Raw genomic sequence first — 46,735 nt, 5'->3', positions numbered from 1 at the left:
CCCCTGAAGGGGAGGGGCTTACGCAGCTCTGGCCTTTCGCGCCCACTCCCGCTAAGGCGCCCGCAATTCATTCCCAACGAGGATATTATGGGTTTCAAATGCGGTATTGTCGGGCTGCCCAATGTGGGCAAGTCCACCCTGTTCAACGCGCTGACCGAGACGCAGGCGGCGCAGGCGGCTAACTATCCGTTTTGCACGATCGAGCCCAATGTCGGCGCGGTCGCGGTACCCGATCCGCGGTTGCATGTGATTGCTAAAATTGGTGGCAGCCAGAAGATTATCGAAACGCAGCTGAGCTTTGTCGACATTGCCGGCCTTGTGCGCGGTGCCTCCAAGGGTGAAGGTTTGGGCAACCAGTTCCTCGCCAATATCCGCGAGGTCGATGCGATCGTGCATGTGCTGCGCTGTTTCGAAAATGACGACATCCAGCATGTCGACAACAAGATCGATCCGATTTCCGACGCCGATACCGTCGAGACCGAACTGATGCTTTCTGACCTTGAATCGCTCGAAAAGCGTGTGCCCGCCTTCCAGAAAAAGGCGACCGGCGGCGACAAGGAGGCGAAGGTCGCTGCGGCTGTGCTGGGTCGCGCGCTCGATCTGCTGCGCGATGGCAAGCCCGCACGGCTGTTAATCCCGAATGATCCGGAAGAAACGCGTATCTTCCAACAGGCGCAGTTGCTGACTTCGAAGCCCGTCCTCTATGTTTGCAATGTCGAGGAAGCATCTGCGGCAGAAGGCAATGCCCTATCCGCCAAGGTGTTCGAAAAGGCCAAAGCCGAAGGTGCGGAGGCGGTGGTCGTCTCCGCCGCGATTGAGGCAGAGATTTCGACCATGCCCGCCGAAGACCGCGAAGTGTTCCTGTCCGACCTCGGGCTGCACGAAACCGGTTTGGCGCGGGTTATCCGGGCGGGTTATGAGCTGCTCCACCTCATCACCTTCTTCACCGTTGGCCCCAAGGAAGCCCGCGCGTGGACGGTGTTCAAAGGTGCCAAAGCCCCGCAGGCAGCCGGCGTGATCCACAGCGATTTCGAGAAAGGCTTCATCCGCGCCGAAACCATGGCCTATGACGATTACGTCCAGTATAATGGCGAAGCCGGGGCCAAGGAAGCGGGCAAGTGGCGCTCCGAAGGCAAGGAATATGACGTGAAGGACGGCGACATCATGCTGTTCCGCTTCAACGTTTGATTTCGCTCAAGGACTTGATCGACTGATAGCCGTTAGGGCGACAGCATGAGCGAAGCAGACCCCAAATCCAAACCGCAATTGCCGTTCGACCGCATTGGCGGGCGCGAACCGATCGCGCGCATGGTGAACCGCTTTTACGACCTGATGGAAAGCGAACCCGATTTCTCCGAACTACGCGCGATGCACGCGCCTGACCTTACGCCGATGCGCGAATCGCTGACCGATTTCCTGATGGCATGGATGGGTGGCCCACGCGACTGGTTCGAAAAGCGGCCTGGCGCCTGCATCATGTCCGCCCACCGCGCGCTCGACGGCATGAATTTTGCGGTCGCGACGCAATGGGTGCTGGCGATGCAGCAGGCGGCGAAGGAAACAATCCCCGGCGATCCGGATTTTGTCGACAGCATGGTTTCCGCCTTTGCCAGCATGTCCAAAGGCATGGCGGCCAATGCCGGGAAGAGTGACAATCACTGAAGCGCAGCCTATGTTACGCGAATGAGACAGTTTGTTGCTTTCGTTTTGAGTTCTGCCATTCTGTTGCCTAGCGCTGCTGAAGCGCAGGAGCATGACCATTCGCAGATGGATCATAGTGACGCCAATGGTTCGAAGCACCCCGCTGAATCCAAATATTGGTCAGGCTGCAGAGTGATCGATCATGGACATGACAGCGAGGCAATCTGGGATGTAAAGCTATGCCGAGCTGCAGAAGGCTCCGGCACGTCACGCCTTCCCGCGGCAGAGGGTGGCGGCCATTCCGGCCTCCACATCGACGCAGGCGACAACTGGATGGTTATGGCGCACGGCTATGCCTGGGGTGTTTACACCGACCAGAGCGGCCCGCGCGGCGATGACAAGGCCTATGTCCAGTCGATGGCGATGCTCAATGCCGAAAAGGAAACCGGCTGGGGCAAGGTGCAGCTGAAATCGATGTTCAGCCTTGAACCGCTGATGAAAAATCGCGGCTATCCCAACCTGTTTGCCTCCGGTGAGACGGCCGGCGGTGAGGCATTGGTCGATCGCCAGCATCCGCACGATCTGTTCATGGAACTGGCTGCGCGGGTCGACATCAATGTCGGCACAGACAGCAGCGTCTTCCTTTATGGCGGCCCAGTCGGCGAACCTGCACTCGGCCCGAGCGCGTTCATGCACCGTGGCTCTGCCCGCTACAATCCGGAAGCGCCGATCACGCACCATTGGTTCGACAGCGGCCATATCACCTATGGCGTTGCCACCGGGGGCTATGCCACGCGCCAGTTCCAGATCGAGGGGTCGATCTTTACCGGGCAGGAGCCAGACGAGGATCGCTGGGACATCGAAAAGCCGCGCTTCGACAGCTGGTCTGTGCGGGCAACATGGAACCCGACCCCCAACTGGGCCGTGCAGGCGTCAACCGGGCGGTTGAAGCAGCCGGAATCGCTTCACCCAGGCGAAGATGAGCAGCGCACCACGGCCTCGGTCCATTATGCCAATGGCAGCGGCTTGTCGGCAATGCTCGCGTTCAGCGCGAAGGACCGCAAGCCGGGCGAAACGCTGACCGCATGGTTGGCCGAGGCCAACTGGAACATTGACGATCATCACACCATCTTCGGCCGCTTCGAAAATGTGAAGAATGACGAGCTGTTCCCAGAACACACCGATCCGCTGCACGACATTCCGTTCCGTGTGAGCAAGTTCCAGGCCGGCTATGCTTATCGCTTACCGCTGGGTGAGCAGTTCAACCTTGCGCTGGGCGGTACGGTTTCGGCCTTTGCCAAGCCCGATGCGCTCGATGCAGCATATGGCGAGAACCCGATGGGCTATACGCTGTTCGCTAGGCTTTCGCTGGGACTGTGAATATCCTCACCATCGCAAGTCGATGGGGAGGAATTAGTCGTCCGCCAAATTCCGGTAGATCGCGACCGAGAGGGAAACCATCAAGGTCGCGATCACCGCACCCAATGCGGCATCGACGCCTGATTCAATGAAGGGCACGCCTTCTGCACCGGCGAGCAAACGGCAGGCAAGGCCTACAAACAGGCCGATGATCATTGCCGTCAAGCTGGCGACCAGAGCAACCACCAGCGTCAGGAAAAAGATCGACCATCCATTGCCGCGGGTCAAATCCCATGCACGGGATATGGTGCCGGAAAATCCGCGCTCGGTCTCGGCAACGACCACGGCGCCCAACGGCGTCAAACGACCGGCGAGATACATACCCGGCAGGAGGAGCGCCAAAAGCCCGGCGAGCGTGATCAATCCACCTGCAAGCTGGACGATGAAGTAAAAGGGCAACAACGCCAAAGCCTTGCCCAGCGCCGAACCGATTGTCGCCAGATCCTTGCGCGTCAGCAGCACATAGATCGCGACTGCACCGAAAAAGCTGAGCAATCCAGTCGGCAAAAGGGTCAGCCAATTGTCGGCATAATAGACCTGAAACACCCCCAATATTTCGGCGGGGGTCGATGCGCCCTCGAGATCGGGTTGCCCGGCAAACAGTCGCGACACCCAGTCGGGGACAAACAGAAACAGCCCCGAAATCGCCCCCACGCCTTCGCGATGCGCGTTCAGTTGCGCCTGCGTGTCTTTCCAGACGCTGGAATAATCGAGTTTGCGGTTCATGGTTCCTCCGGTTGTTTTCGGGGGTTAGAGGCAAGGTACGGGGCTGGCAAGAAATTCACATTTCCACTTCTTCGTCATTCCCGCGAAGGCGGAAATCCAACCCCCGCCTTCCAAGTTTATACGGCAGGGGTTGGGCCCCCGCCTTCGCGGGGGTGACGAAAGGGATTAAATAATTTCTTAGCTTGCTCTAAGGCCACGCCATGAAAGCCATAGGCGATATAGACTGGGACGTTTCGGAAGGGCATGTGCCCTACCCGGAAGCGCTCGCCCGGATGGAGGCACGGCAGGCGGCTGTCCACGAGGGCAGCGCGCGCGAACTGGTCTGGCTGCTCGAACATCCGCCGCTCTATACCGGCGGTACCAGCGCGGATCCTGCGGAACTCCTCAGCCAGCAATTCCCGGTTTACGATACCGGGCGCGGCGGGCGTTACACCTATCATGGGCCGGGGCAGCGCGTGGGCTATGTCATGCTCGACCTTGCCAAACGCTGCAAGGATGTGCGGTGCTATGTTCACGCGATCGAGGGCTGGGTGATTAATGCGCTCGCCCGGTTCGGGGTAGAGGCGCGGCGGGCCGAAGGGCGTATCGGCATCTGGTGCGATACGAGATCAGGGCAGGAAGCAAAAATCGGCGCCATCGGCGTGCGCGTACGCCGATGGGTCACCGCGCATGGCTTTGCCGTCAATGTCGCGCCCGACCTGTCGCATTTCGGAGGAATCGTGCCCTGCGGAATTGCCGAATATCCGGTCACCAGCCTGGCCGAGCTTGGAATCACCGCCAGCCTCGACGATTTCGATGCCGCCCTGGAGGCGACATTGCCCGAATTCCAGAACGCGCTTGCAAAAGCCGGCGGCTCTTGCGAGTTAACCAACAACTTCGACCAAAACCGTAGTGCTGCGCCTGTCGAAGCACGCCCTGCAGAAAAGCGCGCTTCGACAGGCTCAGGGCTACGGTGATTGTTTAAACCGAGAGGATGATATGCGTCGCACCCTGATCTTACTGGCACTTACCATTCCCGCGCTTTCGGCCTGTGGCGGCAATGATGCCGACAGCAAGGTCACCGAAACCCGCATGGACGATATCGACAGCGTCGAAGGCTCGATCAGCGATGAGATGATCCCGACCGACGAAGTGACCGAACAGGCGCCGGTCGAGGCGAGTGCAGCGTCGGCTGCTGCTAAGCCCAAGGCGGATGAAAAGGCTGCGGCGGAGAAGCCTGGAGCCGCACCGACCGCTGAACCGACATCCAAGGCAGGCGAGTAAATTAAAGCATGGCATCACCGCTCGCCGAACCTTTGACGCTGCCCTGTGGTGCGATATTGCCCAACCGCATTTCCAAGGCAGCGATGACCGAGGGGCTGGCCGACATATATGGGCGTGCGACGGGCGAACTCGACCGGCTCTATCTGGCATGGAGCGAGGGTGGTGCAGGGATGCTGCTGTCGGGCAATATCCATATCGATGCCGACCATCTCGAGCGGCCCGGCAATGTTATCATCGACCGCGAGCCTGATGATGAGGCGAAACGCGCGCTTTCGCATTGGGCAGCGGCCGCAACGCGCAACGGCAATCATTTCTGGGCGCAGATCAGCCATGCCGGGCGCCAGACGCAAAAGGCGGTCAATCCGCATCCCAAGGCACCCTCGGCCGTCAAGCTCGGCCTGCCCGGTGGCCAGTTCGGCCAACCTGTTGCGCTGACCGAGGAAGAAATTCTCAACATCATCGCCCGTTTCGGAACAGCCGCGCGGGTGTGCAAGGAAACGGGATTTACCGGCGTGCAGATCCACGCCGCGCATGGCTATCTATTTTCGCAATTCCTGAGCCCGCGCGCCAATTTGCGCGAGGATCGCTGGGGTGGCAGTCTCGAAAATCGAGCGCGCATCTTACTGTTCACTGTCAACACCGTGCGCACTCTGGTTGGGCCTAGCTTTCCGATCTCGGTCAAGCTCAACAGCGCCGATTTCCAGAAGGGCGGTTTTGCCTTTGAAGACAGCCTGCAGGTTGCCAAATGGCTGCAGGATGCGGGCGTCGACCTGATCGAGATTTCGGGCGGCACTTATGAGCAGCCCAAGCTGCTCGGCATGGAAGGGATGGAAGAACCCGAAGAGCAGAATGTTGCCGTGTCTACGCTGCAACGCGAGGCCTATTTCGTCGATTTTGCCAAGGCGATGCGCAGCGAAGTCAAGGTGCCGTTGATGGTCACCGGCGGCTTCCGCACCCGATCGGCGATGGAGCAGGCTCTGAAGCAGGGTGCTGCCGATGTCATCGGTATCGGACGACCGATGTGCTATTTCCCAGACGCCGCCAAAAGGCTGCTCGGCGGGATGGAGATGCTGCCGCGCAAGGAGAATGAGCTCGCGCTGTTTCCGCCTTCGTTGCAGTGGCTCAGGCGCTGGAAGGCCATGCGGGCCATCGACAGTTTTGCCTGCCAATACTGGTTTTACAGCCAGCTCTACGCGTTGGGCAAAACCGGCCGACCCGCAATCGATATGAGCGTGTTTCAGGCGATGCGCGAGGTGGAAAGCACGCATAAACATTGGCTGAAGGAACGGCGGGCAGCGTTGAAATAGGCGCTGTGCAGGCAGTGTTTCGGGAGAGGAAAATATGAAACCCTGGTTACGATATTCGATCTGCATTCTGCTCGGGCTTGGCGGAGGTACGGCGCTGGCTGTGTCGCAGGTACGCAGCGACTATGCAGATAAGCAGGTCAAAAATGGTCCGTGGAGTGCAAACACAGACCAGGGAACGGCCAAAGCATCGGCGATGACCCGCGCCAAGGTCGCTCTCAACGGCCTGCTCGCCTTGCCCGCCAAAGAAGCCATGTATTTTATCTCCCGCACCGACAGCGATGGGGCTCTGCTCGATGGCAAATGCACATATAAAGTCAGCGGTGGCGAACTAGATGCGCGCTGGTGGAGCATCACGCTTTACAAAGGCGAGGGTTGGCTGGTGAAAAATGCCGCCAACCGCTGGTCGGTCGGCGGGAATGCGCCTGTGCGTGACGAAAAGGGCCACTGGACGTTCACGGTTGCGCCCGAAAAGGTCGACGGGGTTTGGCTGCCGACCGGAAGAACGCCGCGTTTCGATCTGACTTTGCGCACATACCATCCGCGCGGTTCATTGCTCAATGATCCGGCGAAAGCCAAACTGCCGACCATTACGAAGGAGTCATGCGCATGACCCGCAACTGGCTTATTCCAATCATCGTCGGCCTTATTGCCTTGGCCGTCGCATGGCAGGGAACTTTGGTGGCGACACCCTATGTGCTTATGTCCGCAGCGATGAAGCGGATCGGCAATGCCGATGGCAACGGGCGAGCCAATGTCTTCGCCTTTGGCCCGATGGCAACCGCCGACCGCCAGCCAATTGTCAGGCCCAGCCCTGATCTGGTCTATTCTTCCTGCGTGTTTGATCTCTCGCAAGGTGTTGTGCTGGTCGATGTCGAACCGGTTCCCGAACGTTATTGGTCGATTAGCATTTTCGACGCTCGCACCGACGTTGCAGCCGTACGCAGTGATCGCGACACGGGTGGCAAGGCGGCACGATTGGCATTGCTGCGTGACGGGCAAAAGGCACCTGCGGGCTATGAAGCGGTCGAACTTGGTTATGACCGGGGTATCGCCTTGATCCGCATTTTGCTCTCCGATCCGTCCGAATTTGAACAGATCGACGCAATCCGTCGTAAATCGAAGTGCCGCACGGTCGACGCCAAATTGCTGGAGAAATGAGCGCAAAATAGGGCTTGCGAATCCGTGAGCGCAGGCCTATTGGCACGCCTCCACGCACCCATAGCTCAGCTGGATAGAGCACCAGACTACGAATCTGGGGGTCGGACGTTCGAATCGTTCTGGGTGCGCCATTTTCCTCTCCTGTGCGTGAGAGCCCCTCCCCATGACCGCCAATGAAAAATCCGCCGTCGTCCTTTTGTCCGGCGGGCTGGACTCGATGGTTGTCGCCGGGCTCGCTCGCGAAGCTGGCTATGCGATCCTCGCTTTGACCGTTGATTATAACCAGCGCCACCGGATCGAGCTGGAAAGTGCAGCGCGCATTGCCGCGCATCTGGGCGCTGCCGAACATATCGTGCTCCCGCTCGATCTGCGCCGCTTCGGTGGTTCAGCGCTCACAGCCGACATCAACGTCCCGAAAGATGGCGTTGACGATAGCAGTATCCCGGTGACCTATGTTCCCGCGCGCAACACGATCTTCCTGTCGCTTTGCCTTGGCCTAGCCGAAGCACGGGGTGCACGTGATCTGTTTATCGGTGTCAACGCGCTCGATTATTCGGGCTATCCCGATTGCCGCCCAGAATTCATTCGCGCGTTCGAGGATATGGCGAATCTGGCCACCAAGGCGGGCGTAGAGGGTGACCGCTTCACGGTGCACACGCCGCTGCAACATATGACCAAGGCCGATATTGCACGCGAGGCGCACCGTTTAGGCCTCGATGCCGGGATGAGTTGGACCTGCTATGATCCGACGCCCGACAATAAGGCCTGCGGGAAGTGTGACAGCTGCCGTCTGCGTGCCAAGGGCTTCATAGATGCCGGGCTGCCTGATCCCACGGCTTACGCATGAGCTACGCGGTCAAGGAAATCTTCCTGACCTTGCAGGGTGAAGGCGTGCACGCGGGGCGGCGCGCGGTGTTTCTGCGCTTTGCCGGCTGCAATTTGTGGACAGGCCGCGAGGAAGATCGCTCCAGCGCAGTCTGCCAGTTTTGCGACACCGATTTTGTCGGCATGGATGGCGAAAATGGGGGGCGTTATGAAGCAACCGAGCTGGCCGCCAACGTCGCCGCTTTGTGGGGCGAGGGGTGCGAGCACCGCTATGTCGTGATGACCGGTGGCGAGCCGATGCTGCAGGTCGACGACGCTCTGGTCGATGCGCTGCATGGTCAGGATTTCACCATCGCCATCGAAAGCAACGGCACCATCGCGGCACATTCCGGTATCGACTGGGTCTGCATCAGCCCAAAGGTAGGCAGCGAGGTCGTGCAGCGGCAAGGCAATGAGCTCAAGCTGGTCTGGCCACAGTCAGGCAGTAACACTTCGGCAATGGAAGGCTGGGCTTTCGACAATTTTCTGATCCAGCCGATGGACAGCGGCGATTCGGGCGTCAACGAGTCGAACCGGAAATCGGCGATAGAATTTGTCTCGCAAAACCCGAAATGGCGACTTTCTCTCCAGAATCACAAGCTGTTAGGCCTGCCTTGAATGCGTGGTAAACCCCTTTGACTCAATGAAGCTTTAGTGACAGTCTCTCCCTTGGAGAATTTGCAGGGGAGAGTGCAATGGCATCCAAGGCCCAGTTCGGTTCGCAGGTTGCGAACCATATCGATCACAGCAAAAAAATGAGCACGCACGTCGCCTATGCTCTGGTGGTGTACACACTGCTTTTGATTTTTGAAGTTTCACCAATGATCAAGGGATCGGGCATGTCGATCTGGCCTTATTTCCTGCTGGTGGCATTGATCGGCCTTGTCATCATGCCTTGCCGCAATCTCGAACGGAAATGGCAGCTCATTGATGCGCGCCACGACGATGACGTCGAAGGCATGTTCCGCCGTGACCTTATCGGTTTGTGGATGGCGGCAATCGGCTTGCCGACTGCTTTGATGGCCACCATCTGGATCATCCCCTGATTGACCGGAATCGGACCCGCGCCTAAGCGGGTCGGATGCTGACACCCAATGAAGCGCTAGACCGCGCCATAAATCTCGTCGAACAGGCCAAAAAGGCGGGCGCTGACGCCGCCGATGCTGTCTATCACTGCGATGCCTCCACCGAGGTCCAGGTGCGTCTGGGGGCGCTCGAAGATGTCGTGCGGTCGGAGGGTGAGGAGATCGGCCTGCGGGTGTTTCTTGGCCAGCGTTCGGCCACAATCTCATCTTCAAGCATGAATCCCGAAGTGCTGAAAGGGCTGGTGACGCGCGCGCTGGATATGGCGCGCGAAGCGCCTGAGGATCCCTATGCCGGGCTGGCGCCGCAGGATATGCTGCTGAAAGGTGCGATCCCCGACGTGCAAAGCGACGACGGGCTGGACCCGGACCCACAATCGCTGCGCGAAGTGGCCTTGGCCTGCGAAGATGCAGCGCGCGCGGTCAAGGGTGTGACTAACAGTGAGGGTGCCGGGGCAAGTGCGGGCCGCTCGATCTTCGCGCTTGCGACTAGCCACGGCTTTGCCGGTGCCAACCATTCTTCCGGCTATGGCGTGTCGGCCAGTGTGCTGGCGGGCGAGGGCGACGCCAAGGAACGCGACTATGACTGGCGCTCGGCACGCCACCGCGTCGATCTCGACAGCGCAGAAGCAATCGGCAAACGGGCAGGGGAGCGGGCGGTGCGCCGGATCAATCCCGGCGCGATCAAGAGTGGTACCTTGCCCGTCCTCTTCGACCCGCGCATCGGCGGTTCGCTGGTCGGGCACCTGATGGGTGCGATCGGCGGCAGCATGATTGCGCGCAAGACCAGTTTCCTGCTCGACGCATTGGATGAAGCATTATTCGACAGCGCGATCAGCGTTATCGACGACCCATTGCGCCCTCGCGGCCTTGGCAGCCGCGCTTTTGACGGCGAAGGCCTGCCTACGGCGCGCACCGCCGTGATCGACAAAGGCGTGTTGACTGGCTGGATGATGGAAAGTGCAGCTGCGCGGCAATTGGGGCTGAAACCGACCGGCCATGCCAGTCGCGGTGGCAGTGGTGCCCCAGGAACCAGCCCGTCCAACCTTCATCTCGAAGGCGGCACGCTATCGGTTGCGGAACTGATTTCGGATATCGACTATGGCGTCTATATCCATGAATTATCAGGGCAAGGCGTCAATATCGTCACCGGCGATTATAGCCGTGGGGCCGCAGGTTTCCTGATCGAAAAGGGTGAGATAGTCGGCCCAGTCAGCGAATTCACTATCGCTGGAAATCTCAAGGATATGTTCCGCGCGCTAACCCCTGCCAACGATCTCGAATTCATCCGATCGACCAATGTGCCGACAATGCGCATCGACGGCATGATGGTGGCGAGTGCCTGATCGCGACGCGGCGCTAAAAGCGATCTGCGAGGCAGGTGACCTCGCGCTGGACGCATGGCGCGAAGGCATGGCGCCTGCCACCGGGGTCTGGGAAAAGAGCAAGGGCAATCCGGTCAGCGAGGCGGACCTCGCGGTCGATGCGTTGCTGAAAGAACGACTGGGTGGACTCTCCCCCAATATAGGCTGGCTGTCCGAAGAGACCGTGGATCATCCCGACCGGCTGTCGATGTCGCGCCAGTGGCTGGTCGATCCGATCGATGGCACGCGCGATTATATTCGCGGACGGAGCGGCTGGTGTGTGTCGGTCGCCTTGGTCGAAGGTAGCGAGGCTGTGTTTGCAGCAATGTATGCGCCCGTCACCAAACAGCTTTGGGTCGCACACAAGGGAGAGGGCACGACCTGCAACGGCAAGCGCCTTTTAGCCAGCACACGCAGCGAATTTATTGGCGCCCGCGTCCCGACCGATGCCTTGCCCAAGGTCGATCGCGACCTTGAAATGGTGCACAAGCCCAACAGTATCGCGATGCGGATGACGATGGTCGCTTGCGACCGGGCAGACCTGGTGGCGACGCTGCGCTGGGGGCATGAGTGGGACATCGCAGCAGCGCATCTGATTGCCGAAGAGGCGGGGGCTGTGGTCACCAGTGCGACGGGCGAACCAATTCGCTACAACAAACGCGAGCCGATGGACTTCGGGCTTATCTGCTGCGCGCCGGGGATACATGATGCTGCGATCGAGCGGCTCAAAGAACGGGCTGCTTCGTTGCTTGCATAGCAACTGCCCCTGCCTTCGCAGGGGCGACGTTTATTTGTTTCTTGTCCACAACCCCTCGCGATCAATGGGGGCGGGTTGGTTGGTTATCGCATCCCCAAATGCCCTCGCGACCCATCGCAGTTTCTCACCGCGCGAAGTGAAAATTCTTCCATCCCAGGCGTGTTCGCCTGCCGCACGAACCTTGCGCGCAATATCGCCGTAAATGCCCGCTGCGGACAATACTGCCCAGCGGGCGCGGAAGGGCAGGCGTGCGGCACCAATGCGGGCCGAGGCCTCATATTGCCCCGCTTCGTCGGCCAGCCATCGGCCGATCAGCGCCAGTTTCTTGCGGTTGTGCGGGCGCAGATGTTCGCCGGGTTCAAGATCGAGCTGTGCGAGCCAGTCATCGGGGATGTAGCAACGCCCGGCGCGGCCATCTTCGGCAATGTCGCGGGCGATATTGGCGAGCTGGAAAGCCATTCCAAGATCGCAGGCGCGGTCGAGTGTTTCGCCGTCATCGGGTGATACCCCCATCACCATCGCCATCATCACGCCGACGGCTCCCGCCACATGAAAGCAATAGCGGTACAGGTCGGTCTCGTGTCGTGGTTGCCAACCGGCGGTGTCGAGCGCGAAGCCCTCGATCACATCGTCCGCCATTTTCTGCGTCAGCCCGCATTCGCGCGCGACCACGCCAAGGCAATCGAAGGCTGGGTCGCCCGTTGTTTCGCCCTTCAACGCTCGGGCAGTCAGTTCGCGGATCGACTGCAGTCGGGCCGAAGGATCAGCGACGTCCGCCATCGCCCCGCCATGATCCTGTCCGTCGGCCATGTCGTCGCATTTGCGGCACCATGCATAGAGCAGCCAGACCCGCTCGCGCGTGGTGCGGTCGAACAGCTTGCTGGCGGCGGCAAAGGATTTCGACCCGCGGGCGATACTGTCGCGAGCATAGGCGACGAGTTCTCCCCTCCCGCTTGCGGGAGGGGCTGGGAGAGGGCCTGTCAATTCACCAGTCACGCCCGCTTCATGCCCTCCGATAACCCCTCCCGCAAGCGGGAGGGGGAATTAAAGATCCTCGGCCTTCATCTGAAAGATGCTCTTGTGCGGCTCATAGCTCGCCATTTTGCCAAGCAAGCCGTCCATCGTCTCATCGACAATCATGATGCCCGCATGCTGCGGACGGATAAAGCCTACCTGCACCATATGCTGGTTGAACTCGATCAGCCGGTCGTAAAAACCCGCGACGTTCAGTAGTCCAACCGGTTTTTCATGATAACCCAGCTGGGCCCAGCTGATCGCCTCCCACAATTCGTCCATCGTGCCGACGCCGCCGGGAATAGTGATGAAGCCGTCCGACAGGTCGGTGAACATCCGCTTGCGCTCGTGCATTCCGGGGACGACATGCAGTTCGGTGCAGCCGCGGTGCGCAACCTCACTGCCGACCAAGGCTTCGGGGATGACGCCAATGACTTCGCCACCCGCTGCAAGGCAGGCATCCGCCACAGCGCCCATCAGTCCTAGGCGACCGCCGCCATAGACCAACCCGATCCCGCGCGCGGCCAGTTCACGGCCGACCATGCGCGCGCATTCGATATAGATTGGATCAGCCGGGGTGGCCGAACCGCAATAGACGGCAAGACGTTTCAACGCTTCAAATCCTCGATCATCAATTCCGCCGTGGCCTTGGCGCTGCCGACCACGCCGGGAATACCAGCCCCCGGATGCGTTCCTGCGCCGACAAAGTAAAGATTGGAAAGCACGTCATCGCGATTGTGCACGCGGAACCAAGCGCTTTGGGTCAAGATTGGTTCGAGGCTGAAGGCGCTGCCCAGATGCGCGTTCAGGTCGGTGCCAAAATCGGCGGGGGTGTAGTGGAATTTGGTGACGATACGGTCGTGGATGTCGGGGATCAGGCGGCGCCCGACCTCGTCGAGGATGCGTTTTTCAAAGACCGGCCCCATTTCCTCCCAATCGATCGGCAGTTTGCCCTGATGCGCGACCGGGGCCAGCGCATAGAAAGTCGAGCAGCCTTCGGGTGCCATCGACGGATCACTGACCGTCGGGTGGTGCAGATAGAGCGAAAAATCCTGCGGCAACACACCGGTCGTGTAGATATCGTCGAGCAGCCCTTTGTATCGCGGACCGAACAGGATCATGTGGTGCGGAATGCCAGGCCAGGTCCCCTTGATACCGAAGTGGACGACGAACAGGCTGGGCGAGAACTTCTTGCGCGATAGGCTCGCCGCTGCTTTCGACCCGCGCGGGTGGTGGCCGAGCAGGTCGCGATAGCTGTGCATGATGTCGCCATTGGTCGCGATTGCGTCGCACTCGATACGATAACCCGAATGGGTAACGATGCCGGTGGTGCGTTCGCCCTGCGTCTCGATCCGTTCGACCGCGTCGCCAAGCAGTATCGTACCGCCGATGCGCTCGAATTGCTTGACCATCGCCGCGACCAGCCGGTTGGTGCCGCCCTTCGCGAACCAGACGCCACCATCCTTTTCCAGCTTGTGGATCAGTGCATAGATCGCGCTGGTCTTCATCGGATTGCCGCCGACCAGAAGCGTGTGGAACGACAGCGCCTCGCGCAGCTTCTCATTCTTCACGAAGGATGAAACCATCGAATAGACGCTGCGCCATGCCTGATATTTGGCGAGCGCAGGCGCCGCCTTGATCATCGACGCAAAGTCAAGAAACGCCTTGGTGCCGAGCTTGACATAGCCTTCGTCATGCACGCCCGCGCTATATTCAAGGAACTTAGCGTAGCCCGCGACATCTTCGGGGTTCAGCTTTTCGATTTCCGAACGCAGTTTGGCGTCGTCATTCGAATAATCGAAATTGGTGCCGTCGGGCCAGTTGAGCCGGTAAAAGGGCATGACCGGCATCAATTCGACATCGTCGGCCATGTCATGCCCGGTCAGCGCCCACAGCTGGGTTAGGCAGGGTGGGTCGGTGATCACCGTCGGGCCGCCATCGAAAATGAAGCCGTCACGTTCCCAATAATAGGCGCGCCCGCCGGGCTTATCGCGCGCTTCGACGATGGTGGTCTGAATACCGGCGGCCTGCAGGCGGATGGCGAGCGCCAGTCCGCCGAAGCCCGAACCGATGACAACGGCTGATTTCATCTTTTTTTCTTCCGTGCCCGAATTGCCTGCAACGCCTTGCCAATGGGTACCGGCGGCTTGCCAGAGAGTATGCGCGCTTTGTCGCCGCCGGTCGTCTGCCCGGCGTAGAAGCGTTCGATCAATCCGGGGTTAAGCCTGTAGAAGCGTTCGAGGATCTTGTACCGCTCGCTGGGTTCCGACGCGCGGAACAGCATCCGGTTGAGAATGCGGTAGAAATTTCCGCTCTTCCAATGTTCCTGTGCGCGCTGCCGCATCAGCATGTTTAAACGGTCGCCGTCGAAATCGGGCAGTTCGGAGATATAGATAGCGTTACGCACCGCATCGGGCAGCGAGTAACTGGTAACCGCATGGAAAAATGCGCCCCGCGCGCCAGCCTTCGCCGTCCGTCCGCTGCCGCTCGCCCAGTAATTTTCAAGGTCGCCGCCCATGACGACGGGCAGCACACCGGTCTCTTCGCGCAGCACCCGTTCGACCTGCCAGCCTTTGCCATCGGTATAAGCGGCGATCCGCTGCGCCATGACACGGCGGTCGAGATCGGGCTTGTCGCTATAATAGGTGTCTTCGACAAAGACCTTGTCCATGCCAAAGGGCAGGACATAGACGAAGCGATATCCGTCGAGCTGATCGACCGTTGCGTCCATTACGATCGGGCGCGTCAGATCGTGCGGTTCGGAAAGCTGCATCAATTGCCCGGTGAACTTCTGCCAGCCACAGTCGAGGTGGTGATAATCCGCGACCCCGCGCGCATCGATCACCCCGCCCGCATTGATCCGCTGCGCTCCATCCAGCACGACTAACCGGGGGCTGACGGCTTTTACCGTGCGCCCCGTCATCAAGGACGAGGCTGGCAGATTGTGCCGTAACAGCCAATCGAGCCGTTCGGATTCTATGGTGTAATAGATATTGTCGAGGCTGCGGCTATGCTCTGGAAAGTGCACGTCATAGCCCGACCAGCCGTAAGTGACGAGCGGGGCAGTCAGCCAGCGATGTTCGGGCGCGATGTCGCTCGCGAAAAAGCTCCAGATATGGTTGCCGCCAAAATGCGGTTCCTGCTCAACGAGCACGATCTTGAGCTCGGGCCGCTGCCGCGCGACGGCAAGCGCAATCAACCCACCGGCAAGGCCGCCGCCGACAATGGCAAGATCGCATTTGATAGGTGTTGGGGCTGCCAAGGGCATGTCAAAAGCCCTAGCGCAGCCGCTTTGGCTTCAAAAGCTGCCTTTTGCACAAAAGCGTGGATAATGCGGGGATATCGATCGATCCAAACGATACAGGCCGGAGCTTTCGCTCCGGCCTGCCCGTCGGGATTGTACGAGACTGCGTGCGCAATCCCGCCGGTTCCCCTGTTAGCTCAGAATTCGCCAGCGACGCCGACGCGGGCACCAATGCTATCGCCGCCGGCATAGGAAATGCCGCCGGTCACCGCGAACGGGTTATCGGTGTTGGCACGATAAGCAAAGGACAAGCCGATCGCTTGTTCGCCGCGATAGGTCGCTGCGTTCAGCGCATAGCTTACCCCGCCGACATTGGATGGCATCGGTGCCGTCGTGAGCGCCAATGCCGTTGCCGAACCGCGGCGTGAATCGCGACGATCACGATCGGTCAGCGCAAACAGCTCGCTGATCTGGGCGGTGTGCGTTGCCGTTAGTGTCTGCAGCGCGGGGATCGCGCCAAGGCTGAGCGATTCCAGGGCTGTGAGGCGGCTGTTCTGGGTCGTGTTCACCACCTGGATCGCGGCGATCTGCGTATCCTGCACGGCGTTCTGCGCGACTGCAGAATTGGCTGTAGTCTGTGCAGCATTGGCGGCTGTTTGTGCTGTCGCCGCATTGGCCAGCGCAGTATTCGCCGTAGTTTGCGCCGTGGCAGCGCTGGCTGAAGCCCCACCGACAGCCGCGTTCAACTGGCTGACATTAACAGCATCGGTTGCATCCACGCCCGCCGCCACGTTCACGATCCGCCGTTCAGTCCCCGCAGCGCCAACCGACACGGTATTGGCTTGGTTTGCGATCGATCCGGCGCCAAGGGCTACCGCATTATCAGCGGTGGCTTGGGCGCCGCTGCCAATCGCGACGCCATTTAGGGCCGTCACTTGTGTGTTCTGACCGAGCGCTGTGCCGCCGTCGCCCGACACTTCGCTGTTCGCGCCGATCGCCGTGCCGCCAATGGCGTTGGTTTCCGCGCGACCGCCCACTGCAGTCTGGTTACTGCCAGCGTTAACCGGAGAGTTCGGCGTATTGAAGGTAAATCCGGTGCCCGCACGCGCGGTCGAGCCGATCGCTACGGTATTGCTGCCGACTGCCACTGCATTGCTGCCCAACGCGCTTGCGGCGTTGATGCCGATGTTCGCCGGAGTTACCGTCCCGCTGAACCGCGCCGTCGCGTTTTGCCCGAGCGCCACACCATTGTCCTGCGCCAGAGCATTAAAGCCGATAGCAGTCGAGGCGAACGTCGTTGCCGTGGCGCTCGGCCCGATGGCCTGAGCGCCCAAGCCTATGGCAACGCCGCCTGCCTGGCTGACCACGGTATTGGTGCCAAGCGCGGTACCGTCTTCGGCGGTTATTTCCGAATTGGCGCCAACTGCCGTTGCGTTGTTCTGGTTGGCTTCGGCCCGTCCGCCGACAACGGTAATGTTGTTACCGGCGTTCACCGGTGAGTTCGGGGTATTAATGGTGAAACCGGTGCCAGCCCGCGCTGTGGTGCCGATGGCAATCGTGTTCGACCCAATCGCGACCGCATTGCCGCCGACAGCGACTGCCGAATTGATGCCGATATTGGCAGGGGTGACCGTGCCGCTAAATCGCGCCGTGGCCGAATTTCCGATGGCAACGGCATTGTCATGCGCCACGGTATTGAAGCCGACCGCGACAGATGCAAAAATCGGATTGGTTGTGCTTGGCCCGCTGGCCGTCGCATTCTTGCCGACAGCAACGCCGCCTGCTTGTGTGACGGTAGCATCGGCACCGCATTCTGTGCCGTCGGTCGCGCCTGCGCTGGTGTTACACTCGGGTGTGGCATCGGCCCAAGCAGGGCTGGCATTTGCTGCAACCAAGGCAGCGGCGGAAATCGAAAGTGTTTTGATGATTGTACGGGTATTCATGTGCAGTCTCCTGATGTTACTTGCGCAACACCGGCAGCAGATGCCCAAAAAATATTGCACCAGACGCCGATATTGCGGACATGGTGCGACCCCGTAATCGTTCGGATATTCACCCGTAAACAAGGTGATCTATACTTAACGACAGGTAAACTTTGGCACTATTGTAAAGGCGTGTATAGGATGGAAACGACATCCGCTCATCTCTGCGCGACGATATAGACACTTGGACCGCGTCTGCTATTTGCACTCAATGACCCAAGTCCGTTTTATGCTTTTCTGTTTCATGTTGCTGGCGTCTGCGTGGGTCGCTGCGAAAGTTTTGGCACAGGCTGACGAACCCGCGGCGGAACAATGCGTCGGATATAGCCGCACTGCGACCGACAGTTTCAATCTGGTCAACAATTGTGACTCGCCCATCGAAGTAGCGATTTGCATCGATGACGCTGCAGCAACCAACTGCACATCAGCCGATCGGTTTGCGCGCCATTCAATTGCCGCGAATGCTCAGGTTCCGGGCGTTTTCCAGCCATTGCAGATACTCAGCATTTTTGCTTGCAGAATGCCTGCAGTGGTTCGAATTGAATCTGGCGGCCGTGCCAGTTGCGATCCGACTGGCACCGCCAATCTTCCATTGCTGCTGGCTTCGTCGCTCAAGAACGCAGCATCGATCATCACGCCCGCAGATTATCCACGTGGCGTGACGGCCTCGGGTACTACACGTTTTGAAATGGTCGTCGCTGCGGATGGACGCCCGCAAAGCTGCACGGTCACTGTTTCCTCGGGCAAGGACGCGCTCGATAAGGCAACCTGCAACGCCTTCATGAAGCGCGCACGCTTCACGCCCGCCAAAGGCGCAAACGGACTCGCATCCGCTGGGCGCTATCGCGGCAATGTGACCTGGAAGGAACAATGACGCCGACGATTGCGGCATTGGGCTCGGCGCTGGCGATGACATTAATTGTCGGCGTCCGCTATCTGGCGACCAGCGGCTTTTTCGCTTGGCTGACGGGCAAGGTTCACCCCGGGCTCTATGCAAAGCTAAACGCGCAGATGCGGCGGGAGATTTACTGGTCGTTATTATCCGCAGGCATTTACGGGGTTCCAGCAGGCATTGTTGCTTGGGGCTGGCAGAACCGCGGCTGGACGCAAATCTATACCGACATTGGCCAATATCCGCTTTGGTATCTGCCGCTATCGGTCTTTTTCTTCCTCGCTGCGCATGACACATGGTTTTATTGGACGCATCGCTGGATGCACTGGCCAAGGCTGTTTCGCGTCGCCCACGCCGTTCATCATGAAAGCCGACCGCCGACCGCTTGGGCGGCAATGAGCTTTCATCCATGGGAGGCGGTGACGGGGGCGATTGTCATTCCGGCGCTGGTTTTCCTGATCCCGATACATGTTGGCGCTTTGGGGCTTGTACTCTTCATCATGACGCTGATGGGCATCACAAACCACATGGGCTGGGAATTGTTTCCGCGCAGTCTTGTTCATGGACCATTGGGTCGCTGGCTGATAACGGCGACGCATCATCAAAAGCATCACGATGCATTTAAGGGAAATTATGGGCTCTATTTCCGTTTCTGGGACCGTCTTTGCGGCACCGACCTTGGCCTTGGCGATTTTGGCGGGGCAGGGCGCGGCGCAAGCAACTGACGACGCGACACTGACCGTTTCGGTCACTGGTTTGCGCAATCAGAAAGGCAATGTCCTTGTCTGTCTGACCGCCAATGCAAAGGCCTTTCCCGATTGTTCGAAGGACCCGGCGGCGCATAAGCGGACGGTACGAGCGTCGGCTGCGGGTTCGATCAGTTTCACCGGCCTGTCGGATGGCACCTATGCGCTGTCGCTGATCCACGACGAGAATGCCAATGGCAAGCTCGACACCACGCTCGCCATTCCCAAGGAAGGTTTCGGATTTTCGCGCAACCCGAAGATCACCTTTGGCCCGCCCAAATTTGCCTCGGCGGCCTTTGCGCTGACCGGCTCGGCAACGCAGACCGTTAAAATGAAATATATGCTCTAACTTTCACATTTTGATTTTGGTCAATTGCAAGTTGCAACCGACCAGCGATTATCTCTTCCAAGCAGAGGAGATAGAAGATGCTGGATACACTGGAACGCAACGATTCGGCTGGCGCAACCGGGAATACCGAACATTTTGACGTCCTGATCGCAGGTGCCGGAATTTCCGGCGTCGGTTCTGCCTATCACCTGCAACAGCAATGTTCGGGTAAAAGCTATGTCGTGCTCGACATGAAGGACACGTTCGGCGGAACCTGGGAGACGCACAAATATCCCGGCGTCCGGTCCGACTCTGACCTTTACACCTTCGGCTACCGTTTCAAGCCCTGGGTTGGCGCGCCCATCGCCAGTGCCGACGAAATCCTGAAATATATGGGCGAGGTGATCGAGGAGAACGGGATCGGCCCGAATATCCGATACGGGCACCGCATCACTGGATGTTCGTGGTCGAGCGCCGATAATCGCTGGAAGGTAGAGGCGGTCGACAAGACCGGCGCGACCAAGCGTTTCACCTGCAATTTCCTCTGGATGTGTCAGGGCTACTATGACCACGAAAAGCCCTATATCCCTGACTGGGAAGGGTTGAGCGACTATAAGGGCATGTTCGTCCATGCCCAATTATGGGACCCAAAAACCGACTATGCGGGCAAGCGCATATTGGTGATCGGATCGGGCGCGACTGCCGCCACCGTTGTTCCAGCCTTCGCCGAGAAGGCCGGGCATGTAACGATGCTGCAACGCTCGCCCACCTATTTCTTCTGCAGCGAAAACAAGAATGAACTGGCGGATCGACTGCGCGAGATCGGCATTGATGAACCAACCGTCCACCGCGTCGTTCGCGCGCAAATCATGCACGATCAGGACATGATGACCAAGCGCTGCCAGACCGAGCCCGAGGTTGTTTTCGAGGAGCTGAAAGAGCTTGTCCGCGCCTTTACCGGCAAACCCGATTTCGAATTCGAACCGCATTTCACCCCCAAATATCGGGTGTGGCAGCAGCGGCTGGCGTTCTGCCCTGAGGGCGACGTCTTCCGCGCTGCTGTCGAAGGCAAGGTCACCGTCGTCACCGACACCATCAACCGCTTCACCGAAAAGGGCGTCCGCACCAGTTCGGGCGAGGAAATTGAGGCAGACATCATCGTTGCGGCCACCGGTTTTCGCCTTTCGGTGATGGGCGACATCCCGTTCAGCGTCGATGGCAAACCGGTCAACTGGAACGACATCGTCACCTATCGCGGAATGATGTTCACCGGCGTTCCGAACATGGCGTGGGTGATGGGATACTTTCGCGCCAGCTGGACCTTGCGCGTCGACATGATGGGCGATTTTGTCTGCAACCTGTTGAACCATATGGACAAGGCGGGCGCCAAGCGCGTCGATGTGCAGCTACGGCCAGAGGATGAGGGCATGCCGCTTTCACCCTGGATCGAAGCGGACAATTTCAACCCCGGCTATCTGATGCGCGGGCTCGATCAGTTGCCCCGTCGGGGCGACAAGCCCGAGTGGCGGCATAACCAGGATTATTGGGCTGAAAAGGACCAGATTCCGGTCACCGACCTGACCGGCGCTGAATTCAAATATAGCTGAACGCCCTCATTTGACTGGATAGAGATATGAAAATTCCATCGGACCTCGCACACACCATTGTCGATTCAAAGGCCTATGCGGCGGGCGATCCGGTCGACGATGCCTTTCGCACGATCCGGGCCGAAATGCCGCTGGCTGTGGCCGAACCCGAAGGGGTGGAACCTTTCTGGGTGGTCAGTCGCCATGCCGACATCATGGCGGTCGAAAAACAGCCCGAGATTTTCCACAATGGCGACAAATCGACTTTCATGACGCTGAAGGAAAGCGACGGGATGGTGCGCTTCATCACTGGGGGAGAGCCCAATCTCATCCGCAGTCTGGTCTCGGTCGACGGACAGGAGCATAAGGATTTGCGCGCGGTTGTTTTCCCCTCTGTCACCCCCAAGGCGATCCGCGGTCTTGAAGACGATATCCGAACCATCGCCAAATCCTTCGTTGCAGAGATGCTGGCCAAAGCCCCTGAATGCGATTTCGCGACCGATGTCGCCTTCCTCTATCCGCTGCGGGTGATCATGACCGTGCTCGGTGTGCCGCAAGAGGATGAGCCTTTCATGCTCAAGCTGACACAGGAATTGTTCAGCAGCGCTGACCCCGAACTCAACCGCGATCGCAAGGAAGTGAACCCTGCCGAAGCGCTCGACGGGCTGCGGCGGACGATGGAGGATCTGGAGGCCTATTTTGGCGCAGTCACCGAAAAGTTCCGCGCCAACCCGACCGATCAGGTCAACAGCCTGATTGCGAACGCCAAGATCAACGGTGAATATCTCAACCATCGCCAATTGATGGGCTATTACATCATCGCGGCGACCGCAGGGCATGACACCACATCAAACACAACGGCGGGCGCGATGTGGGCGCTGGCCGAACGTCCGCATCTGCTCGAGCAAATCAAGGCCGACCCGTCAAAAGTGAACGCCTTTGTCGAGGAATCTATCCGCTGGGTTGTGCCGGTGAAGCATTTCATGCGCAGCGCGACGCTGGACACCGAACTGGCTGGCCAGCAGATCAAGGCGGGCGACTGGCTGATGCTCGCTTACCAGTCGGCGAACCGCGACGAGGCGGTGTTCGACGATCCGTACAACTATCGCCTCGACCGCGAACCCAACCGGCAGATCGCCTTTGGCTATGGCGCGCATGTCTGCCTTGGCCAGCATCTGGCACGCATGGAAATGCGGATATTGTGGGAAGAACTGCTCCCGCATCTGAAGTCGATCGAACTGGCGGGCGAACCCAAACGGACGATTTCCAACTTCGTTTGCGGGCCGAAGCATGTTCCGATCCGCTTTACGTTGAACTGAAATGGCAGAGCCGTTCAAACGCTATCGCTGCAGCTATTGCGGACAGGAATATGATGAGGCCGAAGGCTGGCCCGACGATGGCATCGCCCCTGGTACGCGCTGGGCCGACGTCCCGGATGACTGGTATTGCCCGACTTGCGGGGCGGAAAAAGCCGATTTCGAGATGATCGAAATCGGCTGATTTACCGGCCTAAATTGCGTTCACGGGCAGTCGCAGATAGACATGCCCGCCGGGCGACGCTGGTGGCATGGCACCAGCGCGGATGTTGACCTGCAGGGAAGGCAGGATCAGTAGCGGAGCTTCGAGCGTCTTGTCGCGCGCGGTTCGCATCGCAACGAACTCCGCTTCGCTGATACCGTCATGCACATGGATGTTGCCCTGTTTCTGATCGGCGACGCTGGTTTCCCAGTGATAGTCGGTTCGACCGGTTGGCAGATAATCATGGCCAACGAAGATCCGGGTCTGTGGCGGTAGATCAAGGATTTTCCGGATTGAGCGATACAATGTCGCCGCGTCGCCACCCGGGAAGTCGGCACGCGCGGTGCCATAATCGGGCATGAACAAAGTATCGCCGACAAAGGCCGTATCGCCGATCAGATAAGTGACGCAGGCGGGTGTGTGCCCCGGTGTGTGCAAGACGCCGATTTCTAGGTCGCCTAGCGACAGGCTTTCGCCTTCGCTGACAAGGCGGCCAAAGGCGCTGCCGTCAGGTTTTACGTCATCGGCTTCGAACAGCGCACCAAACACACCCTGCACATGCGTGATCTCCGAGCCGATGACGATCGGCGCGCCAGTCTTTTCGTGCAGATAATGCGCAGCCGACAAATGGTCGGCATGGGCGTGGGTTTCGAGTAGCCATACAAGCGCCAGATCATGCTCGTCGACATAGCGCAGCAAAGCATCAGCCGATTGGTTCGAGGTGCGCCCGTTACGCGGGGTGAAATCGAGCACGGGGTCGACAATCGCCGCCTTTTTGGTGGCGGGGTCGTACACGACATAGCTGACCGTGAAGGTAGCAGGGTCGAAAAAAGCTTGAACATGAGGGTTCATGAGTCGTCTCCTTGTTGTCATTATATTAGCACTTGCTAAATTAGTTTCAATGCATATAATGGCGCTATGTTCGATTTGGCTCGCTTTGACCTCGCATTGTTTGAGGAAAGTGCCGGACGCGCGGCAGCGCTGCTCCGGCTGATGGGGAATGAAAAAAGGCTGATGGTGCTGTGCCAGCTTGCCGACGAGGAATTGTCGGTTGGCGAATTGCAGCGCCGCGTCGGTCTTTCGCAATCCGCACTGTCGCAGCATCTTGCTTTGCTGCGCGAGGAGGGCGTGGTTTCGACTCGCCGCGAGAGCCAGACGATTTACTACCGTATCGCAGATCAAGGCGCGTTGCGGATCATCGAAACCCTGGCGGAGCTTTTTTGCCCGCCCGAAATGAGGAAATTGCCATGACGGCCATTCTGCACAAACTTTCACCGCAACAGGTGCGCGAGCGTCTCGACGCTGGACTTGCTGTACTTGTGGATATTCGCGAACCCGATGAATTTGCGCGCAGCCATATCAAGGGCGCGCAATCGCAGCCGCTATCGGTATGGGAAAAAGCACATTTGAGCGTCGATCCTGACGCCGATGTCATCTTCACCTGCCGTTCGGGCATGCGCACGGCTGGCGCGTGCGACCGCTTGGCGGCGCGCGTGTCTGGCGATGCCTTTGTCCTTGATGGCGGGCTCAATGCTTGGGAGAAAGCCGGTTTGACGGTAGAAACCAACGCCGATGCTCCGCTTGAGATTATGCGGCAGGTGCAGATTGCCGCCGGTTCACTGGTGTTGATCGGCGTGTTGCTCGGCTTTTTTGTCGCCCCTGGATGGTTCGGGCTCTCTGCCTTTGTCGGAGCGGGGCTGACCTTTGCTGGCGCGACCGGCTTTTGCGGTATGGCGCGGTTGCTGATGTTGATGCCCTGGAACCGGCTGAAAACCGCCTGACATGGGCTGGGAAGCCCTTCTGCTCGCGGGCCTCGGCGGCGCGCTCATCGGTTTGCTGCTGACGCTGTTCGGCGGGGGCGGATCGGTACTGGCGACACCGTGGCTCATCTACGTGGTCGGGGTGATCGATACCCATGCGGCGATCGGCACCTCGGCCGCAGCAGTGGCGGTGAACGCAGCGATTGGCCTTTCCGCACAGGCGCGGGCTGGGCGGGTCAAATGGCCTTGCGCCATCACCTTTGGCATAGCTGGTCTCGCCGGTTCGCTGGTAGGAGCACAATTCGCCAAACAGGTGGATGGTAAGGCGCTGCTGATGTGGTTCGCTTTCGCGATGATCGCGATTGCGGTGTCGATGCTGATCCCGAAGAAAAGCGAAGGTGACCCCAATGTCCATCTGACACCGCCGATGGTCCTCAAACTCGCGCCGGTCGGCTTGCTCGCAGGGCTGGCGGCGGGGTTTTTCGGCATCGGCGGCGGCTTCTTGATCGCGCCGGGGCTGATGGCGTCCACTGGTATGACGCTCGCCAATGCCAGCGCTTCGTCGCTGGTATCGGTGACCTTGTTTGGTAGCGCGACCAGCCTGTCTTACGCCGCCTCTGGCCAATTGCTCTGGCCTTTGTTCGGGGCGCTGGTTGTGGGTGGCGGGGTCGGCACATTGGCCGCAATTCCGCTCGCCAAAAGGCTCGAAAAGCGAACCGCTCTAGCCCGCACCATATTTGCGGTGATGGTGATCGCGGTCGCGCTGTTTATTCTTTTGAAATGAGCTCAGGCTCTGGTCGGGTCGTCCGGCCACCACGGCGTTGCGGGCATATCCGACGACACTTTATTGGGAAATGCTGGGGCACGCTTTTCGAGGAAGGCAGTCACGCCTTCATGCACGTCGCCGCCCTTCCCAAGCTCTATGTTGAGCAAGGCATCGACCGATAGCGCGCCCGAGGGGTCGGCGTCGGTTGCGTATTTCCAGAGCAAGCGGCGGGTGAGCGCGATGGCCACCGGCGAGGTATTGGCGGCGATTTCCATTGCCAGATCGCGCGCCCGGGCGTCGAGTTGTTCGGCGGGGCAGGTTTCGGCAAGCAGCCCTTTTTCGAGGGCTTCGCTCGCGGGAACTAAAGCGCCCGTCAGGCACCATTTGAGCGCCTGGCTGAGCCCTACAATCTGCGGCAGGAACCAGGCCGATCCCGCTTCTGGCACAAGACCGCGGCGTGTGAAGACACAGCCGAACTTCGCATTATCGGCGGCAATGCGAATGTCGCAGGGCAGAGTGAGCGTCAGGCCGACTCCTGCCGCGGAGCCGTTGAAGGCCACAATCGATGGCTTGCGGCAGTTCATGATTGCGGCGATGAAATTGGCGTTGCGGCCTTCGCTACGCCCGCCGAAATTCTTGGCGCCTTCGCCGCTTTCGGTATCGAACGCCCCGGCCCCCGCCGAAACATCCGCCCCGGCACAGAAAACCCGGCCCAAGGCGCTCAGGATCACGACACGGATCGAATCCTCGCCATCGGCATGGTCAAAGGCGGCTGCAAGTTCGGCACCCATCGTCGCGGTATAGGCGTTCATCGCCTCGGGCCGGTTGATGCGCACCCAAAGGATTGGGCCATCCTGTTCGACAACCAATGTGCTGTAATTGCTCATGCGCTCATGCTTCCACGATCTTGACGGGCATTGCGGTGAAACCATGCAGGAAAGGGCTGGCGAGCCGTGTCGGTTTGCCTTGCGGAACGATGCGTCCGGGAAGTTTGACGATCTGGTCAATCACCGCCTGCAATTGAACCTCTGCCAGCCTCGCACCGACGCAGCGGTGGATGCCGTGGCCAAAGCCGATATGTCGCCGGGCATTTTCGCGCGCCACGTCGAAACGTTCTGCATCAGGGAAGATTTTTTCGTCGCGATTGGCAGAGATGTACCACATCACCACTTTCTCACCCGCCCGGATGTGTTGACCACCCAGTTCGGTGTCCTCCAAAGCGGTGCGCCGCATATGGGTGACCGGCGATTGCCAGCGGATGATTTCCTGCGCCGCATTGGGGATCTGTGCCGGGTCAGCACGCAGCGCGTCTAGCTGCTCCGGATAGCTGTCAAAAGCCTCGACCAATGCCGACATCGAGTTGCGCGTGGTATCGTTGCCACCGACGATCAGTAGCGCGATATTGGCGATCCGCTCCATCGCCTCCATATTCCCCATCGCTTCCGAATGGACCATCCGGCTAAGCAGATCGTCGGTTGGCGGTTGGGCACGGCGGGCGTCGAGTTCTTTATCGAACCGCGCGAGCATCTCGCCCATCTGCACCAGAAATTCGGCGCGATATTCCTCGTTGAGATTATCTTCCGAAACGCCGCTCGCCCAATCGGACCAGCGTTTGATGTCGCGCCATTCCTCAAAGGGCATGTCGAACAATATGCACAGCATGCCAAGCGTCAGCGGCAGCGAGACGCGTTCTACCCAGTCAAACTCTTCGCCGCGTGGCAGCTCGGCAAACAGCTTTTCGGTGCGTTCCTTGACCAGTTTTTCGAGCTTGATGATCTGGCTCGGGTTGAAAGCAGGGGCGATGACCCTGCGCTGCGCCGTATGGATCGGCTGGTCCTGCGCGATGAAATTGGGGAAGCCCTCACCATTCACCGCTTCGGCGATGGTGATATTCCCCATGTCCCAACGCGAGCTGAAGACATCGTGGCGCAGTTCGACTTCTTGCACCAGATCGTGGGTCACCACCGACCAATAGGGTCCGAACGGGCTTTCGGGACGCCAGCTGATCGGTACCTCGGCGCGCAGCTTGGCAAAGGGCTCGCGCCACGTATCTTCAGTGTAGAGCGCGTTGGCGCTGACTTCGAACGGATTGATCGGGCGGCTTTCAATGATGCTTGCCATGGCTCAAGCCTCCTCCAGTTGTTGTGCCAAAAGTGGCGGGGCATTGCCCTTTGCCGCCGCGCGCTTGGCACCCTTGGCCAACTCTTTGCCCAGAGCGCGCAAATAATGATCGAAGTCGAGCTGGATGGTGTGCCGTCGCGCCGCATAATATTGGCCGGTATAATAATCCTCGTCCGCCGTGATGATGCGGCGCATCTCGTCTTCGGGCGGCGGCGCATATTGACCAACCAGATAGGCGGCGACCAGTTTGGATTGCTGTTCGGCGAAATTGACCAAAGTCGGCAGCGGCTGGGCGAGGCCCATATAGAAGAGATCAGGCACGCCCGGCTGCATGATGCGTTTGAACAAGGGCGGCGGGCGGTTGTCGCTGTCGGCGGTGAAGGTGGGATCATCGAAGAAGGGGAAGCTGATGTCATAGCCGGTCGCCCAGACGATGATATCGACCTTCTCGCGGCTGCCATCGGTAAACACTACCCCGTCGCCGTCGAGCCGTTCGACCGCGGGCTTCATATTGATGTCGCCCGATCCTGCACGGACGAGGAATTCGCCCGATACCGTGCCATGGCTTTCGAACGGGCCGATTTCAGGTTCGGGCAGGCCATAGTCGCTCATCTTGCCGACCAGCCCCTTCACCATCCGCGCGCCGAGCCATTGCTTGATGCCTTTGGGCAGCCAAGCCGGGGCCGGATTTTTATCGAGCGGTTGGCCACGATAATATTTGGGGAATATCCATACGCCGCGCCGTGTGGAGACGAACAGTTTCTCCGCCATCGGACGCTGCGATAGCTCGCTCGATATGTCCATTGCGCTATTGCCCATGCCGACCACGAGCACACGCTTGCCGATGCAGTCGACGGGTTCAAAGGGCGTGCGATATTGGTGCGAGTGGATCTGCGCGCCATCGAAATGGCCGGGATATACAGGGATACGCGCCGCCCAGTGATGGCCGTTCGCGACCGCAAGTGCATCATAATGCTTAGTCTCGCCGGTCGACAGCGTCACATCCCAGCCGCCACTTGCGCGCCTTTTTGCTTTTTCAACGCGGGTATTGAAGCGGATATGCGGGCGCAGCCCGAAATGATCGACATAATCGTGAAAATATTGGAGCAGTTGCGAATGGTGTGGATAATCCGGCCAGTCGGCGGGCACCGGATAATCTTCAAATGCCAGCCGCCATTTCGATGTGTCGATATGCAGGCTCTGATAACAGGCCGACATGCCATTGGGATTGTTGTAATACCAGGTCCCGCCAATATCGTCCGACGCTTCGAAGATGTCGAACGGGATGCTGTGGTCTTTCAATCTTTTGGCGGTGGTGAAACCGGAACAGCCTGCACCGATAATACACACGGTCGGTTTGCTATTGGCGGGCATGTTCATATCGCTCTCTCCTTCCCGCTTATGCGGGCTCCAGTTGCGAGTATGTTTAATCGCGCGATTAAAGTCTAGCCCCTAAGGCAATTTCCCGTCCTGAACTTAACAATGCGTTCGGATAGACGCTCGGTGCGGGGCGGATAAATTGGAGTTGTAGATGTTTGATATGCGCACCGCCTGCAGGGGCTTGCTGGTCTTCTGCGCAATTTCCTGTTCAGCCATTGCTTTGGGCCAGCCTGTCCAGGGGTCGCCACCGCCCGAACGCAACAGCCTGACCTTGGGTCTGGGCGGCGGGATAGCGCCCGAATATGAAGGCAGCGGCGACTATGGTTTTCAACCTGGTGGCGTCATTCAGGGAAAGGTGGACGGCTTCGACTTTCAGGTTCGGGGCACGAATATCTATGTCGATTTGATCCGCGACAGTGCAGACAGTAAGGTCAATCTGATATTGGGCCCGGTAGCCCAACTGCGTTTCGAGCGGACCAGCCGCAGCGATTTGCATGATCCCCGCATTGCCTCGCTTGGAACACGTGAAACAGCTGTCGAATTGGGCGGATATATCGGAATCGGTAAAAAAGGATTTCTTATCCCGCCCGCGTCGCTGACTTTCGATCTGGCCTTCGTGCATGATGTCGCAGGCGCACATGACAGCTTTATCCTGACACCGGGAGTGGCGCTTTCAAGCCCGGTTTCGCAGCGCACATTTGCGCGGCTCGGGGTATCGACTGACTATGTCGGCAGTGGCTATGGACGTACGTATTTCGACGTTCCGGTGCCAACTGCACCCGTTGCGCCCCCCGCTTATGCAACGCGTGGCAGCGGTTTCAAAAGCGTGGGTTCGACTTTGCTCTTGACCCATGATCTGGGTGGCGAACCGCGCAAGGGCTGGGGTCTGTTCGGGCTCGGCGGATATAAGCGTTTGCTGGGCCAATATGCCCGCAGCCCAATCGTGCGTGGGGCAGGGGATGCCGACCAGTTTCTGGCAGTTGCCGGAATAGCCTATAGTTTCTAGCGCCTTACCGGAGTCTTAGAACCCGCCTGCACCTTGCGCCTTGTTTACTGCAACTTCCATGAACTGCGGCTTGGTTGTCGGCGGGTTGAGCAAAACTACGTTGCTGCTTTTCCCGTTCGGCCCGGTATCGATCTTCATTCCTGCTGACGCAAGCGCATAGGGTGACGCGCGGTGACGCGTGCACAATCCGCCAGCGCCGTCGCTGACCAATGGCGTTTCAAATTCGACCGCAAAGGTCGCCTCGTGCGATCGATTGACGGTGCAGATGACCAGTTGACCACCGCCAAGGTCGAGCACCAGATCGGTTCCAATAGGGACGCCGACCAGTCCTTCGATACGTGCGCCGGTCTTGGAAAGATCGCGCATCAAAGCATCATAGCGGTGGTCATCATGGATCACGCCAATCCGGCGGAAGACCGAGCGTCGTTCGCCGCGATGCCGGTCAGGCCCGTCGGGTTCGATCCGGAATTCACCCGATTTCATGCGCTCGACAATAGTTTCCTGAGTCAGCGCCTTGGAATAGATCCAACCTTGAATATATCGCGCACCCTTGGATTTGACGACGTCGAGCTGGTCGAATGCTTCGACGCCCTCGACTGTGACCTCCATTCCCAAAGCCTCTGACAGCCCGATGATGGCGGCGATGATCTTGTCGCTATTCTGGTCTTTCAAGGTGCAACTATCTACGAAGCTGCGGTCGACCTTTAGCTTGTCGAAAGGCGCAGACCGCAAATAGCTGAGCGAGGAGTATCCCGTCCCGAAATCGTCCAGTGCAAGGCGGATGCCAAGCTTTTTCAGCGTCCTGAAGGTTTCCTCTACCGTTTCGCTGTCGCCCATGAAGACGCTTTCGGTCAGTTCTAGTTCGAGGCGGCCGGGTTCGAGCCCTGACGCCTGAAGCGCCGCCGTGACGGTATCGGCAAATTCGCTATGCGTGAATTGAGCTGCGGACACATTGACGGCAACGCGAACCGAAGCCGGCCATTCGAGTGCATCCATGCAGGCCTTGTTGAGTGCCCATTCACCCAGCTTCAGGATCAGATCCGATTCTTCGGCGATGGGAATGAATACATTGGGGCCGATTGGGCCGCGCTCCGGATGGGTCCAGCGCATCAGCGCTTCGAACACGACGACCATATTGTCGTCGGTGCGCACGATAGGCTGGTAGTGCAGCTCCAGATTCTCTTCGGCGAGCGCCACGCGCAAATCTTCTTCGATGATCCGCCGCTCTTCGGCTTCATCCTTCAGGTCGGCAGAGTAAAAACGAAACTGCCCACGCCCACCATTTTTGGAGGCGTAGAGCGCCAGATCCGAATTGTGGATCAGGTCGTCTTTATGGACGCCGTCATAAGGGGATATGGCGATGCCCACCGAGGTGCCAATCGTCGCGCGTTTGTCTTCGATGATATAGGGTTGCGACACCACCTGAATGATCTTGTTCGCAAGCTCGCCCAATTTGCCGCGATCGTCGAGATCGGGCAGGATCACCTGAAATTCATCACCGCCGAGGCGGCCGACTTCGCCGCGATGGCCGACAACACGCAATAGCCTTTTGGCGACCTGTTTCAGCAGATCGTCACCAACCGGATGGCCGAATGTGTCATTGACTTGCTTGAACCGATCAAGATCGAGCATCATCAACGCGCACGACCGGTTTGTCGATTTGTAGGAGGCCAGTATCGATTCCAGCCGTTTGTTCATCCGGTGGCGGTTTGCGAGCCCGGTAAGTGAATCATACTCGGCCAGTCGCGAGTCTTCGAGCTGCCGCTCATATTCGACCGTAATATCTTTGGCGCTACCGCGGTAGCCAAGGAAGCTGCCGGATTTGTCGAATTTCGGGTGACCGGACAGCGACCACCATGTTTGGCGGCCTTCATGTTTAGAACGTCCGACCGTGAGCCGGACCGTCTGGTCGACCAGCTTGTTGCGTGCCGTCAGCTGGAAATTGAGCGGCCTCGCGGTCGAACCACCGGGGCTGTCAGGGTCTGTTTCGAAAATTTCAACGAGCGGCCTGCTTAGCAGTTCTTCGAGGGGCTTATCCAGGCTTTCTGCGGCGTTGCCGGAAAGATATACAAGCCTGCCGTCGGCATCGGTCGCCCACAGCCAGCTGATACCGGCCTGTTCGAAATCGTCGAGCAGTTCAAGGCGCTTTGCCGCGTCGTTCGACCGGATAACAGACACAGAAGCACCGCCGTCCGCATCCAGTGCGCTCATTCCGGTCAAGCTTCTTAGAATATTCTTCACTTTATCAATCCGATCAGCATCAACTCGTCTGATATCTTCGACGCTTCTTGCCCACGCATTCACTCGCATATTTTGGTTTATATTTTGCTAACTTATGCCGAAATCGGAGCTGTTGATCCGACAGTTTCAGGACAGCAAAAATCCCGTCTATGCGCACTTGTCGACTTGGATATTGGCTGGCATGGCAACGACCATGCAACAGAGTTTCACGATCTATCCATTCGATCCTCCAGGCGACGTTGCGCGTCTGCGCGGTGAGGTGCGTGATTTTTTGGCGCAACATCAGGCCAAGCTTGGTGTGCCGAATTGCTGGGTGGTCGGCGATCCTGAATTTTCACGCGCATTGGGAGCGGCTGGTTTCCTTGGCATGATCCTGCCCAAAGAAGTGGGCGGGTATGCTAGGCATCCGCTCGAACGCTATGTCGTGATAGAGGAGCTGCTGGCAGCGGGAGCGCCGGTGGGTGCGCACTGGATCGCCGACCGGCAGACGGCCCCGCTGATCCTGCGATACGGCAGCGAGGAGGCGAAGGCAGCCTATTTACCGGGTATCTGCAAGGGAGAGATTTATACCTGCATCGGCCTGTCAGAACCGGGCGCAGGTTCCGATTTGGCGGCTGTACGCACATCGGCGCGGCAGACGCCTGATGGCTGGCGCATTTCGGGGCAAAAAATCTGGACCTCGGGCGCGCATATGAGCCATGTGATGCTCGCGCTGGTCCGCAGCGAAGAGGGGAGCGAGCGCAATGCTGGCCTCTCGCAATTCCTGATCCCGATGGATGCCGCCGGCATCACCATCCGTCCGATTATCGACATGGGCGGCGACCATCATTTCAACGAAGTGTTTTTCGATGACGTGCTGCTGCCCGAATGGGCGATGGTCGGCACACGCGGGCAGGGTTGGGCACAGGCGACGGCGGAACTGGCGCTCGAACGATCTGGTCCCGAACGCTATCTGTCGAGCCATGTGCTGATGACCTCGCTGATCGACGCAGCAGGGCCGGATCCGGAGCCGCAGATCAGGGGTTTGATTGGTGAATTGACAGCCGAGCTATGGACTTTGCGGCAGATGTCGCTGTCGACGGCGGCCAAGCTGGCGGCTGGTGAAGACCCGATGGTCGAGGCATCGATGGTCAAGGATCTGGGCAACAGTTTTGAACAAAGCCTGCCGCAACGTGTGCAGGCGCTTGTCGATTGCCCTTCCACGCGCAACGACGATCTGGCGCGGCTGATGCGTGCGTTACTGATCGCCGCACCCAGCTTTTCGCTACGTGGCGGCACGCGCGAAATCATTCGCGGCATTATTGCACGGGGGCTGGGCCTGAGATGAGCGAGCAACGCGCCCTGTTATGCAACACTGCCGAGGCGGTCTTTGTCGAAGCTGCAGCTGGAGGTATCGATCCCATCGAAGCGGCTGGCTTCGGCCAGTTGCTTGTCCCCGAAGCCGAGGGCGGTTTTGGCGGCGATTGGGGCGATGTGTTTGCGGTTTTGCGTATTGCAGGCGCAAAGATCCCGCATCTTCCCGTTGGTGAACTGATTGTCGGCGGCGAAATTTCCCGGCCGGTCGGCGCGTTCATCCGCGTTGCGCAGGCGGCGGGTGCAATGGATGCAGCGCTGGCGATGAGCATCGACTATGTGAATACGCGACAGCAATTCGGCAAACCGCTGGGCAAATTCCAGGCGGTGCAGCAGGTGCTGGCCATTTTTGCGACCGAGGCAGCGGCGGTAAACGTAGCGGGCGCTGCGGCGGCGGCAGCGCTCGACAAGGCAGGTGGCGATGCCGATGTGGCGCTGTTCGAAATTGCCTCTGCCAAATTGCGCACCAACAAAGCGATCGGGCAGGCAACCTCCATCGCGCATCAGGTGCATGGCGCTATCGGTTTCACGCAGGAATATGATCTGCACAAGCTGACCGGACCATTGCTCGACTGGCGCTCCGATTTCGGCAACGACGCCTATTGGGCGGATGTGCTTGGCGGAATGACGGCGAAGATGGGCGGAAGCGGATTGTGGCAAGAGGTTACCCGGCGCGGTTGATTTTGTGCGTGGCCCGCTTTGACTCCCCCACGCTTTCCGCTAAAGGCCGCAACCTGTAACCAAGCCTGAATTTGGAGTTTCCCCATGCGCGCCGATGCGCAAGCCCTGGTCGACCGGATCGACGCTGCCCTCAACCTTGTCAAAATGTCGCTCGACTGGGATCGCGCACTGCGTCGTCTCGACGAATTGAATGCGCGCGTTGAAGATCCAAAGCTGTGGGATAACCCCAAAAGTGCCGAAGAAGTGATGCGCGAACGCCGACGTCTGGATGCGGCTATCGGCACAGTAAAGGAAATCGGTGCCGACAAGGAAGGCACGGTCGAACTGATCGAATTGGCCGAAATGGAAGGCGATGAATCACTGGCAGACGAAGGCGTTGCCAGTCTCAAGGCGCTCGCAGATCGCGCGGACAAGGACAAGGTGTCGGCACTGCTTTCGGGCGAAGCCGATGGCAATGATACCTTTATCGAAATTCACGCTGGTGCTGGCGGCACCGAAAGTCAGGACTGGGCCGAAATGCTCCAGCGCATGTATTATCGCTGGGCCGAAAAGCGCGGCTACAAGGTCGAAATGGTCGACTATCAGGCAGGCGATCAGGCCGGGATCAAATCGGCAACCATGCTGGTCAAGGGTGAGAATGCCTATGGCTATGCCAAAACCGAAAGCGGCGTGCACAGGCTGGTCCGCATTTCACCTTATGATAGCGCGGCCAAGCGGCACACGAGCTTTTCCAGCGTCTGGGTGTATCCGGTGATCGACGACAATATCGAAATCGAGATCAACGAGGGCGATCTGAAAATCGACACCTATCGCGCGAGTGGTGCGGGCGGACAGCACGTCAACACCACCGATTCCGCGGTGCGCATCACCCACAAACCGTCGGGCATCGTTGTCGCCAGCCAGAATGACCGCAGCCAACACAAAAACCGCGCGACCGCGATGGGTATGCTGAAAGCGCGTTTGTACGAGGCCGAACTGCGCAAGCGTGAAGAAGTGGCATCGGGCGAATATGCGGCCAAGACTGAAATCGGCTGGGGGCACCAGATCCGTTCCTATGTCCTGCAACCCTATCAGATGGTGAAAGACCTGCGCACCGGCGTGACCAGCCCGACGCCGTCGGATGTACTTGATGGCGATCTAGACGATTTCATCGCGGCGGCGCTGGCGCAGCGGGTGACGGGTGAGGCTGTGTCGGTTGAGGATGTCGACTAAATTTACACAGCTTTGGAATAGTCCTTTATTGACAGAAATATAGGGCTGCTTATCCCTAGTCAGGCTGGGTTCTCCAGCATGCAGATGGGGGAATTATGAAAATCAGAAACTCGGCGTACGCATTGTGCGCAACAAGCATCTTTGCGCTCGCGTCGATCGCACCGGCACAAACGACTGAACAAGCTCCAGCAGCGGCGGTAGAAGCTGTTCCAGTGGCCGAACCGGCTCCGGTCGCTCCTGTAGAAGCGGTGAAACCGGATTTGGTGCTGAAAGCAGGAACTCCGATCACGCTCGCTGTGACGGAAGAAGTCAACAGCAGTACGCATGACGCGGGCGATATCTTCAAGCTGACGGTTTTGAACGACGTCAAGGCAGGCGACGTTGTGGTGATTCCGCGCGGCACACCGGCGAGTGCCGAAATAACCTGGCGCACTGGCAAAGGCGCATTCGGCAAGTCAGGCAAAATGGAATTTGCGCTCACGAGCATCAACCTGAATGGCAAGGATATTCCCGTAACGGGCAATTTCCGTCAGGAAGGTGAAGGTAACACTGTCGCGACGGGTGTGGGCGTAATTGCAATCGGTTTATTTGCAGGCTTTATTACCGGGAAACGCGCTCGCCTTCCTGCGGGACGCGAATTGATGGCGCAACTGGGGCAGGATGTCACTTTCTCGCCCGATGGCCAGCTTTCTGCTTCGTTCGATTCGAACGCGGCCATGAAGGCAGCGGAGGAAAAAACCGAAATAGGCAAGTGCAAGATTGCGGCTCGCGACATGCCTGCGAAGAAGCAAGAAAAAGCTCTTGAGGAATGCTACTCGAAGCGGATGGAGTGATCCGAGTTACCCCCTCCCGCTTGCGGGAGGGGGAACTGCTTTTCTACCCTCCCGGCGACGCTGCGCTCCCCGCCAGCAAACCGCCATCAAGATGTAGCTCGCTGCCGGTCATATAGGCCGCTTCGTCGCTAGCCAGCAGCAATGCCAGGGCGGCTACTTCTTCCACCGTGCCGAACCGCTTCATCGGTGTATCTGCAACCATTGCGGCCATGCGTGCCTCGCGGTCGGGGCCATCACCGATCAAGGCCTCCCACATCGGGGTCAGGATCGCTGCCGGGTGGATCGAGTTGCAGCGGATGTTGAGGCCCTGCTGCGCGCAATAGAGCGCGACCGATTTGCTGTGGTTGCGGATCGCCGCCTTTGATGAGGCATAGGCTGCTGCTCCGGGGATGCCGACAAGGCCTGAACGCGACGAGATGTTAATGATAGAACCTTCGCCAGTTGGCCGCATCGCCGCGATCGCATAGCGACAGCCGAGGAAAGTCCCGTCAAGATTGACCGCGTGTACGCGGTGCCAGTCGGATAGGCTCGCATGTTCCGGGTCATGCGGCCCGGGCGAATTCTCAAAGCCGGTGATGCCGGCATTGTTGACGACAATGTCGATCTGCGGGTGGACGGCGGCGAGGCGGCTCCACCCGTTCTCGTCGGAAACGTCCATTTCGAAGAAGCTGCCACCGATTTCGTCGGCCACGCGCTGGCCGTTTTTGGCATCGATGTCAGCAATGATAACGCTAGCACCTTCGCGGGCGAAGCATCGGGCAATCGCCTCACCGATGCCGCGGGCGCCGCCGGTCACGAGGGCGGATTTGTTTTGGAGTTTGGGCATGGGTAATCCTGCAGTTAGATTTGAAAGCAAGCACATTACTCGTCACCCCCGCGAAGGCGGGGGTCCAACTCCCGTCGTGGATATTTCGACGGCAGGTGCTGGATTCCCGCCTTCGCGGGAATGACGAAAAAAATGGGATTACCCTTGAATCACCGGACTTACTCCATCAATGCTGGCAGTGAAGTTAGGCCGATTGTCTGGAGAGAGCAAGTGAGCGAGCATCAGGACTGGTTCCCCGTCCCCGAAAGTGCAACCAAGGGCACGCATTGCAGCGCGGCGGATTATGATCGCCTTTACGCCGCGAGCATTTCCGATCCTGACAGCTTCTGGGCCGAACAGGGCAAGCGCATCGACTGGTTCACTGCGCCGTCGAAAGTGGGCAACTGGTCCTACGATCCAGTCTCGATCAAATGGTATGAGGATGGCGTTTTAAACCTCTGTTATAACGCTGTTGACCGGCATGTAGCCGCAGGCAAGGGCGACGCGATTGCCTTCATTTTCGAACCCGACGATCCGTCAAAGCCTGCGCGCCGTGTCAGCTATGCCGAGCTGCAGGCGGAGGTGATCCGCATGGCCAACACGCTCAAGAAAATAGGCGTGGCCAAGGGTGACCGGGTGACGATCTATATGCCGATGGTGGTTGAAGGTGCAGTCGCAATGCTCGCCTGCGCCCGCATCGGGGCAATCCATTCGGTGGTGTTCGGCGGCTTCTCACCCGAAGCCCTGGCTGGTCGTATCGAAGATTGCGCCAGCCGCTTCGTGATCTGTGCCGTCAGCGGCCTGCGCGGCGGCAAGCATGTGCCGCTAAAGGCCAATGTCGATGCCGCACTCGAACGCGTATCAGGTGTCGAAGGCGTGCTGGTTATCCAGCATACCGGCGATCCCTGCAACATGACCCCGCACCGCGATCACTGGTATCATGAATATAGCGCAGACGTTGCCGCTGATTGCCCGTGCGAGCCGATGAATGCAGAAGACCCGCTGTTTATTCTCTACACCTCGGGCAGCACCGGAAAACCAAAGGGCGTGCTGCATACGACCGGCGGCTATTCGGTGTGGACGGCGGCGACCTTTCATTATGTGTTCGATTACAAGCCGGGTGAGGTCTTTTTCTGCTCGGCTGATATCGGCTGGGTCACCGGGCACAGCTATGTCGTTTACGGCCCGCTGCAAAATGGCGCGACCAGCCTGATTTTTGAGGGCATCCCCAGCTATCCGGACAATGGCCGTTTCTGGGATATTGTCGACCGGCATCAGGTCAACATCTTCTACACCGCGCCGACTGCGCTGCGCGCGCTGATGCGTGATGGCGATGCTCCGGTGAAGGCACGCTCGCGCAAGTCGATCCGCCTGCTCGGCACGGTGGGCGAGCCCATCAACCCTGAGGCATGGCGCTGGTATCATTCGACGGTTGGAGAGGGGAAACTGCCCATCGTCGATACCTGGTGGCAGACCGAAACTGGGGGCACGATGATCACAACGCTGCCGGGCGCGCATGGCATGAAGCCCGGCAGCGCAGGCCGCCCCTTCTTCGGCATCCGGCCGCAGCTGGTTGATGCCGAAGGTGGGGTGCTTGCGGATGAGGGCGATGCGCGCGGCGATGTTTCGGGTAATCTCTGCATCACGCACAGCTGGCCGGGGCAAGCGCGCACCGTCTATGGCGATCATGACCGTTTCATCCAGACTTATTTCTCCACCTATAAAGGCAAATATTTCACAGGGGACGGCTGCCGCCGGGATGGTGATGGCTATTGGTGGATCACCGGGCGCGTCGACGATGTGATCAACGTCTCCGGCCACCGCATGGGCACCGCCGAGGTCGAAAGCGCACTGGTGCTGCACGACCGGGTGGCCGAGGCCGCCGTTGTCGGCTTCCCGCACGAGATCAAGGGGCAGGGCATTTACTGCTATGTTACGCTGAACGCGGGCGAGGAACCGAGCGCCGAGCTGGAGAGCGAGCTGCGGATGCAGGTGCGGCAGGAAATCGGCCCGATCGCCTCACCCGACCATATCCACTTCACCCCCGCATTGCCCAAGACGCGCAGCGGAAAAATCATGCGCCGAATTCTGCGCAAGATTGCCGAAAATGATTTCGGCGCGCTGGGGGATACATCAACCTTGGCCGATCCCAGCGTGGTCGACAGCCTGATCGAGGGGCGGCGGAATCGGTAACCGAAACTGGCGGCTTGTCGATAGCCGAAGGAGCGGTTATGGCCGTTTAATCACGCGATTAAACGGAGAGAGAGAATGTCCGCACGTCAAGGCCCGCTGAACGGCATCAAGGTGATCGAGCTCGCTGGGATTGGCCCCGGCCCTTATACCGGCCAGTTGCTCGCAGATATGGGTGCGGATGTGATTGTGGTCGACCGGCCAGGGCCATCGCTGCCCAAGGGCGTCGATGGACGTGGCAAGCGTTCGATCATGCTCGATCTCAAAAAGCCCGAAGCGGTCAACGTGCTGCTCAAGCTGGTTGCCGGGGCTGATGTGCTGATCGAAGGGCTGCGTCCCGGCGTGACCGAGCGCATGGGGGTCGGCCCCGATGCCTGCCATGCCGTCAATCCGAAGCTGATCTATGGCCGCATGACCGGCTGGGGCCAGACCGGCCCGTGGAGCCAGATGGCGGGGCATGACATCAACTATATCAGCATGACCGGCGTTTTGAACGCGATCGGCAAGGCGGGCCAGCCACCGGTGCCGCCGCTCAATATGGTAGGTGATTTCGGCGGAGGTACGATGTTCCTCGTCACTGGCATCCTCGCCGCACTTGTCGAGCGTGCGACAACCGGCAAGGGCAATATCGTCGATGCCGCGATCATCGATGGCACGCACAGCTTGATGAGTTTTGTTCACGGCATGGCAGGCCTCGGCCAGTGGCGTACCGATCGTGAGGCAAACCTGCTCGACGGTGCAGCGCCTTTCTATCGCTGTTACGCGACCAGCGACGGCAAGTTCATGGCAGTCGGCTGCATTGAGCCGCAATTCTTCGCGGCGATGATGGAGCGCCTGCCGATCGACAAGGAGGCCTTTGGTGGCCAGCATGACCATTCGAAATGGGCGCAGCAGCACAAGATGCTGGAAGACGTCTTCGCCTCCAAGACGCGCGATGATTGGGAAGCCACATTCGCGCTGACCGACGCCTGTGTCACGCCGGTTCTCGACTATGTCGAGGCGGCATCACACCCGGCCAATGCCGAGCGTCAGGCGGTGGTAAAGGATGGCAAATGGCTGCACCCCCAAATCGCCCCGCGCCTGTCGAGCCAGACGCAGGCAGACGGCTTTACGATTGCCTCACGCGGCGGAGATTATGCTGCTGTTCTGGACGAAGCCGGGATGGCTGCTGCGGATGTTGAATCGCTGGTTTCGGGCGGTGCCGTCGTTACCGGCTAATATCACCCCATAAGGCAAGGAAAAGGGCCGGCCTCCATGAGGAAGCCGGCCCTTTCTGTTGTGGGTTGTCGATCAGAACTTCGTGCGGACGGTGATACCATACATGCGCGGTTCTTCGACGAAGGCAATACGCGAGCGGAAGCTCGAGCCGCCAACCGAACCGGCGGTGCCACGAAGCGGCGTGTTTGCCGTTACGCCCCGGGTAATCTCGTTCGACAGATTGGTTCCCCAAAGTTCAAAGGTGAACCGCTCGCTCGGATCGGTGAAGCCGATACGGGCATTGATCTTGAAATAATCTTCCTGCCGGTCGAACGGATTGGCGACAATGTCACGGGCTCCGGTTGTGGCGTTGATGCGCCGTTCCCAATGTTGGGTGGTTGTGCGGCGACTACCCGAATAGTTCATGTTGAAATTGGCCAGCAATCCCCAGCCGGAGCTGTTCAGCGGCCCGTCATAAGTTATACCGAACACTCCGGCGACACCGGGTGCATTGGTCAAATGCTGGCGGCAAAGAAGCGAGACCGAAGCCAAATTCTGCACCGCAACGCCATCGGTGCAATTGTCGCTATATTTTGCGTTAACGAAGGTCGCTGACGCATTGGCGGTGATGTAATCATGCAGCTTTCCGAATACTTCCACTTCGACGCCACGCGAGCGCGCTGCAGCTACGTTGAAAGTGGTGAACTGCACACCGGTGAATTCGAGTACCTGGAAGTCGCTCATGTCCATCTGGAATGCAGCAACATTGACATTTAAGCGTCCGAGGCTTCCCTTCATCCCGATTTCATAGGCATCGACCTTTTCGGATTTGAACCGCGGATCGCTGTAAACCGGTGCCGCAGCCGTCGACAGCGACGGAATCAGGTTGGCAGCGGTAGGATCAAGGTTGAAGCCGCCTGATTTAAAGCCATGGCTGAAGCTGGCATACAACATCATGTCGTCATCGGGTTTGTAGGATACCTGGCCGGTATAAGTGAGTTCGTCATCCTTAAACGTGTTCGACCACTCGCGCGGCAGGGACAGCAGACGGCTGGCCAATCCGCCGCCCAAGGCCGCCGGAGCGGTCAGATCGACCGGAGCGACGATGAAGAAGCAATTGAGCCCGACGACACCTGCACGCAATGCGGCTGGTATGGCCGGAGCCCCCGCTATGCTCCCGTTTAATGCACCGGTAACGCTGGCCTGACATGCCGCATTGCTGGCCGACAATTGGTCGAAACTGCCGTCTTTTTTCTCATCGACATAACGAGCGCCAAGCGTGATGCTCAGCTTGTCGGTGATGTTGAAGACATTGTGGGTGAATACCGAAAAGGTCGTCGCATCCTGATCGAAGCGGTTATATGCATTCGCACCGGCAGCGTTAACTGCGGTGCCTCCATTACCGGGTGCAGTCAGTGTAAACAACGGATTGACGCCAGCTACACTACCAAAGTTCGCAGCGCTGACCGCACGTTGGAAATCAGTACCAAGAGAAGAGTGGGCCAGCGACTTGATTTTTTCCTTGCCATAGAAAGCGCCGACCAGCCAGTCGAGCGAGTCGTCAAAGGCCGTCCCTTGCAGGCGAAGCTCTTGCGTGAAGGTCTTGATACTGTCGCCGGTTTTGAATCCTCCTCCTGCTGGCATGGTGGAACCATTGGGACCGACCGAATAAATCGAAAGACTGGTATAGTCATCTTGGGTCGAACTGGATTGGAAGTCTCGATAAGCGGTGATCGAGGTCAGTTTGGCATTGCCAATATCCCATTTAAGTTCACCCGATATACCCCATTGCTTGGCGCCATTTTCGAACCTGGTAGAGTTAGATGACAGGTTCCGCACGGCTGACGGACCAGTTTGGTCGACGCCGTCGCTCGCTAGGCCATGGAATGCAAAGAAGGGCTGCAATTCTGTTTCGCGTACGACCACAGCATCGCAGCATTTTTCATCTACCTTGCTGTAATCGCCCAAGATACGGATACTGACATCTGCGTTCGGCTCGATGTAAAGCTGACCGCGCAGCATATAGCGATCACGATCATTGCTTTCCCCGCCAGCGGGCGTCGTCAGATAACCATCGCGTTTGCGCCAGGTGCCCGACAGGCGGACGGCAGCAACATCCTGCGCCACTGGAACGCTGACGCCGGCCTGCAGGTTCATGAAGTCATAATTGCCATATGAAGCGTTGGCAAAGCCTTCGAATTTTGAGAGGCTAGGGCGCTTGGTTGTAACGTTTAGTGCGCCGGCAGAGGTGTTGCGACCAAATAGCGTACCTTGCGGGCCGCGCAGAACTTCAAGCCGTTCGAGATCCACAAGATCGCCAAGGGCCACGCCGGGACGCGACTGATACACGCCGTCGATGAACACACCTACCGAGCTCTCAAGGCCGGTGTTGTTGCCGGTTGTACCAACGCCACGGATTCTGATCGAGGTGCCCTGCGTTTCAGTCTGCGAAGACTGAATGTTGAAGCTCGGGGTGATGGCCGACAAAGTTTTAATGTCGTTGATACCTTGACGTTCAAGCGCCTCAGGGGCGACAGCAGTCACCGCTATAGGAATGTCCTGTACATCCATCGCACGCAGCGTTGCCGTAACGATGATGGGTTCATTTTCGTAGGATTCTTCTTCTGCCTGCGCATCCTGCGCATAGGCCGGTGTAATTGCGAATGTCGCAAGCATTGTGCTGCTGAGCGCAGTTGCTGCGAACTTGTTCAGTCGACGCATGTACCTCTCCTTTTGCGTGTCGAAATGGCCCGCCATTTTCTGGTCTGGGCTTTATGTGGCTTCCGTACTGGGAAATTCTCCTGGGGGTATCGGGAAACGCGGTAATATTAGTCGCAAAATGGCGCGAATCCAGCTTATTAACCGTCTGGTTAAGATTAGTTTCAGCCTGTTGCAAATTTGCAGCATCCAAACCCCACCATTGTCAGGTCCGGGTAACCCGCCTAAACGCTGTTGCCTATGTTTGACCGTCCGACGATCGTTGATGAAGGCTTTGCCAAGCGCGTGCTCGCTGGTGATTTGCCGGCATCGCGCAGCAACCAGAATTTCCATGTCCCACCCGCGCATCAGCTGATCGATTTGTTCGACAGCCAGATCATGTCGCGCCACCTTGATCTTTGGGCGCGGCGGTCGAAGGGCAAGACATTTTACTCGATCGGCAGTTCGGGGCATGAGGGCACGGCGGCTATGGCGGCAACCACGCGCCAGGCCGACATGGCGTTCCTGCACTATCGCGACGCCGCCTTCCTGATCCAGCGCAAGAAGCAAGCGGGTGGACTGACGCCGCTCTATGACATGGCGCTCAGCTTCGCCGCTTCCGCCGAGGACCCTATTTCGGGTGGCCGGCACAAGGTATTGGGCTGTGCGCAGACCTTTGTTCCCCCGCAAACGAGCACAATCGCCTCGCATCTGCCCAAGGCAGTTGGCGCGGCACATAGCATTGGCATGGCGCAGCGACTAAAGCTGGAAGACGCAGCGCTGCCGCATGATGCGGTTATCCTTTGTTCTTTTGGCGATGCCTCGGCCAATCATTCAACCTCGCAAGGTGCGATCAACTCGGCCTGCTGGGCTGCCTATCAACATCTGCCCATGCCGCTGATTTTCCTCTGCGAAGATAATGGCATCGGCATTTCGGTGCGTACTCCGGGTGGCTGGGTCGAGGCGAATTTCGCGCACCGCCCTGCGCTGCATTACATCCAGTGCGACGGGGTCGACATGCTCGATGCGCTACGCGGTTGCGAGGAAGCGGTCACCTATGCACGCAGCCGTCGCAAGCCGGTGTTCCTGCACATGCGCACAGTGCGGCTGATGGGCCATGCCGGGGCAGACGTCGAGGCGAGCTATTCGGCGTTGGAGGCGATTGAAGCCAATGAGGCGCAGGATCCGCTGCTGCACAGCGCGCGCATCCTGCTACAACATGGTGGGCTGAGCCGTGAGGAGATTGTCGGGCGCTATGAAGATATGCGCCAGCGGGTCGAGCGGGTTGCTGCCGAGGCGCTGACCAAACCGCGGCTGGTAACCAAAGAAGCGATCATGGCACCAATTGCGCCTGCGGTTGGAGGCAAGGCTTCGCCCGCGCTTCCTGACACGGCTTCGCGCGACGCGCTGTTCGTCAAGGATGCACGCAATCTGGCTAAGCCGGTGACGCTCGCAAAATCGATCAACTTCACGCTGGCGGACCTGTTGCAGCGCTATCCCAACGTGTCGCTGTTCGGAGAGGATGTGGCGCGCAAGGGCGGTGTTTATGGTGTGACGCAAGGGTTGCAGGACAAATTCGGACCTGCGCGGGTGTTCGATACGCTACTCGACGAGCAGACGATCCTCGGGTTGGCGATTGGCATGGGGCATAATGGCTTCGTACCGATCCCCGAAATCCAGTTCCTCGCCTATCTGCACAATGCCGAAGACCAGATCCGCGGTGAGGCAGCAACGCTCAGTTTCTTTTCGAACCAGCAATATCGCAACCCGATGGTCGTGCGCATTGCGGGACTTCCTTATCAAAAAGGTTTTGGCGGGCACTTCCACAACGACAACAGCCTTGCTGTGCTGACCGACATTCCGGGTATCATCGTTGCAGTGCCCAGCAGCGCCGCCGATGCGCCCGGAATGCTGCGCGAATGTTTGCGACTGGCGCATGAGGATGGCCGGGTGATTGTCTTTGTCGAGCCTATTGCGCTCTATCACACCACAGATCTGGCTGAAGCAGGCGATGGCGGCTGGGCCGCGAACTATACCGCGCCCGCAGATGCCAAGCCGATCGCGCTTGGCGAATTGGGCGTGCATGGCAAAGGCACGGACCTCGCCATCATCACTTATGGCAATGGTTATTATTTGTCTCGTCAGGCCGAGGCAGAATTGCGCGCCAAGGGCGTCGATTTGCGCATCATCGACCTGCGCTGGCTGCATCCGCTCAATGAAGCGGGCATTGTAGAGGCAGTGGCTTCTGCCAATAGGATTCTCGTCGTCGATGAATGCCGGCGTGCTGGCAGCCCTTCGGAGAAGCTTGTTACCATTCTTGCAGAAGCAGGCCGGGGCAACGACGCAAGCCGCCTGACCGCGGACGACTGCTTCATCGCGCTTGGACCGGCAGCCGAACTGACGCTGCCCAGCAAAGCGTCGATTATCGAGGCGGCGCTGAAGGCGGTGGGCAAATGACTTACTGCACCGTAGTGCTGAGCTTGTCGAAGCACGCCCCGCCGATAAGCGCCCTTCGACAGGCTCAGGGCTACGGTTTGGGATCAATCGTATGAAGGAAAAAATCCTCGTTATTTGTCCGGGGCGCGGCACGTATAACGCCACCGAACTTGGATACCTCAAGCGCTACCACGCTGGTGGAGGCGATCCGGTCGCCCGGCTCGATGCCTATCGTGCTGGTCTAGGTCAGCCGACGATTTCCGAACTCGATAGCGCAGATAAATACAGCCCGTCGATGCACATGCCCGGGGATAACGCCTCGCTGCTAATCTACGCCTGCGCGCTTGCCGATTTTGCCGCGATTGATCGCGACCGGTTTGAAGTGGTTGCAGTCACCGGAAACTCGATGGGGTGGTATCTCGCGCTCAGTTGTGCGGGCGTGGTTGATTTTGATTCTGGTGCCAGACTGGTCAACAATATGGGCGGTTTGATGCACGAAAAGGGGCAGGGCGGTCAGATCGTCTGGTCGCTGGCTGACGAGGACTGGGGCATTGATCCAGCCAAGGCGACTGAAGCTGATGCCGTTCTGGCCGAAGCCGCGCGAGACGGCCTTTCGGTGCACATCTCGATCCGGCTGGGTGCGATGATCGTTTTTGCCGCTGATGATGCAGGCATGAAATGGCTGTTGGAGCGGCTGCCCAAGGATGACCGTTTCCCGATGAAGCTCAACTATCATTCAGCTTTCCATTCGCCCTTGCTCGACCATATCGTGCCTTTGGCGCATGCGGCGAACCCGCTAGCGGACTTCGGCAGCGGCGCCATTCCGGCAATTGATGGCACTGGCAAGATCTGGTCGCCAAAGGCGTTCGATGCGGAGGCGATCTATGATTACACGCTCGGCGCGCAGATCATTCGCACCTATGACTTCACGCGCGCTGTGCAGGTTGCCGCGCGCGAGTTCTGCCCCGATCGTATCGCTGTGCTAGGCCCCGGCACCACATTGGGCGCGCCGGTTGCGCAGGCGCTGATAGCCAGCGGTTGGCGCGGGCTGAGGGGCAAGGCCGATTTCCAGCAACGGCAGGCGGCAGATCCGATACTGGTTTCGATGGGGATGGCGGATCAGCGCGGGGTCGTGACAAGGTAGTTTCAAGCCCCTCCCCTTCAGG

General features: G+C 59.0%; 44 protein-coding genes and 1 tRNA gene. 32 read left to right on the top strand and 13 right to left on the bottom strand.

What is annotated here, in order from left to right; genetic code table 11:
* The first annotated feature begins 87 nt into the window (after positions 1-87).
* From ychF to ABL922_RS07130, 3 genes are read left to right on the top strand one after another with little or no spacing between them, the layout of a single operon-like run.
* Positions 88-1,188, top strand: a complete 1,101-nt coding sequence (gene ychF / locus ABL922_RS07140; RefSeq protein ID WP_349023521.1) for a redox-regulated ATPase YchF — start codon at positions 88-90, stop codon at positions 1,186-1,188.
* Between the two features lie 45 nt (positions 1,189-1,233).
* Entirely contained in the window at positions 1,234-1,662 is a 429-nt protein-coding gene (locus ABL922_RS07135) for a group II truncated hemoglobin (protein WP_349023520.1), read from the top strand.
* Between the two features lie 21 nt (positions 1,663-1,683).
* Positions 1,684-3,021, top strand: coding sequence for a hypothetical protein (locus ABL922_RS07130; RefSeq protein ID WP_349023519.1), 1,338 nt, complete (start codon positions 1,684-1,686; stop codon positions 3,019-3,021).
* 33 nt (positions 3,022-3,054) lie between these two features.
* On the opposite strand, the gene ABL922_RS07125 is transcribed toward ABL922_RS07130, so the two are convergent.
* A complete protein-coding gene (locus tag ABL922_RS07125; protein ID WP_349023518.1) occupies positions 3,055-3,786 on the bottom strand; it encodes a hypothetical protein in 732 nt (243 codons plus the stop codon).
* A 200-nt stretch (positions 3,787-3,986) separates the two neighbouring features.
* Between ABL922_RS07125 and lipB the strand changes: the two genes are divergently transcribed.
* From lipB to ABL922_RS07070, 11 genes are all read left to right on the top strand, one after another.
* Positions 3,987-4,742 (top strand): lipoyl(octanoyl) transferase LipB, encoded by a 756-nt coding sequence (lipB, locus tag ABL922_RS07120; RefSeq protein WP_349023517.1) that lies wholly within the window; start codon positions 3,987-3,989, stop codon positions 4,740-4,742.
* A gap of 22 nt (positions 4,743-4,764) precedes the next feature.
* The gene (locus ABL922_RS07115; RefSeq protein ID WP_349023516.1) at positions 4,765-5,049 is read left to right on the top strand and encodes a hypothetical protein; all 285 of its coding nucleotides are present in this window, start codon (positions 4,765-4,767) and stop codon (positions 5,047-5,049) included.
* 8 nt (positions 5,050-5,057) lie between these two features.
* Positions 5,058-6,356 carry an NADH:flavin oxidoreductase/NADH oxidase family protein gene (locus ABL922_RS07110; RefSeq protein WP_349023515.1) on the top strand — a complete coding sequence of 433 codons (1,299 nt, stop codon included), beginning with the start codon at positions 5,058-5,060 and terminating at the stop codon, positions 6,354-6,356.
* 34 nt (positions 6,357-6,390) lie between these two features.
* Positions 6,391-6,966: a DUF1214 domain-containing protein gene (locus tag ABL922_RS07105; RefSeq protein ID WP_349023514.1), complete on the top strand. Its 576-nt coding sequence runs from the start codon at positions 6,391-6,393 to the stop codon at positions 6,964-6,966.
* Complete coding sequence (locus ABL922_RS07100; RefSeq protein WP_349023513.1) at positions 6,963-7,514, top strand: DUF1254 domain-containing protein; 552 nt, start codon at positions 6,963-6,965, stop codon at positions 7,512-7,514. Before ABL922_RS07105 ends, ABL922_RS07100 begins: the two co-directional genes overlap by 4 nt.
* Positions 7,515-7,568: 54 nt before the next feature.
* A tRNA-Arg gene (locus tag ABL922_RS07095) sits at positions 7,569-7,645 on the top strand.
* Positions 7,646-7,677: 32 nt separating this feature from the next.
* The gene (gene queC, locus ABL922_RS07090; protein ID WP_349023512.1) at positions 7,678-8,361 is read left to right on the top strand and encodes a 7-cyano-7-deazaguanine synthase QueC; all 684 of its coding nucleotides are present in this window, start codon (positions 7,678-7,680) and stop codon (positions 8,359-8,361) included.
* Positions 8,358-8,996, top strand: a complete 639-nt coding sequence (queE, locus tag ABL922_RS07085) for a 7-carboxy-7-deazaguanine synthase (RefSeq protein ID WP_349023511.1) — start codon at positions 8,358-8,360, stop codon at positions 8,994-8,996. Before queC ends, queE begins: the two co-directional genes overlap by 4 nt.
* 77 nt (positions 8,997-9,073) lie before the next feature.
* Positions 9,074-9,424: a hypothetical protein gene (locus tag ABL922_RS07080; RefSeq protein ID WP_349023510.1), complete on the top strand. Its 351-nt coding sequence runs from the start codon at positions 9,074-9,076 to the stop codon at positions 9,422-9,424.
* Positions 9,425-9,459: 35 nt separating this feature from the next.
* A complete protein-coding gene (locus ABL922_RS07075) occupies positions 9,460-10,806 on the top strand; it encodes a TldD/PmbA family protein (protein WP_349023509.1) in 1,347 nt (448 codons plus the stop codon).
* Positions 10,799-11,581: a 3'(2'),5'-bisphosphate nucleotidase CysQ gene (locus ABL922_RS07070; protein ID WP_349023508.1), complete on the top strand. Its 783-nt coding sequence runs from the start codon at positions 10,799-10,801 to the stop codon at positions 11,579-11,581. Before ABL922_RS07075 ends, ABL922_RS07070 begins: the two co-directional genes overlap by 8 nt.
* A 30-nt stretch (positions 11,582-11,611) precedes the next feature.
* On the opposite strand, the gene ABL922_RS07065 is transcribed toward ABL922_RS07070, so the two are convergent.
* The 5 genes from ABL922_RS07065 to ABL922_RS07045 form a co-directional block, all read right to left on the bottom strand.
* On the bottom strand, positions 11,612-12,577 hold the full coding sequence (locus tag ABL922_RS07065) for a phytoene/squalene synthase family protein (protein WP_349023507.1): 966 nt from the start codon (positions 12,575-12,577) through the stop codon (positions 11,612-11,614).
* Between the two features lie 48 nt (positions 12,578-12,625).
* On the bottom strand, positions 12,626-13,207 hold the full coding sequence (locus ABL922_RS07060; RefSeq protein ID WP_349023506.1) for a TIGR00730 family Rossman fold protein: 582 nt from the start codon (positions 13,205-13,207) through the stop codon (positions 12,626-12,628).
* Positions 13,204-14,685 (bottom strand): phytoene desaturase, encoded by a 1,482-nt coding sequence (locus tag ABL922_RS07055; protein WP_349023505.1) that lies wholly within the window; start codon positions 14,683-14,685, stop codon positions 13,204-13,206. The genes ABL922_RS07060 and ABL922_RS07055 overlap by 4 nt, the downstream gene beginning before the upstream one ends.
* Positions 14,682-15,863 carry a lycopene beta-cyclase CrtY gene (gene crtY / locus ABL922_RS07050; RefSeq protein WP_349023504.1) on the bottom strand — a complete coding sequence of 394 codons (1,182 nt, stop codon included), beginning with the start codon at positions 15,861-15,863 and terminating at the stop codon, positions 14,682-14,684. Before crtY ends, ABL922_RS07055 begins: the two co-directional genes overlap by 4 nt.
* A gap of 173 nt (positions 15,864-16,036) precedes the next feature.
* On the bottom strand, positions 16,037-17,782 hold the full coding sequence (locus tag ABL922_RS07045; protein ID WP_349023503.1) for a hypothetical protein: 1,746 nt from the start codon (positions 17,780-17,782) through the stop codon (positions 16,037-16,039).
* A 268-nt stretch (positions 17,783-18,050) separates the two neighbouring features.
* On the opposite strand from ABL922_RS07045, the gene ABL922_RS07040 reads away from it, so the two are divergent.
* The 6 genes from ABL922_RS07040 (at position 18,051) to ABL922_RS07015 (ending at position 22,873) form a co-directional block, all read left to right on the top strand.
* Positions 18,051-18,695, top strand: coding sequence for a TonB family protein (locus ABL922_RS07040; protein WP_349023502.1), 645 nt, complete (start codon positions 18,051-18,053; stop codon positions 18,693-18,695).
* On the top strand, positions 18,692-19,438 hold the full coding sequence (locus ABL922_RS07035; protein WP_349023501.1) for a sterol desaturase family protein: 747 nt from the start codon (positions 18,692-18,694) through the stop codon (positions 19,436-19,438). The genes ABL922_RS07040 and ABL922_RS07035 overlap by 4 nt, the downstream gene beginning before the upstream one ends.
* On the top strand, positions 19,392-19,808 hold the full coding sequence (locus tag ABL922_RS07030) for a DUF2141 domain-containing protein (RefSeq protein WP_349023500.1): 417 nt from the start codon (positions 19,392-19,394) through the stop codon (positions 19,806-19,808). Before ABL922_RS07035 ends, ABL922_RS07030 begins: the two co-directional genes overlap by 47 nt.
* A gap of 77 nt (positions 19,809-19,885) precedes the next feature.
* Complete coding sequence (locus ABL922_RS07025; protein WP_349023499.1) at positions 19,886-21,394, top strand: NAD(P)/FAD-dependent oxidoreductase; 1,509 nt, start codon at positions 19,886-19,888, stop codon at positions 21,392-21,394.
* A gap of 26 nt (positions 21,395-21,420) precedes the next feature.
* A complete protein-coding gene (locus ABL922_RS07020; protein ID WP_349023498.1) occupies positions 21,421-22,692 on the top strand; it encodes a cytochrome P450 in 1,272 nt (423 codons plus the stop codon).
* A gap of 1 nt (position 22,693) precedes the next feature.
* Positions 22,694-22,873, top strand: a complete 180-nt coding sequence (locus ABL922_RS07015; protein WP_349023497.1) for a rubredoxin — start codon at positions 22,694-22,696, stop codon at positions 22,871-22,873.
* Between the two features lie 9 nt (positions 22,874-22,882).
* Here the strand turns inward: ABL922_RS07015 and ABL922_RS07010 are convergent, their stop codons facing one another.
* A complete protein-coding gene (locus tag ABL922_RS07010) occupies positions 22,883-23,743 on the bottom strand; it encodes an MBL fold metallo-hydrolase (RefSeq protein ID WP_349023496.1) in 861 nt (286 codons plus the stop codon).
* 66 nt (positions 23,744-23,809) lie between these two features.
* On the opposite strand from ABL922_RS07010, the gene ABL922_RS07005 reads away from it, so the two are divergent.
* Genes ABL922_RS07005 through ABL922_RS06995 form a run of 3 tightly spaced genes read left to right on the top strand, consistent with a single transcriptional unit; the run spans position 23,810 to position 25,435 of the window.
* A complete protein-coding gene (locus ABL922_RS07005; protein WP_349023495.1) occupies positions 23,810-24,142 on the top strand; it encodes a metalloregulator ArsR/SmtB family transcription factor in 333 nt (110 codons plus the stop codon).
* Positions 24,139-24,672, top strand: coding sequence for a rhodanese family protein (locus tag ABL922_RS07000; protein ID WP_349023494.1), 534 nt, complete (start codon positions 24,139-24,141; stop codon positions 24,670-24,672). The genes ABL922_RS07005 and ABL922_RS07000 overlap by 4 nt, the downstream gene beginning before the upstream one ends.
* A gap of 1 nt (position 24,673) precedes the next feature.
* Positions 24,674-25,435 carry a sulfite exporter TauE/SafE family protein gene (locus ABL922_RS06995; protein WP_349023493.1) on the top strand — a complete coding sequence of 254 codons (762 nt, stop codon included), beginning with the start codon at positions 24,674-24,676 and terminating at the stop codon, positions 25,433-25,435.
* 2 nt (positions 25,436-25,437) lie between these two features.
* On the opposite strand, the gene ABL922_RS06990 is transcribed toward ABL922_RS06995, so the two are convergent.
* From ABL922_RS06990 to ABL922_RS06980, 3 genes are read right to left on the bottom strand one after another with little or no spacing between them, the layout of a single operon-like run.
* The gene (locus ABL922_RS06990; RefSeq protein WP_349023492.1) at positions 25,438-26,304 is read right to left on the bottom strand and encodes an enoyl-CoA hydratase-related protein; all 867 of its coding nucleotides are present in this window, start codon (positions 26,302-26,304) and stop codon (positions 25,438-25,440) included.
* Positions 26,305-26,308: 4 nt separating this feature from the next.
* Positions 26,309-27,538: a cytochrome P450 gene (locus ABL922_RS06985; protein WP_349023491.1), complete on the bottom strand. Its 1,230-nt coding sequence runs from the start codon at positions 27,536-27,538 to the stop codon at positions 26,309-26,311.
* 3 nt (positions 27,539-27,541) lie between these two features.
* On the bottom strand, positions 27,542-28,918 hold the full coding sequence (locus ABL922_RS06980) for an NAD(P)-binding domain-containing protein (RefSeq protein WP_349023490.1): 1,377 nt from the start codon (positions 28,916-28,918) through the stop codon (positions 27,542-27,544).
* A gap of 151 nt (positions 28,919-29,069) precedes the next feature.
* Between ABL922_RS06980 and ABL922_RS06975 the strand changes: the two genes are divergently transcribed.
* A complete protein-coding gene (locus tag ABL922_RS06975; RefSeq protein WP_349023489.1) occupies positions 29,070-29,924 on the top strand; it encodes a MipA/OmpV family protein in 855 nt (284 codons plus the stop codon).
* 15 nt (positions 29,925-29,939) lie between these two features.
* Here the strand turns inward: ABL922_RS06975 and ABL922_RS06970 are convergent, their stop codons facing one another.
* Complete coding sequence (locus ABL922_RS06970; protein WP_349023488.1) at positions 29,940-32,135, bottom strand: EAL domain-containing protein; 2,196 nt, start codon at positions 32,133-32,135, stop codon at positions 29,940-29,942.
* Positions 32,136-32,259: 124 nt separating this feature from the next.
* Here ABL922_RS06970 and ABL922_RS06965 point away from each other — a divergent pair, with 124 nt between their 5' ends.
* From ABL922_RS06965 to ABL922_RS06950, 4 genes are all read left to right on the top strand, one after another.
* Positions 32,260-33,492, top strand: coding sequence for an acyl-CoA dehydrogenase family protein (locus tag ABL922_RS06965; protein WP_349023487.1), 1,233 nt, complete (start codon positions 32,260-32,262; stop codon positions 33,490-33,492).
* Positions 33,489-34,199, top strand: coding sequence for an acyl-CoA dehydrogenase family protein (locus tag ABL922_RS06960; RefSeq protein WP_349023486.1), 711 nt, complete (start codon positions 33,489-33,491; stop codon positions 34,197-34,199). The genes ABL922_RS06965 and ABL922_RS06960 overlap by 4 nt, the downstream gene beginning before the upstream one ends.
* Positions 34,200-34,283: 84 nt before the next feature.
* Positions 34,284-35,411: a peptide chain release factor 2 gene (gene prfB / locus ABL922_RS06955; RefSeq protein WP_349023485.1), complete on the top strand. Its 1,128-nt coding sequence runs from the start codon at positions 34,284-34,286 to the stop codon at positions 35,409-35,411.
* A 95-nt stretch (positions 35,412-35,506) separates the two neighbouring features.
* A complete protein-coding gene (locus ABL922_RS06950) occupies positions 35,507-36,244 on the top strand; it encodes a hypothetical protein (protein WP_349023484.1) in 738 nt (245 codons plus the stop codon).
* Positions 36,245-36,287: 43 nt separating this feature from the next.
* Here ABL922_RS06950 and ABL922_RS06945 read toward each other — a convergent pair whose 3' ends face one another.
* Positions 36,288-37,070, bottom strand: a complete 783-nt coding sequence (locus tag ABL922_RS06945; protein WP_349023483.1) for an SDR family oxidoreductase — start codon at positions 37,068-37,070, stop codon at positions 36,288-36,290.
* Positions 37,071-37,280: 210 nt separating this feature from the next.
* Here ABL922_RS06945 and acs point away from each other — a divergent pair, with 210 nt between their 5' ends.
* Complete coding sequence (acs, locus tag ABL922_RS06940; protein WP_349023482.1) at positions 37,281-39,242, top strand: acetate--CoA ligase; 1,962 nt, start codon at positions 37,281-37,283, stop codon at positions 39,240-39,242.
* A 75-nt stretch (positions 39,243-39,317) separates the two neighbouring features.
* A complete protein-coding gene (locus tag ABL922_RS06935) occupies positions 39,318-40,457 on the top strand; it encodes a CaiB/BaiF CoA-transferase family protein (RefSeq protein WP_349023481.1) in 1,140 nt (379 codons plus the stop codon).
* Between the two features lie 72 nt (positions 40,458-40,529).
* On the opposite strand, the gene ABL922_RS06930 is transcribed toward ABL922_RS06935, so the two are convergent.
* The gene (locus ABL922_RS06930) at positions 40,530-43,157 is read right to left on the bottom strand and encodes a TonB-dependent receptor (RefSeq protein WP_349023480.1); all 2,628 of its coding nucleotides are present in this window, start codon (positions 43,155-43,157) and stop codon (positions 40,530-40,532) included.
* Between the two features lie 237 nt (positions 43,158-43,394).
* Between ABL922_RS06930 and ABL922_RS06925 the strand changes: the two genes are divergently transcribed.
* Together ABL922_RS06925 and ABL922_RS06920 are read left to right on the top strand one after the other, a co-directional pair.
* A complete protein-coding gene (locus ABL922_RS06925; RefSeq protein WP_349023479.1) occupies positions 43,395-45,590 on the top strand; it encodes a thiamine pyrophosphate-dependent enzyme in 2,196 nt (731 codons plus the stop codon).
* Between the two features lie 91 nt (positions 45,591-45,681).
* Complete coding sequence (locus ABL922_RS06920; RefSeq protein ID WP_349023478.1) at positions 45,682-46,713, top strand: ACP S-malonyltransferase; 1,032 nt, start codon at positions 45,682-45,684, stop codon at positions 46,711-46,713.
* Positions 46,714-46,735 lie beyond the last annotated feature (22 nt).

Origin of the sequence: Sphingorhabdus sp., assembly GCF_040079335.1 — a bacterium.
GTDB lineage: Bacteria > Pseudomonadota > Alphaproteobacteria > Sphingomonadales > Sphingomonadaceae > Sphingorhabdus_B.
Note: the sequence above shows the minus strand (reverse complement) of the source record. Positions and strands in the feature narration are given on the sequence as shown.

Excerpts from the sequence above, each read along its gene's own strand:
- ychF (WP_349023521.1), top strand. The coding sequence starts at position 88 with ATGGGTTTCAAATGCGGTATTGTCGGGCTGCCCAATGTGGGCAAGTCC.
- ABL922_RS07135 (WP_349023520.1), top strand. The coding sequence starts at position 1,234 with ATGAGCGAAGCAGACCCCAAATCCAAACCGCAATTGCCGTTCGACCGC.
- ABL922_RS07130 (WP_349023519.1), top strand. The coding sequence starts at position 1,684 with ATGAGACAGTTTGTTGCTTTCGTTTTGAGTTCTGCCATTCTGTTGCCT.
- ABL922_RS07125 (WP_349023518.1), bottom strand. The coding sequence starts at position 3,786 with ATGAACCGCAAACTCGATTATTCCAGCGTCTGGAAAGACACGCAGGCG.
- lipB (WP_349023517.1), top strand. The coding sequence starts at position 3,987 with ATGAAAGCCATAGGCGATATAGACTGGGACGTTTCGGAAGGGCATGTG.
- ABL922_RS07115 (WP_349023516.1), top strand. The coding sequence starts at position 4,765 with ATGCGTCGCACCCTGATCTTACTGGCACTTACCATTCCCGCGCTTTCG.
- ABL922_RS07110 (WP_349023515.1), top strand. The coding sequence starts at position 5,058 with ATGGCATCACCGCTCGCCGAACCTTTGACGCTGCCCTGTGGTGCGATA.
- ABL922_RS07105 (WP_349023514.1), top strand. The coding sequence starts at position 6,391 with ATGAAACCCTGGTTACGATATTCGATCTGCATTCTGCTCGGGCTTGGC.
- ABL922_RS07100 (WP_349023513.1), top strand. The coding sequence starts at position 6,963 with ATGACCCGCAACTGGCTTATTCCAATCATCGTCGGCCTTATTGCCTTG.
- queC (WP_349023512.1), top strand. The coding sequence starts at position 7,678 with ATGACCGCCAATGAAAAATCCGCCGTCGTCCTTTTGTCCGGCGGGCTG.
- queE (WP_349023511.1), top strand. The coding sequence starts at position 8,358 with ATGAGCTACGCGGTCAAGGAAATCTTCCTGACCTTGCAGGGTGAAGGC.
- ABL922_RS07080 (WP_349023510.1), top strand. The coding sequence starts at position 9,074 with ATGGCATCCAAGGCCCAGTTCGGTTCGCAGGTTGCGAACCATATCGAT.
- ABL922_RS07075 (WP_349023509.1), top strand. The coding sequence starts at position 9,460 with ATGCTGACACCCAATGAAGCGCTAGACCGCGCCATAAATCTCGTCGAA.
- ABL922_RS07055 (WP_349023505.1), bottom strand. The coding sequence starts at position 14,685 with ATGAAATCAGCCGTTGTCATCGGTTCGGGCTTCGGCGGACTGGCGCTC.
- crtY (WP_349023504.1), bottom strand. The coding sequence starts at position 15,863 with ATGCCCTTGGCAGCCCCAACACCTATCAAATGCGATCTTGCCATTGTC.
- ABL922_RS07045 (WP_349023503.1), bottom strand. The coding sequence starts at position 17,782 with ATGAATACCCGTACAATCATCAAAACACTTTCGATTTCCGCCGCTGCC.
- ABL922_RS07040 (WP_349023502.1), top strand. The coding sequence starts at position 18,051 with ATGCTTTTCTGTTTCATGTTGCTGGCGTCTGCGTGGGTCGCTGCGAAA.
- ABL922_RS07035 (WP_349023501.1), top strand. The coding sequence starts at position 18,692 with ATGACGCCGACGATTGCGGCATTGGGCTCGGCGCTGGCGATGACATTA.
- ABL922_RS07025 (WP_349023499.1), top strand. The coding sequence starts at position 19,886 with ATGCTGGATACACTGGAACGCAACGATTCGGCTGGCGCAACCGGGAAT.
- ABL922_RS07020 (WP_349023498.1), top strand. The coding sequence starts at position 21,421 with ATGAAAATTCCATCGGACCTCGCACACACCATTGTCGATTCAAAGGCC.
- ABL922_RS07015 (WP_349023497.1), top strand. The coding sequence starts at position 22,694 with ATGGCAGAGCCGTTCAAACGCTATCGCTGCAGCTATTGCGGACAGGAA.
- ABL922_RS07010 (WP_349023496.1), bottom strand. The coding sequence starts at position 23,743 with ATGAACCCTCATGTTCAAGCTTTTTTCGACCCTGCTACCTTCACGGTC.
- ABL922_RS07005 (WP_349023495.1), top strand. The coding sequence starts at position 23,810 with ATGTTCGATTTGGCTCGCTTTGACCTCGCATTGTTTGAGGAAAGTGCC.
- ABL922_RS07000 (WP_349023494.1), top strand. The coding sequence starts at position 24,139 with ATGACGGCCATTCTGCACAAACTTTCACCGCAACAGGTGCGCGAGCGT.
- ABL922_RS06995 (WP_349023493.1), top strand. The coding sequence starts at position 24,674 with ATGGGCTGGGAAGCCCTTCTGCTCGCGGGCCTCGGCGGCGCGCTCATC.
- ABL922_RS06990 (WP_349023492.1), bottom strand. The coding sequence starts at position 26,304 with ATGAGCAATTACAGCACATTGGTTGTCGAACAGGATGGCCCAATCCTT.
- ABL922_RS06985 (WP_349023491.1), bottom strand. The coding sequence starts at position 27,538 with ATGGCAAGCATCATTGAAAGCCGCCCGATCAATCCGTTCGAAGTCAGC.
- ABL922_RS06980 (WP_349023490.1), bottom strand. The coding sequence starts at position 28,918 with ATGAACATGCCCGCCAATAGCAAACCGACCGTGTGTATTATCGGTGCA.
- ABL922_RS06975 (WP_349023489.1), top strand. The coding sequence starts at position 29,070 with ATGTTTGATATGCGCACCGCCTGCAGGGGCTTGCTGGTCTTCTGCGCA.
- ABL922_RS06970 (WP_349023488.1), bottom strand. The coding sequence starts at position 32,135 with ATGAGCGCACTGGATGCGGACGGCGGTGCTTCTGTGTCTGTTATCCGG.
- ABL922_RS06965 (WP_349023487.1), top strand. The coding sequence starts at position 32,260 with ATGCCGAAATCGGAGCTGTTGATCCGACAGTTTCAGGACAGCAAAAAT.
- ABL922_RS06960 (WP_349023486.1), top strand. The coding sequence starts at position 33,489 with ATGAGCGAGCAACGCGCCCTGTTATGCAACACTGCCGAGGCGGTCTTT.
- prfB (WP_349023485.1), top strand. The coding sequence starts at position 34,284 with ATGCGCGCCGATGCGCAAGCCCTGGTCGACCGGATCGACGCTGCCCTC.
- ABL922_RS06950 (WP_349023484.1), top strand. The coding sequence starts at position 35,507 with ATGAAAATCAGAAACTCGGCGTACGCATTGTGCGCAACAAGCATCTTT.
- ABL922_RS06945 (WP_349023483.1), bottom strand. The coding sequence starts at position 37,070 with ATGCCCAAACTCCAAAACAAATCCGCCCTCGTGACCGGCGGCGCCCGC.
- ABL922_RS06935 (WP_349023481.1), top strand. The coding sequence starts at position 39,318 with ATGTCCGCACGTCAAGGCCCGCTGAACGGCATCAAGGTGATCGAGCTC.
- ABL922_RS06930 (WP_349023480.1), bottom strand. The coding sequence starts at position 43,157 with ATGCGTCGACTGAACAAGTTCGCAGCAACTGCGCTCAGCAGCACAATG.
- ABL922_RS06925 (WP_349023479.1), top strand. The coding sequence starts at position 43,395 with ATGTTTGACCGTCCGACGATCGTTGATGAAGGCTTTGCCAAGCGCGTG.
- ABL922_RS06920 (WP_349023478.1), top strand. The coding sequence starts at position 45,682 with ATGAAGGAAAAAATCCTCGTTATTTGTCCGGGGCGCGGCACGTATAAC.